Source organism: Paenibacillus sp. SAFN-054, assembly GCF_051966755.1.
In the GTDB taxonomy this organism is placed as follows: Bacteria; Bacillota; Bacilli; order Paenibacillales; family Paenibacillaceae; genus Paenibacillus_AQ.
Window position 1 is genome coordinate 337,026 of sequence record NZ_JBQCKS010000005.1, and the last position, 57,671, is coordinate 394,696.

At 52.5% G+C, this 57,671-nt stretch carries 50 protein-coding genes, 1 pseudogene and 1 riboswitch (2 of these 52 cut by a window edge); of the genes and pseudogenes, 10 read left to right on the forward strand and 41 right to left on the reverse strand.

Translation table 11 applies throughout. The annotated features are described in order from the left end of the window. Positions 1 to 444, forward strand: partial view of a DUF2339 domain-containing protein gene (locus ACTHPM_RS22730; RefSeq protein WP_440397738.1) — the 3' end only. 1,536 nt of this gene lie to the left of the window's left edge; the window shows 444 of its 1,980 coding nt (coding positions 1,537-1,980); its start codon lies beyond the left edge, outside the window; the stop codon is at positions 442 to 444. 93 nt (positions 445 to 537) lie between these two features. Here ACTHPM_RS22730 and ACTHPM_RS22735 read toward each other — a convergent pair whose 3' ends face one another. Further along, positions 538 to 1,266, reverse strand: coding sequence for an HAD family hydrolase (locus tag ACTHPM_RS22735; protein ID WP_440397739.1), 729 nt, complete (start codon positions 1,264 to 1,266; stop codon positions 538 to 540). A 463-nt stretch (positions 1,267 to 1,729) separates the two neighbouring features. Here ACTHPM_RS22735 and qoxA point away from each other — a divergent pair, with 463 nt between their 5' ends. Genes qoxA through qoxD form a run of 4 tightly spaced genes read left to right on the forward strand, consistent with a single transcriptional unit; the run spans position 1,730 to position 5,504 of the window. Next, a complete protein-coding gene (gene qoxA / locus ACTHPM_RS22740) occupies positions 1,730 to 2,650 on the forward strand; it encodes a cytochrome aa3 quinol oxidase subunit II (RefSeq protein ID WP_440397808.1) in 921 nt (306 codons plus the stop codon). Positions 2,651 to 2,678: 28 nt separating this feature from the next. Further along, a complete protein-coding gene (gene qoxB, locus ACTHPM_RS22745; RefSeq protein WP_440397740.1) occupies positions 2,679 to 4,625 on the forward strand; it encodes a cytochrome aa3 quinol oxidase subunit I in 1,947 nt (648 codons plus the stop codon). Beyond that, entirely contained in the window at positions 4,622 to 5,218 is a 597-nt protein-coding gene (gene qoxC / locus ACTHPM_RS22750; protein WP_440397741.1) for a cytochrome aa3 quinol oxidase subunit III, read from the forward strand. Before qoxB ends, qoxC begins: the two co-directional genes overlap by 4 nt. 1 nt (position 5,219) lies before the next feature. Further along, positions 5,220 to 5,504: a cytochrome aa3 quinol oxidase subunit IV gene (gene qoxD, locus ACTHPM_RS22755; protein WP_440397742.1), complete on the forward strand. Its 285-nt coding sequence runs from the start codon at positions 5,220 to 5,222 to the stop codon at positions 5,502 to 5,504. A 194-nt stretch (positions 5,505 to 5,698) separates the two neighbouring features. On the opposite strand, the gene ACTHPM_RS22760 is transcribed toward qoxD, so the two are convergent. From ACTHPM_RS22760 to ACTHPM_RS22835, 16 genes and pseudogenes are all read right to left on the reverse strand, one after another. Next, a complete protein-coding gene (locus ACTHPM_RS22760; protein WP_440397743.1) occupies positions 5,699 to 6,214 on the reverse strand; it encodes a mismatch-specific DNA-glycosylase in 516 nt (171 codons plus the stop codon). Between the two features lie 246 nt (positions 6,215 to 6,460). After that, positions 6,461 to 7,312: a MurR/RpiR family transcriptional regulator gene (locus ACTHPM_RS22765; RefSeq protein ID WP_440397744.1), complete on the reverse strand. Its 852-nt coding sequence runs from the start codon at positions 7,310 to 7,312 to the stop codon at positions 6,461 to 6,463. Positions 7,313 to 7,600: 288 nt separating this feature from the next. After that, positions 7,601 to 8,341: a hypothetical protein gene (locus tag ACTHPM_RS22770; RefSeq protein ID WP_440397745.1), complete on the reverse strand. Its 741-nt coding sequence runs from the start codon at positions 8,339 to 8,341 to the stop codon at positions 7,601 to 7,603. Beyond that, complete coding sequence (locus ACTHPM_RS22775) at positions 8,338 to 9,036, reverse strand: ABC transporter ATP-binding protein (RefSeq protein WP_440397746.1); 699 nt, start codon at positions 9,034 to 9,036, stop codon at positions 8,338 to 8,340. The genes ACTHPM_RS22770 and ACTHPM_RS22775 overlap by 4 nt, the downstream gene beginning before the upstream one ends. After that, positions 9,014 to 9,421 (reverse strand): GntR family transcriptional regulator, encoded by a 408-nt coding sequence (locus ACTHPM_RS22780; protein ID WP_440397747.1) that lies wholly within the window; start codon positions 9,419 to 9,421, stop codon positions 9,014 to 9,016. Before ACTHPM_RS22780 ends, ACTHPM_RS22775 begins: the two co-directional genes overlap by 23 nt. Before the next feature lie 45 nt (positions 9,422 to 9,466). Continuing rightward, the gene (locus tag ACTHPM_RS22785) at positions 9,467 to 10,213 is read right to left on the reverse strand and encodes an ABC transporter permease (protein ID WP_440397748.1); all 747 of its coding nucleotides are present in this window, start codon (positions 10,211 to 10,213) and stop codon (positions 9,467 to 9,469) included. Then, positions 10,206 to 11,171: an ABC transporter ATP-binding protein gene (locus ACTHPM_RS22790; protein ID WP_440397749.1), complete on the reverse strand. Its 966-nt coding sequence runs from the start codon at positions 11,169 to 11,171 to the stop codon at positions 10,206 to 10,208. The genes ACTHPM_RS22785 and ACTHPM_RS22790 overlap by 8 nt, the downstream gene beginning before the upstream one ends. Before the next feature lie 175 nt (positions 11,172 to 11,346). Beyond that, on the reverse strand, positions 11,347 to 12,297 hold the full coding sequence (locus ACTHPM_RS22795) for a CAP domain-containing protein (protein WP_440397750.1): 951 nt from the start codon (positions 12,295 to 12,297) through the stop codon (positions 11,347 to 11,349). Between the two features lie 141 nt (positions 12,298 to 12,438). After that, positions 12,439 to 13,770, reverse strand: coding sequence for an arsenic transporter (locus tag ACTHPM_RS22800; protein ID WP_440397751.1), 1,332 nt, complete (start codon positions 13,768 to 13,770; stop codon positions 12,439 to 12,441). Between the two features lie 416 nt (positions 13,771 to 14,186). After that, a pseudogene (locus ACTHPM_RS22805) lies at positions 14,187 to 14,405 on the reverse strand (dihydrodipicolinate synthase family protein); the annotation flags it as partial. 60 nt (positions 14,406 to 14,465) lie between these two features. After that, positions 14,466 to 15,818, reverse strand: a complete 1,353-nt coding sequence (locus ACTHPM_RS22810; RefSeq protein WP_440397752.1) for a hemolysin family protein — start codon at positions 15,816 to 15,818, stop codon at positions 14,466 to 14,468. Positions 15,819 to 16,045: 227 nt separating this feature from the next. Next, positions 16,046 to 17,773 carry a zinc ribbon domain-containing protein gene (locus ACTHPM_RS22815; protein ID WP_440397753.1) on the reverse strand — a complete coding sequence of 576 codons (1,728 nt, stop codon included), beginning with the start codon at positions 17,771 to 17,773 and terminating at the stop codon, positions 16,046 to 16,048. A gap of 185 nt (positions 17,774 to 17,958) precedes the next feature. Then, complete coding sequence (locus tag ACTHPM_RS22820; protein WP_440397754.1) at positions 17,959 to 18,774, reverse strand: zinc ribbon domain-containing protein; 816 nt, start codon at positions 18,772 to 18,774, stop codon at positions 17,959 to 17,961. 235 nt (positions 18,775 to 19,009) lie between these two features. Next, positions 19,010 to 20,548: a gluconokinase gene (gene gntK, locus ACTHPM_RS22825; protein ID WP_440397755.1), complete on the reverse strand. Its 1,539-nt coding sequence runs from the start codon at positions 20,546 to 20,548 to the stop codon at positions 19,010 to 19,012. A gap of 34 nt (positions 20,549 to 20,582) precedes the next feature. Further along, a complete protein-coding gene (locus tag ACTHPM_RS22830; RefSeq protein WP_440397756.1) occupies positions 20,583 to 21,944 on the reverse strand; it encodes a GntP family permease in 1,362 nt (453 codons plus the stop codon). 154 nt (positions 21,945 to 22,098) lie between these two features. Further along, positions 22,099 to 22,776 (reverse strand): GntR family transcriptional regulator, encoded by a 678-nt coding sequence (locus ACTHPM_RS22835; protein WP_440397810.1) that lies wholly within the window; start codon positions 22,774 to 22,776, stop codon positions 22,099 to 22,101. 652 nt (positions 22,777 to 23,428) lie between these two features. Here ACTHPM_RS22835 and ACTHPM_RS22840 point away from each other — a divergent pair. After that, positions 23,429 to 24,313: a hypothetical protein gene (locus ACTHPM_RS22840; protein WP_440397757.1), complete on the forward strand. Its 885-nt coding sequence runs from the start codon at positions 23,429 to 23,431 to the stop codon at positions 24,311 to 24,313. A gap of 167 nt (positions 24,314 to 24,480) precedes the next feature. On the opposite strand, the gene ACTHPM_RS22845 is transcribed toward ACTHPM_RS22840, so the two are convergent. From ACTHPM_RS22845 to ACTHPM_RS22880, 8 genes are all read right to left on the reverse strand, one after another. Then, entirely contained in the window at positions 24,481 to 25,437 is a 957-nt protein-coding gene (locus tag ACTHPM_RS22845; protein ID WP_440397758.1) for a DMT family transporter, read from the reverse strand. A gap of 128 nt (positions 25,438 to 25,565) precedes the next feature. Then, a riboswitch (FMN riboswitch) is annotated at positions 25,566 to 25,733 on the reverse strand. Between the two features lie 258 nt (positions 25,734 to 25,991). Continuing rightward, positions 25,992 to 26,264: a hypothetical protein gene (locus tag ACTHPM_RS22850; RefSeq protein ID WP_440397759.1), complete on the reverse strand. Its 273-nt coding sequence runs from the start codon at positions 26,262 to 26,264 to the stop codon at positions 25,992 to 25,994. A gap of 17 nt (positions 26,265 to 26,281) precedes the next feature. Continuing rightward, on the reverse strand, positions 26,282 to 27,565 hold the full coding sequence (locus ACTHPM_RS22855) for a lipase family protein (RefSeq protein ID WP_440397760.1): 1,284 nt from the start codon (positions 27,563 to 27,565) through the stop codon (positions 26,282 to 26,284). 35 nt (positions 27,566 to 27,600) lie between these two features. Next, positions 27,601 to 27,897 (reverse strand): hypothetical protein, encoded by a 297-nt coding sequence (locus ACTHPM_RS22860; RefSeq protein WP_440397761.1) that lies wholly within the window; start codon positions 27,895 to 27,897, stop codon positions 27,601 to 27,603. Between the two features lie 257 nt (positions 27,898 to 28,154). Next, a complete protein-coding gene (gene speD / locus ACTHPM_RS22865; RefSeq protein WP_440397762.1) occupies positions 28,155 to 28,961 on the reverse strand; it encodes an adenosylmethionine decarboxylase in 807 nt (268 codons plus the stop codon). Positions 28,962 to 29,130: 169 nt separating this feature from the next. Further along, positions 29,131 to 30,402 (reverse strand): GTPase HflX, encoded by a 1,272-nt coding sequence (gene hflX, locus ACTHPM_RS22870; RefSeq protein ID WP_440397811.1) that lies wholly within the window; start codon positions 30,400 to 30,402, stop codon positions 29,131 to 29,133. 536 nt (positions 30,403 to 30,938) lie between these two features. Beyond that, entirely contained in the window at positions 30,939 to 32,516 is a 1,578-nt protein-coding gene (locus ACTHPM_RS22875; protein WP_440397763.1) for a sensor domain-containing diguanylate cyclase, read from the reverse strand. 130 nt (positions 32,517 to 32,646) lie between these two features. Further along, positions 32,647 to 33,441, reverse strand: a complete 795-nt coding sequence (locus ACTHPM_RS22880; protein WP_440397764.1) for a TatD family hydrolase — start codon at positions 33,439 to 33,441, stop codon at positions 32,647 to 32,649. A 414-nt stretch (positions 33,442 to 33,855) separates the two neighbouring features. On the opposite strand from ACTHPM_RS22880, the gene ACTHPM_RS22885 reads away from it, so the two are divergent. Then, positions 33,856 to 34,836, forward strand: coding sequence for an SPL family radical SAM protein (locus tag ACTHPM_RS22885; protein ID WP_440397765.1), 981 nt, complete (start codon positions 33,856 to 33,858; stop codon positions 34,834 to 34,836). Between the two features lie 62 nt (positions 34,837 to 34,898). Here ACTHPM_RS22885 and ACTHPM_RS22890 read toward each other — a convergent pair whose 3' ends face one another. The 9 genes from ACTHPM_RS22890 to ACTHPM_RS22930 form a co-directional block, all read right to left on the reverse strand. Next, positions 34,899 to 37,148 (reverse strand): outer membrane protein assembly factor BamB family protein, encoded by a 2,250-nt coding sequence (locus tag ACTHPM_RS22890; RefSeq protein WP_440397766.1) that lies wholly within the window; start codon positions 37,146 to 37,148, stop codon positions 34,899 to 34,901. 111 nt (positions 37,149 to 37,259) lie between these two features. Next, positions 37,260 to 39,188 carry a PAS domain S-box protein gene (locus ACTHPM_RS22895; RefSeq protein ID WP_440397767.1) on the reverse strand — a complete coding sequence of 643 codons (1,929 nt, stop codon included), beginning with the start codon at positions 39,186 to 39,188 and terminating at the stop codon, positions 37,260 to 37,262. A 334-nt stretch (positions 39,189 to 39,522) separates the two neighbouring features. Continuing rightward, positions 39,523 to 40,047 (reverse strand): hypothetical protein, encoded by a 525-nt coding sequence (locus ACTHPM_RS22900; protein ID WP_440397812.1) that lies wholly within the window; start codon positions 40,045 to 40,047, stop codon positions 39,523 to 39,525. Next, the gene (locus ACTHPM_RS22905) at positions 40,047 to 41,042 is read right to left on the reverse strand and encodes a Gfo/Idh/MocA family protein (protein ID WP_440421687.1); all 996 of its coding nucleotides are present in this window, start codon (positions 41,040 to 41,042) and stop codon (positions 40,047 to 40,049) included. The genes ACTHPM_RS22900 and ACTHPM_RS22905 overlap by 1 nt, the downstream gene beginning before the upstream one ends. Before the next feature lie 50 nt (positions 41,043 to 41,092). Beyond that, positions 41,093 to 41,671, reverse strand: a complete 579-nt coding sequence (locus ACTHPM_RS22910; RefSeq protein ID WP_440397768.1) for a DUF1273 domain-containing protein — start codon at positions 41,669 to 41,671, stop codon at positions 41,093 to 41,095. A gap of 172 nt (positions 41,672 to 41,843) precedes the next feature. Next, the gene (locus ACTHPM_RS22915; RefSeq protein ID WP_440397814.1) at positions 41,844 to 42,479 is read right to left on the reverse strand and encodes an HlyD family secretion protein; all 636 of its coding nucleotides are present in this window, start codon (positions 42,477 to 42,479) and stop codon (positions 41,844 to 41,846) included. An 18-nt stretch (positions 42,480 to 42,497) separates the two neighbouring features. Then, on the reverse strand, positions 42,498 to 44,147 hold the full coding sequence (locus ACTHPM_RS22920) for an MFS transporter (RefSeq protein ID WP_440397769.1): 1,650 nt from the start codon (positions 44,145 to 44,147) through the stop codon (positions 42,498 to 42,500). Between the two features lie 229 nt (positions 44,148 to 44,376). Next, positions 44,377 to 44,802, reverse strand: coding sequence for a MarR family winged helix-turn-helix transcriptional regulator (locus ACTHPM_RS22925; protein WP_440397770.1), 426 nt, complete (start codon positions 44,800 to 44,802; stop codon positions 44,377 to 44,379). Between the two features lie 90 nt (positions 44,803 to 44,892). Then, positions 44,893 to 45,378 (reverse strand): DinB family protein, encoded by a 486-nt coding sequence (locus tag ACTHPM_RS22930; protein WP_440397771.1) that lies wholly within the window; start codon positions 45,376 to 45,378, stop codon positions 44,893 to 44,895. 146 nt (positions 45,379 to 45,524) lie between these two features. Between ACTHPM_RS22930 and greA the strand changes: the two genes are divergently transcribed. The 3 genes from greA (at position 45,525) to ACTHPM_RS22945 (ending at position 47,401) form a co-directional block, all read left to right on the forward strand. Further along, positions 45,525 to 45,998, forward strand: a complete 474-nt coding sequence (gene greA, locus ACTHPM_RS22935; protein WP_440397772.1) for a transcription elongation factor GreA — start codon at positions 45,525 to 45,527, stop codon at positions 45,996 to 45,998. 155 nt (positions 45,999 to 46,153) lie between these two features. Then, positions 46,154 to 46,870: an RNA polymerase sigma factor gene (locus ACTHPM_RS22940; RefSeq protein ID WP_440397773.1), complete on the forward strand. Its 717-nt coding sequence runs from the start codon at positions 46,154 to 46,156 to the stop codon at positions 46,868 to 46,870. 108 nt (positions 46,871 to 46,978) lie between these two features. Then, the gene (locus ACTHPM_RS22945; RefSeq protein WP_440397774.1) at positions 46,979 to 47,401 is read left to right on the forward strand and encodes a VOC family protein; all 423 of its coding nucleotides are present in this window, start codon (positions 46,979 to 46,981) and stop codon (positions 47,399 to 47,401) included. A gap of 144 nt (positions 47,402 to 47,545) precedes the next feature. On the opposite strand, the gene ACTHPM_RS22950 is transcribed toward ACTHPM_RS22945, so the two are convergent. From ACTHPM_RS22950 to ACTHPM_RS22980, 7 genes are all read right to left on the reverse strand, one after another. Then, positions 47,546 to 50,569 carry a glycoside hydrolase family 2 TIM barrel-domain containing protein gene (locus ACTHPM_RS22950; protein ID WP_440397775.1) on the reverse strand — a complete coding sequence of 1,008 codons (3,024 nt, stop codon included), beginning with the start codon at positions 50,567 to 50,569 and terminating at the stop codon, positions 47,546 to 47,548. 81 nt (positions 50,570 to 50,650) lie between these two features. Further along, complete coding sequence (locus ACTHPM_RS22955) at positions 50,651 to 52,027, reverse strand: alpha-L-fucosidase (protein WP_440397776.1); 1,377 nt, start codon at positions 52,025 to 52,027, stop codon at positions 50,651 to 50,653. Positions 52,028 to 52,084: 57 nt separating this feature from the next. Then, complete coding sequence (locus ACTHPM_RS22960) at positions 52,085 to 53,608, reverse strand: ABC transporter substrate-binding protein (RefSeq protein ID WP_440397777.1); 1,524 nt, start codon at positions 53,606 to 53,608, stop codon at positions 52,085 to 52,087. Between the two features lie 95 nt (positions 53,609 to 53,703). After that, entirely contained in the window at positions 53,704 to 54,663 is a 960-nt protein-coding gene (locus tag ACTHPM_RS22965) for a carbohydrate ABC transporter permease (RefSeq protein WP_440397778.1), read from the reverse strand. Positions 54,664 to 54,682: 19 nt separating this feature from the next. Then, positions 54,683 to 55,612 carry an ABC transporter permease gene (locus ACTHPM_RS22970; protein WP_440397779.1) on the reverse strand — a complete coding sequence of 310 codons (930 nt, stop codon included), beginning with the start codon at positions 55,610 to 55,612 and terminating at the stop codon, positions 54,683 to 54,685. Between the two features lie 283 nt (positions 55,613 to 55,895). After that, positions 55,896 to 57,467, reverse strand: coding sequence for a response regulator (locus tag ACTHPM_RS22975; protein ID WP_440397780.1), 1,572 nt, complete (start codon positions 57,465 to 57,467; stop codon positions 55,896 to 55,898). Positions 57,468 to 57,474: 7 nt separating this feature from the next. Beyond that, positions 57,475 to 57,671 carry the 3' portion of a sensor histidine kinase gene (locus ACTHPM_RS22980; RefSeq protein ID WP_440397781.1) on the reverse strand. 124 nt of this gene lie beyond the right edge of the window, so only the last 197 of its 321 coding nucleotides appear in the window; its start codon lies off the right edge, out of view; its stop codon occupies positions 57,475 to 57,477.

Consider the following 57,671-nt stretch of genomic DNA (forward strand, 5'->3'; position numbering starts at 1 on the left):
CTGAGCATTTGCCTGTTGTCTTATGTCATCCGCTACCTGTCCGGGCAGGACCGTGCCGACAAGCTGCCGGATATCCTCATGTGGGTGGATGCCCTGCTCGCCATTATCTTTATCACTCAAATCACGAATGTGCTGACCCGGGACCTCAGTTATGACTTGCGGCACCTGATTCTGTCGGCGGTATGGGCGCTTTATGCCATCGCGGTGATCGTCTGCGGAATGATCATTCAAAGAACCATGGTTCGCATCGCCGGCATCGGACTGCTCTTCCTGACCCTGGTGAAGGTCATTATCGTGGATTTGCCGGGCGTATCCGTCGCCGTTCGGGCTATCCTGTTTATCGGTCTCGGCGCATTGGGAATGGTCGTGTCCAGGCTCCTGTACAAACGCAAGAACAACCCATCGGCCGCCCCAACTTCGGATGAGGCAGCTGTGGAGCCGTAAATAATTGCTTTATCAACTACAAAACAGACGCATTCCTCCTCACCGGGATTGCGTCTGTTTTTTGTCGTCCGCTACCTGCAGGCCTTTATAGCTCTAGGACAGCAGTATATCCGTAAGCTCACCGTAACTGGCAACATGATAATGCGGTTTGTGTCCGGATTCCGGTCCAGCGTGCCGGTGATTCAACCAAATGGCCGTCCAGCCGGCTTCAAGCGCCCCTACGACATCGTTTCTCCATGAGTCCCCGATATACATGCTCCGCTCCGGTTCCGTTCCCGTCCGTTCATTCACATGTCGAAACAACCGGGGATCGGGCTTGTCATAACCGACGGCTCCCGAGATGAACCTGTATTCCTCAGGAATCAACGCATCCATTCCAAGGGCTTTCATTTTGGCCATTTGATGCTCTGCCGGTCCGTTCGTAATCAGCCCGACCACGTGCCCGGCAGCCTGAAGCCTGCGGATGAGCTGTACCGCCTCCGGAAAAGGCGTGATTCGAAATTGTCCCTTCAAATATTCGTCCTGGATCCGTGCAGCTTGCTCTGGCGTTACATCGATCCCGAATTCGGCAAGAGCCAGCATCGCTCGCTTCATCCTCATTTCCTGCAGATCCCGCTCCGCGCCCGCTGCGTTTAATCCGCCATGCTTGGCTGACAACGCGTCGCTGTAATAACGAAATCGATGGTAAACCGCTTCGTACGGAAATGCATCGCCAGTAGCCAGCACAGACTCCAGCGCTTGTCTCAATGGCTGTAAATGGTCATAAAGTGTATCATCCACATCGAAGAAAATTCCCTTCGAGCCCTTTTTCTTTTCTTCCATCGCTTCTCCTCTTTATATTGTGATTTTTGTTACAGCATCCGAATTTATGTCTATTTTAGCACATTTCCTCAATGGCCACGCCGCTTTCCGTCTTCTTTTGATCTGGAGGCAAGCTCTGAGGAGTACGCTAAACCCCTTTCAATTGTGACAGAACTGGCACAACCGTTCTCGTCCCGCCCAATTATGAACAAAAATGAAAATCGCTGAATTTGCCCCTTTTCAGCGGTTAATCGTTGTATTTGGCGTTTTTTTCGGGAGAATGTGAAGTTTATCACAGAATAATTGTATTTTAATGGTAAATATGTATTTTCTTATATTTGTTTTCGATTTCCCAGATTACTATGCTAGGGCTATGAGGATTCGCGAATAATCCAAAGCTCAGCAATAAAGACATGCTAGAAAGGAGTTTCCCGTGAAAAACAAAAAAAGATGGCTTTTTACTTCCATACTTATTTCCATCATCATGCTTCTCAGTGGATGTGATTCCATGGTTGTACTGAATCCGAAGGGGCCGGTTGCCAAAACGCAGTCCGACACCATTATTTTCTCGATTCTGATGATGGCTTTTGTTTTGCTTGTTGTTTACATCTTATTTGTCGTGATGCTGACCAAATACCGTGCCAGCAAAACAAGCGATGATTATGAACCGCCCCACATGGAGGGAAATAAATGGCTGGAGTTGATTTGGACGGTGATCCCGATCATTATCGTAGCTATTCTCTCCGTTGTCACCGTCCAGACGACCAATGCTGTTGAAAAGGTGCCAGCCGGCTACGAAACTCAAAAGCCGCTTGTCATTTATGCAGCTTCGTCGAACTGGAAATGGCATTTCAGCTATCCTGAAGAGAATATTGAAACGGTCAATTACGTGAATATTCCGACGAACCGTCCGGTCGAGTTCCGACTCTACTCTTACGGTCCGATCACAAGCTTCTGGGTACCGCAGCTCGGCGGTCAGAAATACGCCATGAGCGACATGGTCACCAAGCTGAACTTGGTTGCCGAACATGAAGGTTCATTTATGGGTAAAAACTCGAACTTCTCCGGTAAAGGCTTCGCCCAAATGGAATTCGAAGTGCTGGCTCAAACGCCTGCCGAATACAGCAAATGGGTCAAAGACGTGAAGGATACCGCACCGGAGCTCAACGAGCAGGAGTTTAACAAGCTGCTGAAGACGGATATCGTCGGCCGCAAATCGTATACTTCTACCCACCTTGACTTCTCGCCGGCTCCTATGGACATGTCCGAACACGGGCATGACGGTAACAGCAAGACTGAAAACACAGACTCCGGCAAGGAGCCTGCAGATCATAGCGATATGAGCGATATGGATCATAGCAATATGGACATGAAAGACAATTCGTCCATGCAAAGTGGACATTAAGATCATGGAGAAAGGAGACTAAACTGGCATGAAATGGGACGAATTTTTTGTAACCGGTGAGCCGATGATTTACGGAGCAATGGTCAGTATCGTGCTCGTATCCATCGCCATCCTCGTCGGATTGACCTATTTTAAGAAGTGGGGATATCTGTGGCGCGAATGGTTGACCACCGTTGACCATAAACGTATTGGCGTCATGTATATTTTATCCGCTCTGATCATGCTGTTCCGCGGCGGCGTTGACGCCCTGTTGATGCGTACGCAGCTTGCGGTTCCGGAATCCGGATTCCTGGACTCCCAGCATTACAACGAAATTTTCACAACGCACGGGGTCATTATGATCCTGTTCATGGCGATGCCTTTCGTCATCGGACTTATGAACGTAGTCGTACCGCTGCAAATCGGCGCGCGCGACGTTGCTTTTCCAAGACTGAATGCTGTCAGCTTCTGGCTCTTCTTCGCTGGAGCCATGCTGTTCAACATCTCGTTTGTCATCGGGGGATCGCCGGATGCCGGCTGGTCCGCATACTTCCCGCTAGCAAGCCTTGAATTCAGCCCGACCGTAGGTAACAACTTCTACTCGCTTGCACTGCAAATTTCCGGTATCGGTACATTGATGACTGGCGTTAACTTCATCGTGACGATCCTGAAAATGCGTGCACCGGGCATGAAACTGATGCGTATGCCGATGTTCACCTGGTCTGTTCTGATTACGAACGTTATCATCCTGTTCGCGTTCCCGGTTCTGACCGTAGCGCTTGCCTTGATGATGTTCGACCGGATCTTCGGCAGCCAATTCTTCACCATGGCAAACGGTGGTATGGATATGCTCTGGGCCAACTTGTTCTGGGTATGGGGCCATCCTGAAGTATATATCGTTATTTTGCCGGCCTTCGGTATATTCAGTGATATTATTTCAACCTTCTCGAAAAAGAATTTGTACGGATACAAATCGATGGTGTTCAGTATGGTCATCATCTCGCTCCTGTCCTTCCTCGTATGGGCGCATCACTTCTATACGATGGGTGCCGGAGCTATGGTCAACGGCTTCTTCTCGATTACGACCATGCTTATTGCCGTTCCGACCGGGGTTAAAATATTCAACTGGCTGTTTACGCTAAGGAAAGGCAAGATTTCCTTCACCTCTCCGATGCTGTACGCCATGGCCTTTATTCCGATCTTTACTTTCGGCGGCGTTACGGGCGTTATGCTTGCGATGGCCAGTGCCGATTACCAGTACCACAATACGATGTTCCTGGTTGCCCACTTCCACTATGTACTGATTCCGGGTACGGTGTTCGGGGTGCTTGCAGGACTTCACTACTGGTTCCCTAAACTCTTTGGCTTCCGGCTTAACGAAGCCCGTGCCAAATTAGCCTTCTGGCTGATCGTCGTCGGCTTCAACGTAGCGTTCATGCCGCTGTTCTTCCTTGGATTGCAAGGGATGACGCGCCGGATGTACACCTATTCGGCCGACACCGGCTTTGGTCCGCTGAACTTGATTGCAACGATTGGCGCGTTCGTACTCGCTGTCGGTTTCGTGGTTCTGTGCTACAACTTCTACTACAGCTTCCGTCACAGCCCACGCGATGAGAACGGGGATCCATGGGATGCACGTACGCTCGAGTGGAGTACGCCAAGCCCGGTTCCGGTTTACAACTTTGCCAAAGTACCTCAAGTTGAATCGCAAGATGCTTTCTGGCATTCCAAAAAGCATAACGTACCTCTTTACAAAGAGGGTCCTTATGAAGAGATTCATATGCCTAATAACAGCGGCCAGCCATTTATTCTTGGCGTAATTATGTTCCTTGCCGGCTTCTTCCTGGTCTTCAGCTGGTTCATTCCTGCGATCATCGCAGGCGTAGGTGTGGTGATCATGCTGGCGGTTCGTTCCTTCGAACGCGATCATGGATATCACATTTCGGCGAAGGAAATTGCTGCTACCGAACAGAAACTGCGGGGTGATTCCGTATGAAAATAAATGATGCACTGCCGCTGGAATACAGAACGGAAGAGAACAGCAATAAAATCTTCGGCTTCTGGCTTTTCCTCGGCGCTGAAATTGTCCTGTTCTCAACGCTGTTCGCGGTATACCTGACTCTATGGAACCGCACGGGCAGCGGCCCGACCGGTAACGATCTCTTTGAGATCAACGGTGTCATCTGGGAAACGATTCTTCTCTTGACCAGCAGCTTCACCTGCGGCCTTGGCATCCATGCCATGCGCCTCGGGATGAAGAAGCCGATGATGATCTTTTTCGGCATCACGCTGCTCCTGGGACTCGGCTTCCTCGGCATCGAGATTACCGAATTCGTGAATTATGTTCATGAAGGTGCCACGCTGCAAACCAGCGCCTTCCTGTCCAGCTTGTTCGTCCTCCTCGGCACTCACGGTCTTCACGTGACCATGGGCTTCCTGTGGGGGGCTGGTATCCTGATTCAAATCAAACGTCAAGGCTTTACGGATGAAACAGCCAACAAGTCGTTTATCTTCTCGCTGTACTGGCACTTTCTTGATGTGGTCTGGATCTTCATCTTCAGCTTTGTCTACCTGAAAGGATTGATGTAATATGGCACGATTATTCCCGATACGTCACGTGATGGGATATATCTTCTCGCTGGTCCTTTCATTCGTGGCACTGGGTGTTATTTACTGGGACCTGACGTTTACCGCCGCGATGGTCATTCTGATCATCTGTGCAGCGATTCAAGCATCCTTGCAGCTGGTGCTGTTCATGCACATCGGCGAAACTTCCTCGAAGAAGTCGCTGTATCTCAACGTCGCATACGCCGTGTTCGTCGGCCTCGTTACGGTCTTCGGTACGCTGTTTACGATGATTTGGGGATTTAGATAAGGTTAGAAAAACAGAGAAAAGAAAGAAGCTGTCCCGAATGGGGCAGCTTCTTTTATGTTATAAGCTACTGTATCTGGCCTTTCGAAGAACTTATTTTCAAAAATACGATCACTCTTCTGCGATACAGCGCTACGCGGCCAGTCGCAGTTCCAATCGCGTCGCGCGGCTTTCCAGTGAAATCTCTTCATCCGAGCTTACTCCCCGTTCTCCTCTATATACTCTGCCAGTCGGCGGTAAATGCCCACGATCTCGTCCATCGGCATCCGTACCAGGCCGCTGGATGACGGCGCCACAAATTCGTGAATTTCCGGGATGACCGGGTTCGGTTGAAAACCCCAGTCCACCTTGGATTTTTTGCTGTACTCGGTATAGACGCCCTTGCCCACGAAGCAGGCGACCTTCGGCCGGTATTGCTGCAGCTTCGCATGCAGAATCTTCCTTCCCTCCGCATACTCGCTGCGGTCGATATCGTCGATGCCTCGCGTCGGGCGGGCGACGATATTGGTAAAGCCGTACCCGAGCTTCAGCAGGTTCTGGTCCTCGGATGCGTCATACTGCCGCGGGGTGAGTCCCGCCCGGTATAGGATCCGATAAAAGTTGTTGCGCGGATTCGCGTAATGATGACCGGTTTCTCCGGACACCAGGCTTGGATTAAAGCCGATAAACAAAACAGAAAGCCCCTGATCGAGATGATCCGGTATTTCCGGCATGATGCCACCTCCTATGATTTGGCTTGCAGCGGACCGAAAGACTTGCTTGGTCAGCTTGCCAATGCCTTTCAGCCAAGAATCGAAGCCTCATTAGATTCATGTGATATGGGGTTCATGTGTTCATGGTTTGTGTAGTCGCCGTATATTCAGTTACCCGAGACCTGTGCATACGAACCGCCCCCGTTACCAGCCATAACAAAAGGACTCTCGCCCGAGAGTCCTTCTAATAGAAACTGCACCCGCATTCTAGTACAGCTTGTCCGATGTGGCCTTCGCCGTGATTTCTCTGTATTTGATCGCCTCGCTCTTCAATTGGAGGGAAACGGCCACATTCAGAATATCGATAATAGCAAGCTGGGACATTTTAGCCGCAAGCGAGCTTCCCTGCAGCGGGTTCTCCCTGCCGACCATGATCAAAACGATATCCGCCACCTTGGTGATCGGCGAACGCGCATTGCTCGTAATGGCAATGATGCGGGCCCCGGCTTTTTTGGCAACACTCAGGTTGTCGATCGTGTCCTTCGTGCTTCCCGAGATGGAAAGCCCCACAGCCACATCGCCTTTATTCATAAGGGATGCCTGCATCGCCTGGAAGTGGGTATCCATATTCGCAATGCTGTTTTTCCCGATCCTCGCAAAGCTGTGCGCTCCCTGCGTAGCCGTCAACCCCGAGGAACCGACGCCGAAAAATTGGATGCTCGCGGCTTCCGTCAGCGCCTGGATCGCCTGGTTCAGCTGGTCCTCATTCACCAGTTCCCGGGTCTGCTCCAGCGTTCTCAGATGCGTACCGATAACCTTATGGCTCAGCGTCAGCGGATCATCATCCTCCGCGATTTCCTCATGAATGTGATCCGTCGGTTTGACCAGATCCTGCGCCAGGGAGAGCTTGAAATCCTGAAAGCCCTGAAACTTCATTTTGCGGCAAAAACGCAGCACCGTCGTCTCTCCGACGTCGGCCTTCTCCGCCAGCTCCGTGACCGAATCATAGATCAAATCCTGCGCGTTCTCGAGAATATACTGCGCGACCTTCTGCTCGGTCTTGGTCAGTCCGTTAAAATGGCTCCGGATGCTGAGCAGCGTCTTTCCCATCTCCTGCATGCTTGGCAAGCGTTTCGTCCCCTTCCCGTTTCACTTCAACGTTTCGAATATATATGCTTATCTGTAATTTTATCTAGGAGATTCATTCCATCGCATTGCAATATGAAGGTTAATTCCGCCTGTTAGATAATTCTATTGTATCGGCTTCCGAAAAGCTTTGCAAGCAGCCGCATGCAAGGGGTAATCCGGTACGGGAAGCCGTGTTTACCGGCTTTTCCCACCCCCGATATCAAAAGAACCCGCCTGTGGATGATCCACGGCAGGTTCCCTTTTTCCAAGAGCCTTCGGTTACTTCGCTTCGATTTTCTTCTCAACGCACCACTTAATGACCATCAGGAATATGGCGCAGAGCAGCAGCTCGAATACGAAGGAGCCTATCGCATTCAAGCCCATTCCGGCTGAAACCGTATCATGCGTCAGTACGCCGTTCTTCACTTGGAAGGATACCAGATTTGAGAACTCCGAAGAGCTCGTGCCGAACAGCAGATTCTCCACCCAGTCAATCACGATGGACAGAACGATGAACAGGAGCAATCCGACCCAAAGCACGCCCTTTCTTGTCAGACTGCGGGCCAGCGCAATAACCATATAAAACATGATAAAACCATAGACCGTCACCAAAGCTGCTTCCACTACGATGCCTGCCCAGATATAAGCGGGAAAGTGAAAAGCATCGCCCAAAGCGAAAGTATCGAAATTACGGATAAAATACAATGCGGCCCCGCCCGCTATCAGCATTAAAGCCAGCGTATTGAGGACGCCATAAATCAGGGAAGACCACACGTACGAAAGCGTGCTTACCGGCAGCAGCCGGCGGCTCACAGATTTGATATTGTAGTCGAACACCCGCAGATTGTTGATGGTGAAGATGACCGCAGCCGCGAAATTGAAGAGAACCGCGAGTACAATCTTAACCTCAAACCCTAAAGGAGACCAAATCAGTATCAACTCAGCCAGAATCAGCATGACCGCCACAGCCAGCAGCAGACTCATCGTCCGCCGCAAATCATATTTGAGCAGCTTGATCATTCGCCGAACACCTCTTTGAACATATCGTCGACGCTCCTTCCATGCTTGATGCGAATACTCTCCACCTCTTCATGCAGCGCGATGCTACCGCCTTTTAAGAACATGACCTCGTCAAAAATGCGCTCCATATCTGTGACTAAGTGCGTGCAGACGATCAGGCTGCTGTCCTCCCTGTAGAAGCGCACGATCGCATCCAGAATTTTATCGCGGGCAACCGGGTCCACGCCGCCGATCGGCTCATCCAGCAGATACAGATTCACGTTCCTGGAGAGAGCCAGCGTGAGCTGCAGCCTTTCGTTCATCCCCTTGGACAGGACGCCGACGCTGCTCTTCTCGTCAAGGTTCATGAAACCGAGCATTTCGCGTGCTTTGTCCATGTCGAAATCGGCATAAAAATCCTTATAAAAAGCAATCGCATCCCTTACCTTCATCCAGCTTTCCGTAAGCGGACGGTCCGGCATATAGGAAATCAGGCCTTTCGTCTCCCTGCCGATCGCCTTTCCGAGCACCGAAGCCTCGCCGGCTGAGGCAGGGGTAAGGCCGGCAATGATCTGCATCAGCGTGCTTTTCCCGCTTCCGTTCGAGCCGAGAAGGCCGATGATTTTGCCTGTACCGATCTCAAAGCTGACGTTATCAAGCGCCTTCCGGGAGCCGTACGCCTTGGATACGCCGCTAACCTTCAGCAATGTGTCCATCCGGTTGCTCCTCCTTCCGGTTCGCCCCGGCCACCGCTTCCTTCACGATGGTGACGATATCCTGGCTTTTGAAGCCCAGCTCCTGCATGCCGTGGATAAACTGATGAATCAGATCGCCTGCCATTTCCTTTTTGATCGCCATAATTTTGGATTCCTCACTTGTCACATATCTCCCAAGTCCGCGTCTCGTTTCGACCACTTCCTCGCGCTCCAATTCCTGAAACGTCCGCTGAATGGTGTTGGGGTTAATCTGCATATCCGCCGCAAGCTCTCTCACAGAAGGGATCTTATCGCCAGGCTGCAGCAGACCGGATACGATCTGCCGCTTGATATGGTTCATGATTTGGAGATAGATCGGCAAATTGTTGTCAAATTCGATGCTCAAATGGATAGACTCCTTTCGCCGTCAGCTTTTCGCCTCCTGGCTGCATCAGGCAATATCACGTCTTTTAAACGTAACAAAGCTCGCTCCAAGAAACAAGACAATATACACCGCCAGGATCACGATCGAAAAGGGGAGCGTCATGCCCGGCAGCGGCGGATGTCCGCCCTGGGCGTAAACCGACAAATCTGTGTTCGGAAACAGCACAAATTTGTAAAAGCTTTTGGGAATCGTGATGCCGCTGAGGAAGACAGCAGCCATGCCTACGCCCATCGCTGCTCCCATAGAGCGGGTCAGCACCCCCATCATAAAGCCCAAGGTCATAAACACAATACTATAAACAAGCGAGCTGCCGCCTGCAATCAGAATGTCCTTCCACGCTCCTTCCGGAATCTCCGAGCTGAACCACAGAGCCCCTGCCGCGAAGCTGATGACGTTCAGCCATACGATCAGCGACAAGGTAAAGAGCAGCGCCGCCGCATACTTCGATGCCAGGACTTTAACCCGGCTCTGCCCGCGGATAAGCAAGAATTTAATCGTTCCCTGCCCATGCTCGCTCGACACGATGCCTGCCGTGAAAATGATGGCCAGCATGGCCGCGAACTGGCCGAAGCCGCTGGTTCCGGACATCATTGTCGTATAATCCCACGCCGACACAGCCCCGCCTCCCCAGCGTTTGAACACCCAGGCTACCAGAACCGCCACAACGGCAATGATCGCGTAAGGAATGAAAAAGCTGCGTTTCTTGGACATTTTCAGCCATTCGTTAACTACGAGGTTATAAAAACTATGCAATGCGGTTTCCTCCCGTCCATTTCAAGAATTCGTCTTCGAGCGATTGTTTCAGCTCCGTGATTTGATAGATCGGAACCTGTGCGGCGCCGAGCGCGGTCACGATATCCGGAATGTCCTTGTAACGCATTGCGATAAGGACCTCGCCCTGTTCCTCGGATACCTGCAGAACTTCAACCTTTTCTTGTCCCTCCAGCACCTTTCTTGCTTCATCCAATCGGTCGACGCGGAACATCACGCGCACGAAGTTCTTCTCATCACGATCGGCTGCACGGTTCTCGCCGATGGCACGCACCGTAACCAGCTTGCCCTCCTGAATCACCACGACCCGGCTGCACAGCTGCTCCATTTCCAGAAGGAGATGGCTCGATACGAGAATGGAGATCCCCTCCTCGCGGGCAATCGTTTTGAGGTAATCGCGCATTTCGCGGATGCCGGCGGGATCGAGGCCGTTCGTCGGCTCATCCAGAATGAGTACGGACGGCTCGTGAAGCAGGGCTTGTGCGATTCCCAGACGCTGGCGCATGCCCAGCGAGTATGCCTTCACCTTTTTCTTCATGGCCTGTTCAAGTCCTACCAGCTTAACGACCTCATCAATCCGGTCATTGCTAATCCAGTCGTTCATCCGTTGGTACTGCTTCAAGTTATCGTATCCTGTCATATAGGGATAAAACTCCGGGTTCTCGATGATCGCCCCGATATGACGGATAGCCTTCTTCCACTCATGACGGATGCTGCTGCCGCGGACGAAGACGTCCCCCTCCGTCATCTGGATGAGTCCGGCAATCATGCGGATGGTGGTCGTCTTTCCGGCGCCGTTTGGCCCGAGCAGCCCGACAACCTCTCCCTCCCGGACATCAAACGAAAGCTGGTCGACGATTGTTTTGCTGCCAATCTTCTTGGAGACGCCCCTCAACGATAAAACTACGGCATCTGCCTCTATATCCATAGGATGGTTCATGCTCACATCTCCTTTGTGTCAGTGTTATAGTAAGATAGTACACTAGAACATTGACTGTGTAAAGCCTATTTTCTATGACGATCCTGCCAAAGAAAAAAACCGCCCTCTTTGGTAGGGACGGTTGTCTGAAGTTCATGTATCAACATACTATCGGGATCTTGATCGGATCTGTAGCCTATTTCGTCCCGGCGGATGAAGCCGCCTGGATATCCTGCTTTGAGGCCTCTCCCGTCGTAAACGACCATTTCTTTTGTTTTTTCCCCGGGCTTCCTTTCATTTCATACGACAGCGAAACATGATATGTATGGTTGCTCCTCAAGACGGACTTCGGATAGAGAAACAGCGTATCCTTGCCGTGAAGCTCCTCGAAATACGGCATTTCTCTTCCGTTTGAGTCCGTTATCCTGGCTTGATGCCATACCATCTCTTTCTGGGTTGTTGCCGATATGATGTACCCAGTAGCCTTGACATGAAACTTGCCGATCGGGTTCGGATTTTCCAGTCCATAAAACCCAAGGCCGACATTCTTCATACTGTCATAGGGATATACTGCGATGCCTCCCTTGATGGGAGCAGGGTCGTACGGTCCGGCCATATCCAGCACGGCCGTTCCCTTCGCCAAGCCCATTCCGACCTCCTGGTATCGATGACTGAGGATAATTTCACGATGATATGCCGTGTCGAGCCAGCCCTCTACTGCTTCCTTGATGCTTGCCTGTTCATAATGCATGACCTCCCCGGTCATATACCCATAGGGGCCAGGTAACCAGCCGGACGCCTTCAGGCGGTCGACAACCGTGATTCCCCTGAAGCCCGGCAGCCCTTTAATTTCACGGTGGGCATCCAAAGAGGCTGTTGTCCCGCGGTTTGCATTGTAATATTCCGCATGAAGCTTCGCCGCCTTGGACATATGGGCGTTATGCTTCAGGGACGGCAGGCCAAGCTTCGCTCGAATTCCATTCAGCTGTGCCAGCGCGCTGCTCTGCTCGGGTGTAATGCCCGCATCTGCCGCCGCGTATGCCCGGTCGGTGAGCGCATTGCCGCCTAACAGCCCTGCCGCCATGACCGAGGCCAACACCAATCGCCGCGCGCCTGGTCCCAGGCCAATAAGCCGCTTCTTCTTCATCTTTCAATCTCCTCCCACTCTTCCGTTTTCTGGATTTGCCTATGTATATTTTCGACAAAATCCATCTTTTTTCTGAGTTAAACGCAAAAATAACCCCAGTAAGAACCACTGGAGTTATTACATTTTCGCACATGCGAAGCATCAAAAAATCCACGTTACCCAGTAAGAAAGGATGGCGAGCGTAAACAGCAAGGTAACCGGGATTACGACCACGGTCACTTTCAAGTAGTGGGCCCAGCTGATCTTGACGCCGCCCTTTCGCACGATATGCAGCCACATTAACGTCGCGAGCGTGCCTATGGGCAGCAGCAGCGAGCCAATGTCACTGCCGATGACGCTCGCCAGATAAGATATTTTCAGAGTGAGCGGATCCAGGCCCATATGAGTCAGCGTCATCGTACCGACCATCAGCGCCGGGTGGTTGTTGAATATATTCGACAACAGGCTGATCAGACCGCCCATGAAGACGCTGGCATATAACAGGCTGCTCGATATGATCGGCTGGAGCACATGGATCAGCCAATCGGTTAACCCGATGTTGTTCAGACCGTAAATAATGACATACATGCTGAACGCAAAAATCAGGATGTACCAAGGCGTTTTCTTCAGCATGTCGACCGGGGTGATCTTCAGATGGTACCAGCGCCAGCCGAGCAGAAAGGCCGATCCGATCACGGCCATCAAGGACACCGGAAAATGAATGAACGACGCGGCGAACAGGCTGAGCCGGACGCATAGGACGAAGATCAGAATATTTCTCATGAACTTGCCCGGGTTTTCCTCCACCAGCGGGTTCAGCAATGGATGCTGTCCCGGCTGCAAATTCCATTTGGCCGGCGAAGGCAGCTTTTTGGGAAGCGCCCGGTAAAAGAAGAGAAACAGGAGAACCGTCATCAGAAGGAGTCCAAGCGTGGCGGGGATGAACATCATTGCCGTATGCATGTACAAATCCATGTGGACGATCTTGAGTGCGATCAAATTCACAATATTGCTTACGCCGATCGGAGCGCTCGATGCCGTTGCCACCAATGCTCCCGAGATCAGATAGGGTATTTTCTGATGGTTTTTGAGCCCCATATTTTTCAGCATCATGAGCAGGATCGGGGTCGTAATCAGAATGCTGCCGTCGTTATTCACGAATAGCGTCATCAGGAAACAGAAAAGGTTCGTCAGCCAAAACAGGCGGATACCCGAGCCCCTGGCTTTCGCCGTCAACAGATCGGTTGCCCAGCGGAAAAAGCCAAAACTCTCCAGCACGATGGCCATGACAATGGTGGCCATGATGGTTACTGCTGCACCGCTGATCGTTTGTGTGATTTCGCCCAGGTCTGCCAATGACACACTGCCGCTGAGCAGCACCAGGAATGCGCCGATCGTTGCCGGAATCGCTTCATTGACATGGGGACGCCAGAAAATGAAGCCGATCGTTAACAGGAAGGAACAGATCGTAATCAACACCGTTAGATCATGCATGTTAAACCCTCATCTCTAACATTAAAATAGTATTGTTTGCACAACTCTCCTTTGCTTCAAATCATCCGGAATCCGTTATCTACTAAAAATGAAAATCAGAAACCAATTCTTTCTTTCTACCAATTATTCAGCGGCACCCCCCCTATTGCCGGTAAGATCACTTGCGCTTGTGATACTGTATGTATACGTGGATTGAACGAGCTTCGACAGGGTCAACGACATGGATTCTACTAAAATCTGCTATTGTCAATCATCGTCGTTTGGCTCGGGATGTCATCGGCCGCTTTGGTCATCCGTCCCGTAAAAATGCTAGTTTTCTTCCCGTTTAAGAGAATTCTCCAGCTGGCTCCAATAGAAAAGGACCCCAACACCGACTGGAGTCCCTTGGTTGTTCGCTTAAGCCGCTTTAGGCCGTTTTAACCGAGCCACTGCGGCAGATGATCCTTCACGAATGCATCGTCATTCAAATGCGGATAGCTGTCGTACACGCGATCAATTTCCTCCAGCTGACCCGGAGACAGCTCCTCCTGCGGATTCAGGCACCACCGTCCCTCCAGGAGCCCTTGGCGGAACAGCACTTCATGGATGCCCGGTATGCAGCCATGAAATTGATGGGCCGGATCGAAAAAGGCGGCACAGGGGCTTAATACACCCCCTGCACTACCATCCTTCACCCTTTTAACCGTTCTCCATAGTTAATGTACATCCTCAGCAGCGGCTTCCTCCGCCTCGGGTTCCATCTTCTTAGCCTCGATCTGAAGAAGGCGCGGGCCCTCCTTGTGAAGGACGGTAAAAATCCAGTCGTCCGACTGCAGCCGGTCTCCTTCCTTCAGATCGAATCTCTCGGAGAGCATCCAACCGCCCAAGGTGTATACTTCGTCGCCAACCGGGATATGGGTTTTGAGCTTGCGGTTGATATCATGGATCAGCACCTGCGGCTCAAGCAGATAACGGTCATCCCCGGTTTGGGTCATCAATGCCTTCGCCTCCTCAGACACGGCATTCGGGGACGAAGCAGACGGGATGTCGCCAACGATCTCCTCAAGGATATCCTCCATCGTCACGAGCCCCGATGTACCTCCGTACTCATCCAGAAGGACTGCCATAGGGATGCCGGTCTTCTGCATCTGGGTGAGCAGGTCGCGGGCCTGGATCGTTTCGATCATTTGCAGAACCGGCTTGATGAATCCGGTAATCGTCTCCTCCATGCCGCAGTTCTGGCGCACCACCTCGTGCAGCACTTCCTTCATGTGCAGAATGCCCGTCACCTGATCCTTGTCGCCGTTCATCATGACCGGAATATAGTTGAAGGTTTTCCCTTCGATGACGGCCATGACATCCCGGACCTTGGCATCATGGGCGACATAACGGATGGACGTTCTCGGCACCATAATTTCCCGCGCGTCCCGTTCGTCGAAATCAAACACGTTGTTCAGGTAGCGGTACTCCGTCGGCGTGATTTCCCCGCTGCGGTAGCCTTCGGATAAAGCGAAGCGCAGTTCTGCCTCGCTGAGCGCCGCATCCTCCTCCGACATCATTTTGATGCCGAAAAGCCCCGTGATCAGACGCGAAGACCGGCTGAGCACCCAGTTGAACGGATACGTGATTTTATAAAAAACAATGAGCGGCCGGGCAAAGAACAATGCCATCGGCTCGGCGATCTGTATCGCGACAGTCTTCGGTACCAGCTCGCCGACGACGACTTCGAAGTAGGTCAGGATCAAGAAGGCGATGATGAATGAAAGGACGCTTTCGATGGAGGCGGGCACATGCAGCAGCTCGAACAATGGATGCAGCAGCCGCTCGACTGTGGATTCCCCCAGCCAGCCGAGCGCCATGGACGTCAGCGTTGTTCCGAGCTGGCAGGCCGACAGAAATTCGTCCAGCTTGGAAATGATATGCTTGACGGCCTTGGCATTTTTGTTCCCCTCGGCGGCCAGCTGGTTCATTCGCGACAGCCGTACGCGGATGACCGAATATTCGGAAGCGACAAAAAAGGAAGTTAATAAGATGAGCAAAATAACGACGATGATGTTTACAGTTTCCACATGTTATCCTGCTCCCGCTGCTGTCACAGGAACAGGGAGCACCTCCCTTAATCAGAACTGGTAATCGGTAAGCCATGATTCTATGTCACTTATTACCCATTTTTCCGGGAGATGCTCTTCAGCGGTTTTCGTTTCCAACATGATCCGTTCATTGGAGCGGTGCCCCCATGCCAAACAAGGGCACTGCGTATGCAGGCCCTTGTTCCGCTGATGCTCGACTAATTGTACTACTGTTCTTTGGTGCTGATCAGCTGATTGACCTTCAGCATCCCGTCAATCGTGACCAGCCTGTACTCCGATATGAAGCTCTTGTTCTTTACCGAGCCGTCCTGGTAGTTGATCGTATAGTTTTCCGAGGTTGTGGCCTTCAGGCTCCCGTCCGCGTTCCGGCTCAGGTTCACCAGCTCGAAGCTGTTCAGATACTCCGTAATCCCTTTCGTTTCCAAATGGTCGATGTAATTCGCCGACTCCTTGTATGCGGGCCCCGACGGATCGATAAGGGGAGCTACCTGGTCGAAAAGACGCCCGTTCATAGCCTCGACCGATGTGGACAGGTACTCACTCATAAACGATAGTGTGCCGCTGTAATCCAGCCCTGCTGCGCTGGCGGAGACGGCCGCGGCGGCCGACTTCGGTACCCACGCCGCTGTATGGACGCCGGTATCCTTGGATACCGTATCTTTGGTCTGCTGGCCCCCGAAGCCATAGGAGTCCCTTATGGCATCCACGTACCAGCCTTTTTTCGTTCCGTCATATACGAGCGTGATGTTCACGGTACGGCTGTTTTCTTCCAGCGACGGCGTTTCGCCTTCGTAGAAATAATCCTCCAGCATCCGAATATTGGCATCCACCGAGTATTCCCAGCCTTCGTGGTTCCGGGACAGCTTCATCGTGTCCACATCAAAAGCTGCTCCCATATACCTCCCCTGGTAATAAGTTCCGTATTCACGGTCCTCCGCAATGCGCTGCCGCACGCTTTCCTTGAGCGTATCCGTCGCCGCCTCCATTTTTTGCACATCGCCTGAAGTATAGGCCAAGAGCATCTGCTCATTATTTTTGACAGCCTGATCGATGATGCTTTGCTCGAAATTTTCGTCCGAGGCCGCATTGACTTCGATGTAGTCGCTGTCGATCGCAAGCTCCGGCGTTGTTACCGTTCCCCAGGGAAATGCGGTGCGAATCGACATGCTCATCGAACCGTCCGTGGTCACGGGGCCGAATGTGGCCTGCCGGTAGGGATCGATTCCCGTATCTTTGCCGTTGATGATGACGCTTCCCTTCACGCCCTGGGCATCGCCCAGCCCCGTATCGACGGTCACTTCTTCACCGTCCAGCAGCAGCGAGGCACTGTAATCGGCATCCGCATCCAGCAGGGTAATATCCTCGGAATGGACCAGGTCCACCAAATCCGTTTTCAATTTCGCGGCAATCGTATATTTTCCCGGCAGGTAAGGGCCAAACTTCTGTTCATAATCCGGTTTGTCGGCTGTGCCCACAAGCTGGTTGCCGACATACAGCTCCGCGTTCACATAATTCGTCTCCAGCGTAATGAACACCGGTTCCAGCACAAGGCGGTAATGATCGTATACCAAGAACGTTTTCCCCTTCTTCTCCAGGTGAACCCATCCCCTGTACACATCCGCATCCCCGTCTTTGCTGCGGTCCAACGCTTCGGCTTGCCCGTTCAAATCCTGAATCAGCCTTTTACGCTCATCGGGCTCGCTCTCCAGATAATCCCCGAATGCCGCGAGCGTCTTTTCGTTGACGTCAAGCTTCGGATCGGCCGAAACGAGAAGCGACGCCGCTTTCTTCATATCTTTATGATTCAGGGCCGTCTCAAGCTTACCGATCAGGCGTTCCTTGCTCGTGAAATGCTCCCCCATCTTATAGGCCGCCGTACAGAGAATGATGAACACGATCACGGACAACAGCCATATTTTTGATCTTCCGGACATTCGAACGGGCGCTCCAGAAGGGGGTGCAGGCTCCGCCCCCGGGCTGACGGCGACAATCGGATCCTGAACCCGGCCCCCGCATTCTCTGCAAAAATTGCTCTGCTCCGAAAGCTGCGACCCGCACTCTTTACAATAAGCCATGCTGCTTCAACCTTTCGCAAATATACTGAAAAATGCTATTCTTCCTACATGAACGGCGATAAGCCGCTGAACATCATGCCTTGAATCGAGCTGAGCAGAATCTTGCCCATGATATACAGCGTGATGAACGTCAAGACATAGGTCAACACCGTCCCATATACCGTATCGAGTCCGGTGCGGCTGTCCTTGTTAAAGCTGTTGATCACGAGCGCTGGCACCGTAAACAGCGAGCCGATAAAGCCGATCAAGAGGAAATAGACGGAAATCTCCGCGTCCAGCAGTGCCAGCACGAAAGCAACGAGGAAGCTGCATGTAAAAGGCACCAGCAGAGCACCAAACCTTCCTGCCACATCCTGAAAACTGGCCTGGACCTTGGACAGTTTTACGGCCAGATACGTATACGCCACTAGCAGCATCATGAAAACTACGTAACCGACAAAGGGTTTCAGGACGATTTTCACAAAAGCGCCTTCGCCGATCAATCTCGCATAATCATGGAACCCAAGATACATCATCAGCGGGATAATGAGCGAGAAAATGCCGATCGTTATGAGCGCATTCACGAACTGCTCCCGGCCGGTGTTATTTGCATAAGCGAGCGGTTTTTTCATCACATCGGCAAAATAGCCGAAATACAGCTTGGACACCTGCTTGGCATTTTCCAGATATGCTTGTCCCGCAGACGGCGTTCCTGCGGAACCCTGGCTTCCATAACCGGGTGTGCCATAAGCCTGCCCCTCGGACGAAGCAGCCGTCTCTTGCCGCGCCGCACCTTCATGATCGGTTAATCTCGTTCCGCATTTCTCGCAAAAATTCCCGTAGTCGTTCGGATGTTGACAATTCGGGCAAATCTTTTTCATTTGACACGCTCTCCCTTTAACTGATTTTGTACAGCTTATGTACGTATTGAAGCTTACTTGGCTTAAGATCAGCGTCTTCAGAACCACATCTTAAGGCCTATAATTTACGCGATTAATTATCTTTCAAGATTTTTGATTTGGCAACCATTATTTTCAACTTTTTTCGTATAACGCCAAAAAAGCCTGCATGACGACTGCGTCATACAGGCTTTTCTATGCGGCTGCTGCCACCCGGTTAGAATATCTGCCGCTGAAACTCCGCGATGGCCCGGTATTCCTCCTCCAGCTTGCGCGAGATTTGGATAAAGATCGGGAGCAGCTGATGATATACATGTGCACTTTCCTTCACCGGCTTATGCTGGTGGGTGGAGCCGACCATGCCGGATACGATGCCAAGCGAATCCGTTTTGCCGAGGGCATACAGGCCAAGCACGACCGCGCCCAGACAGGAGCTTTCATAGCTCTCCGGCACGATTACTTCCTGATCGAAAATATCGGCCATCATCTGCCGCCAAAGCGGTGAACGGGAGAATCCGCCTGTGGCATGGATCTTCGTCGGACGCCCGATAATTTCTTCCATCGCCAGCAGCACGGTGTACATATTGAATATAACGCCTTCCAGCACCGCGCGGATCATATGCTCTTTCCGGTGGTGCATCGTGAGGCCGAAGAAGGATCCGCGCGCATCCGGGTTCCAGAGCGGTGCCCGCTCACCTGTCAAGTAGGGATGGAAGAGCAGGCCGTCCGAACCCGGGCTCACCTGCTCCGCGATCCGAGTTAACAGGTCGTAGGAGTCGAGGCCAAGACGCTTGGCCGTCTCCACCTCGGAGGCGGCAAACTCGTCACGTACCCATTGAAAAAGCATGCCGCCATTGTTGACCGGCCCGCCGATGACCCACATCTTATCCGTCAGCGCATAGCAGAAAATGCGGCCTTTCGGATCTGTTACCGGACGGTCCACGACGGTGCGGATCGCGCCGCTTGTTCCGATCGTTGCGGCCACGACCCCCGGTTCGATCGCATCCACGCCGAGATTCGACAAGACGCCGTCGCTTGCCCCGACGATGAACGGCGTCGAAGCCAGAAGCCCCATCTCGTCCGCAAACACCGGATGCAGACCGGTAACCGCATGCGTCGTCGGAACCGGCTGTGACAGCTTGTCCGCGGTGATGCCGGCAACCTGAAGCGCCTCCTCGTCCCAGGTCAGCTGTTCCAAGTTGAACATGCCCGTCGAGGATGCGATCGAGTAATCGATGATATATTGATTAAACAGCTTCGCAAATACATATTCCTTAATGGAGATGAATTTGTTCGTCTTGCCGAAGATGTCCGGCTTATCGTGACGCAGCCATATCAGTTTGGTCAAAGGGGACATCGGATGAATCGGAGTCCCTGTCCGCAGGTAAATCTCATGCCCGTTCCATTCCTTCTTCAGCTTGTCCGACCACTCCGCGCTGCGATTGTCCGCCCACGTAATGCAGTTCATCAGCGGTTTGCCGTCTACGTCCACGGGAATCACGCTATGCATCGCCGAACTGAAGGACACGAACATGACCTGCTCGGGCCGCGTTCCGCTATTCTCCATCACCTGCTTGACTGAATGGATCACTGCCGTAAAGATCTGATCCGGATCCTGCTCGGCGATCGACGACGTCGGGGTATGCAGAGGGTACCCCTCGCTGCCCTTAGCTACGACCTTTCCGTTCTCTTCGAACAAAACGGCTTTTGTGCTCGTCGTTCCAATATCGATGCCGATCATCATTTGACTGCCCATGTTTCAACCCTCTTTCCCAATCACTAACGCCTGCTTATACAAACAGGCTGATTGCCATGATAATGATAAGTCCAACCACCGACAGCAGCGTTTCCATCACGGTCCAGGATTTCAGCGTCTGCGGCACGGACATATTGAAGAATTCCTTGACCATCCAGAAGCCGGCGTCATTGACATGCGACAGCACCAGGGAGCCGGCTCCGGTCGCAAGGGCGACCAGTTCAGGGCTCGATCCTGGGCTCAGCGCGAGTACGGGAGCCACGATTCCTGCAGCCGTTGTCATAGCCACTGTAGCGGAACCTGTGGCGACGCGGATCAGGGCAGCCACGAACCATGCGAATAAAATAATGTTAATGTGCGCGCTTGTTGCAATTTGGGCAATAGCTTCGCCGACGCCGCTATTAATGAGCACCTGCTTGAATGCGCCGCCTCCGCCGATGATCAGAATGATCGTTGCCGTAGGCGCCAGGCATTCGCTTGTAAACTTGGACACCTGATCCTTCGTAAACCCGCGGGAGAAGCCAAGCGAGAAGAACGAGAACACGACCGCGATCAGCAGCGCGATGACTTCGTGGCCGATAAATTCGGCGAACACGGTGAAGCCGCTGGTGGCGTTCGGATCGATAATTTTGGCGATGGAACCGATCAGCATCAGGATCACGGGGAGCAGAATTGTGAACAATGTAATGCCAAAGCCCGGAAGCTTACGGGAGCTGCTGGACGAGAATTGTTCTGCTAGCTCTGCCGGCGGCTGCACCTGAATCCGCTTGCCGATCCATTTGCCGAAAAGCGGTCCGGCTACAATCGCCGTTGGAATGCCCACAATCAGGGAATATAGGATGGTTTTACCCAAATCCGCCTTGAAAGCATCAATCGCAATCATCGGAGCCGGATGCGGCGGAACCAAGCCGTGCACGGTGGACAAGCCCGCCAGAATCGGAATGCCAATCTGCAGGAGCGACATTTTCGTTTTGCGTGCAACGGTAAATATGATCGGAATCAGCAAAATAACGCCGACCTCAAAAAATACGGGAATACCGACGATGAACCCGACAATCATCATCGCCCAGTGCACGCGCTTCTCGCCGAAACGGTCAACGAGCGTCGTCGCGATCTGCTCTGCCCCGCCGGACTCGGCCATCATCTTCCCGAGCATCGTGCCTAGGCCGATAACGATTGCTATGGTCCCGAGCGTTCCTCCAAGGCCGCTGGTGACGGAATCGACGATATCAAGCGGTTTCATGCCTGTCAGGAAACCAAGAATCAAAGCGGACAGCAAAAGCGTAACAAATGGATTCCATTTGATTTTTGCAATAAATACAATCAAAAATGCAATGGCGATTAAAGTCCAAACAATGAGCGTCCAATTGTGGCTCAATCCGAAAATACTGGACATCCGGATGCCTCCCTTTTACGTTTCGTGAATTTATGAATAGGTTCTAAATATGATACCCATTTATCCAACATTTGATTTCCATCCAGTATACTTGTCGACAACTTAAAGCGGCATGTTCCGTCGAACATGCGCAAGGCCCCAAGAGGAAGACCGGTTATTGGCCTGGAATGCTGCGGTGCAGCGTCTTCCGGGAATCGGCAAAATAATCCTGGACCACCTGCTCCACCACGTTTGTGCTGTGGGACTCCAGTCCCTTCATGATTTTGTGGTGTTTTTCAATGACCGTATGCAGCTTCTCTTCCCCTCTGGAAAAGATTTCATCCGTCGTAATCAGCATCACGGTCATGACGATCGGACGAATGCTTTTCCATAAATGCAGAATGCGGTTATGACTGGCCGCGGTAATGATCGTTTCATGGAAGGACAAATCCTGATACGAGAATTCCACTGCATCGTTGTGCTTCATCGCCAGCTCCATCTTGTCCACAATCCGCCGCAAATGGCTCAAGAGCTCCGTGACATCCGTTTGCGCCAGCCGCTGCTGTACGAAGCTTTCAATGAGAAAGCGGACGTCGTAAAGCTCCTCCACATCGTCCATGCTCAAGCCAAGCACCACGGCCCCCATGCGCTCCAGGCGGATCAGCCCTTCGCCGGACAGCGCCTTTAACGCCTCACGGACCGGGGAGCGGCTTGTGCCGAATTCGGACGCCACCCAATTCTCCGATATGATCTCGCCGGTTTTGATGGTTCCATTGATGATGCGGAGCCTGAGTTCGCAGGCGATTGTTTCGCCAAGAGACGCATTTTGCAACCAGGCAGAAGGATACTGCAGCATGAGACAACTCTCCTATTTGATGATCCTGCAAAAAGCGGCTCGCAGGCTAAGCCTGCTCTTTTTTTTGCAAGATTCGATAATGTAAACGCTAGTAGGATTTTATCATAATCGTGCCATGCCGTTCCATTCGTTTCATGCCCTCGTGTTAGATAACGTTTTCATGGTGGACCGAAAAAATAATTTTTTTGCGAAGCCAAGCATTTTACAATCCTTTTTGTAGACCTATAAGTCAAGGTACTATCAAGACTTTTTGAATTCTGCGATCGCTGAGAAGTTCAATGTATACTTGTCGACAACTTAAAGCCTTATTTATTTTAATGCAGAACCTGACATATGTAAATATATGTGCTGAAAGCGTTCTTATGCAATAATTGGCAGGTTGTTCGCCCGTTTTATATCCTCATTTGGTGGCAGCACACAGCACCGGAGAGGGAAAACGTGGACTCCTCGCGGCGCCATTATTCTGGAATAATTTAGTTTAATCCTCTCCAAACCGGCTTAAAAATATTTTACAAGGAACAAATTCATTGCGGGCTTATGCATGATGATGCTGGAATGGGTGCAACAATTTGGTAGTAAAATCGTCTGTAATGTCGCATCGATAAATGAAATTACGTCAAAATAAATTAACGTCAAAGGAGTTATAAGTATGAAAAAGCATATATCCTCCGTCCTGCTAAGCCTCATGCTCTGCTTTTCGGTCTTCGCTTCATTCGCCGGAGCTTCGGGGACCCCGACATCCAAAGCCGCAACAGGAACTGACAGCAAAGTGAAAGCTCCCCTTGGGAAGCTCCGAGCCGAACAATTCATGTTTGGATACACCGATTCAAGCGGCAAGCAGATCCTCGGACTGACCGGAGATCCGGAGAAGAAAGTGCCCGCTCCCAAAACGCTGGTGTCCGTCCTGTATGCGCCGGGCAAACCGTTTAGCGTGAGCTATGTAAAACATCAAAAAGGCTCGGATCAAAGTGATGGCAGGCAAAATGCCGTTAATTTCAAAAATGACGAAGGAGAACTGTTCAAGGTAACCGCCGCGGGCAAGCTGGCAAGCGATTCGAGCGTCCTGCTCGCCACGAAAAACGCGTTCCAGGGCCACACGATGCTCACCCTTCAATCGCTGCAAAAAGAAAAATTCAGTAAGAAGACCATCCAAGCGATCGAGAAGGCGAAAAAACGCAAGGTGGCCAGTCAGAGCCTGATCGCAGCCACGCCGTCCGGTACCCAAATCGGAATCGTCCGATTCGTCCAGGGGAGCGGCAAACCGCTTGCCAGCCTGGTCCTTGCCGATCAAGGCGGTATGGTATTCAAGGATTTCGTCGGCAGCAAGGATCCGATGTCGACTTGGCGCGTGGACGATGGCGGAGAAATCAGCGCCGAGCAATTTCATCTGCTGTTCGCCTCTTACAGCAAGGCCGGTTATGCGCTAGCCTACGAATGGTACGGCACAGAGGGAACCAACCTGTCCCTCGTGCAGCAACAGGGCATGCAGTTTCGCGTCATCCAAGAAGCCGGACGTTATCAGTCTCCTTACTGACGCGCGGCCTCTCTTTCCATTCAAATGAGAGGCCGGATCAAACAAAGGATGGAGTCCCGCACGGGGCTCCATCCTTTGTTTGCTTTCCCCCGCTCTTGGCATCCGTCAAAAGAAAAGGCCGCCCGATGACGGGACGGCTCAGAATACGCTGCATAAGACTTTTACGTTTATTCGGCGCTTCGGCGCGAAATAGCGAACAATGCGGCCCAGATCAGCACAAATCCGCAAGCCTGGGCGATGGTTACCACTTCGTTGAAGACGATCCAGTTGATCAGGACGCCGACCATCGGGAAGCTAAGCTCCGCCAGCGTGGCTACGGAGGCCTTCGTTGTCGTCAGCCCTTTATAATAGACCAGAAGGCTGAACAATCCCGGCAGCAGCGCCTGCCCAAGCAGATTGAGGGATACCGCTGCAAGCGGCCCCGCTCCCGTCGGAATCTGCCACGGATCGCCTTGGTTAATCGTAATGCCGATAAGCAGAGGCAGGGCCAGGATGAAGCGCAGCGAGGTGACGGTTTCGTATTCCATTTTGCCGACCATCAAGCGGCCCATGACGGTGGAACCGCCCCAAAGCGCTGCCGCGCCAAGGGAGAGCAGGCTCCCTACTTTGACGAAATCATTCATATGTCCAAACGGGAATGTAAAGCCGAAGGTCAGCAGGTACGTTCCAGCCAAAGCAAGAACGAGCAGAAAGCCGAACTGTTTCGGGAGCTTTTCCTTCAGCAGCATGCGCGCCATGAGAATGGCGAATATCGGCTGCAGCTTCTGCAGCAGCAGCACCGCGTTCAAATTCCCGTGGGTCAGTCCGAGCGTAAAGAGTATCGTTGCAATCGCCGAGCCGCCCCAGGACAGGAACAGCAGCGCGCCGATGTGGCGCATTTTGAGTCCTTTCATTTCGGCACGATGCTTCCATAATACCGGTGCCACGAACAGCGCGATAACGAGATGTTCGAGCAGAACAATCTGCGTCGGCGTGATATGCTCCCGGAGAAGGATAATCCGGAAGAGCGGATCCGCCCCCCATAATGCCGCCCCGAGAACGACCAGCCAAAAGCCGGTTTTCGGACGGTCCGCCTGCTTGCGCGCGGCGGGTTTCAACTTGATCTTGCTGCTTACGTTTTCCATTTTCTTGATCCCCTTGCCTGAATACGGAGTCAACATTGGAAAACCCCCGCATATCGACATAACTCGACACTACGGGGGCTGATCAAATAAGCCTGCCGAAATGATAAAATTTCGGACAAACCTATTTCTTTGATCTTCTCCCATCCGGACTTTACCGTCGGCCCTGGAATCTCACCAGGTCAGTCGCTGCTTATCATAAATCCAAAACAGCGAGTCGCGGGCTTGACGTCTGTCTGCCATAAAGGCAAAGGACGCTCACCGCCGGTCAGGAATTTCACCTTACCCCGAAGATCCATATTCATATTTTTAGTATTGGTTAATCAGATCATACCATGATTTCACATCATCGTATGTTAAAGCCATCACAATGGTTACTTACGATAGTATAGCACATATCTCAGTCATAGTGTCGGATTTTTTAATAACGATTTTTTCCCAGCCATCAAAATTTTCAATCGACCATGCCGGACCTCGCGCCCCTCCATGAGAAAGGACTGCTGCCTCAGGTTCTCCTGACGGAAGCAGTCCTTTTAATATGTCACACCCAATGAATATTACCGCATGCCGTCCGCCTGCTTCATGACCTGCACATACCGGATCAGCTCCGCTTTCTGCTGCTCGATCGAACGTATGCGCCCCGACAGGCCCGTAAAAAAGGTTTCTACGTAGTCGCGCGTCACGTTCGCCGATTGGCCGGCCCATTCATCCAGCCTTTGATAGAGGCTTCGCGCCTCCTGCTCGTCGGATTGGATTCGGCCAAGCAGCCAGCTGAGCTCCCGCTCTGCCTGAAGCAGATCGTCCAGCTCCACAAGGATTTCGCCGTTCACCTGTTATCCTCCCTTCGTTATCCCGATATGATTCCGTTGTTAGATGCATCCGCCTGCTGAAACTGCTCCGCCTTCAACTGGATAAAGCCCAGGAACGTCGTCGTTTGCTGCACATGCCACTGGGTCAGCTCGGCAATGGAAGCGTCCAGCTGCTCCACCAGCGGCTGCAATCTGCGGCTGTGGCTGGAATGCATATACTTCATCAGCTTCGCCCGGACGGTCTGCATATCGGCACTGATCTGCTGCGCATTCCGGCTCCATTTTTCCGCAACGCTGCTCAGCTCTTCGGGAGTGACCCTGATCAATCCGCCGCCGGCTCCCCCCATCGCGGCCATCTTGGCAAATCTCTGCATTTTTTCGTAGGCAGTCATTTCCATCATCCCGAAGGAATCAGGCATTCGCGGCGCACCGTCAACCCGTTCCCCGGTCTGGTCATCGTACAGAGGATTTTTGATATAACCATTCTCATCGAATTTATATCGCTTCAGGCTATGGTAATTGGGTCCGCCGAACGTATTCTTCACCTTGTCGAGCAAGCTGACGCCTTCGTTCGCATCCTCGTAATTGGAATCCACATAATAGGTCGAACCCACATGGCGGTCGTATCCTCCCAGCGTACCGCTGCCTACGACGTCGCCGGGATGGGCATAGTTTATGATCTGCGAATCGAATTCTCCGGCCTCCGCCTTGCGTCTTGCGCTTGCGGACAGGCTGCCCATCACCGAAGGGGCGCTGAAGGTCACGGCGGAGAGGCCTGTATAAGCGGCCGCATACTGCGCATTCCCTCCGCCAAGGGAGTGGCCGGTCAAGGAGAAATCCAGATTGCCGTATTTGTCCCGCATCTTGTTGGCGTAATCCTCCGCCTGGTACAGCTGGTTATCGCCGTTAAACGTTTTATCGAGGTTCCTCCCCGCCTCGTCGGCCCAGTCCTTGACCTTCGTGATGCCCGTCTTGTCCTGAAAGCTTTGGACGGCGTCATCCCATGGATGCTTCACCTCGAAGGTTTGGTCGATTTTGCGGCCGAGCTCCCGGGCACCGATCCCGCCGTCGGCCAAATAGTCCGGTACGGAATCCATCAGCCCCTTGGCACCCTCCGTTCCGCGGTAGGCAATGACAGCTTGCTTGGTATCGGGATTATAAAAAGTAACGGCGTCAAAGCCGGAAGTATAATCATTCGCCGGATTCTCGAGTACCTCCCACCCCGGGAGTTCCTGCGGCTTGCTCCCCTTTTTCAAATCGGAGTAGGCGAGGTCCGACATGGTTTTATACATTTCATCCGTAATTTCAGGCGACTTGCTCAAACGTACTCCTCCTCACATCTTTCTAACGAACCGCATTATTTCGCCTTATCCCTTTTCGCGAACGGATCGATTCCCTTGGCACGAATGGCCTTCTCAAGCTCGGGACTCATCACGAAATTGGATGTCTTCTTATCCTCGTAATCGACGGATATATTGAAGCTTTCATCGGGATGACCGGTGACATGGCCTTCCATCATGATTTTGGGTGATATGTATTCCGCCAGCCTCTCCTGTTTCGTGATTTCTACGCCCAGATCGTATTCACTTTTGAAATATTGAATCGCGATCGCCTTGGCCTCTTCCATTTGGCTGGCTTTTTCCGTCTTACTCACGCTTTGACAACCTCCCAGCAGCAAAATAATCGTCATCATAAGAGCGATAGTCCAAATGTAACGACGAATGACCATCAGTCCTCTCTAACCCTTTTTTTTAAAATTAAACATGATTGGCACTTATTAATCCAGTGTCTGGAAAAAAATCAGGAGTTTTTAACCAATTCTGCTCAAAAAATAAGACTAAGGGCTGATACGTTCCGGTCTTAATCCTTTACCTGCACGGCCTCACAAAAAAAGAACTGAAGGATGTCCCCTCAGCTCATGTTTTTCCCATAGTAAATTTCATCCATTTCCTGCGTGATGCGTTCCGTGATTTCTTCCTGCTCCCCGTCACTCAGCTTGTCCTTGGTGTATCCGAAAAGATAATTGTCGAGGTCGAACTCCCTGAGCTTGCATTTGGTATGGAATATATGCTCCTGGTATACGTTCACGTCAATCATGTCGTACATGTCCTTCACTTTATCCGGAATGTAGTTCTGGATCGAGTTGATATCATGGTCGATGAACAACTTGTGACCGTTAATGTCGCGCGTAAAGCCGCGCACCCGATAATCGATCGTCATGATATCCGTATCGAAGGAATGGATGAGGTAGTTCAATGCTTTCAGCGGAGAGATCTCCCCGCATGTGGACACGTCAATGTCTGCCCGGAAGGTGCTGATGCCTTCGTCCGGATGAAACTCGGGATAGGTGTGCACGGTGATATGGCTTTTGTCCAAGGCCATGACGACCGAGTCCGGAAGCGGACCCGGGGACTCCGTGTAAGACTCCTTCGGCACCTCGACCACCGGACCCTCTGACACGAGAATCGTAACGCTCGCCCCTTGGGGCACGTAATCCTGTTTCGCTATATTAAGCACATGCGCGCCGATTATATCCGATACATGCTTCAGAATGGCCGTAAGCCGTTCTGCGTTATATTGTTCATCGATGTATTCCAGATAAGCTTCGCGTTCTTCCTTGGTCCGGGTAAAGCAAATATCGTACATATTGAAGGCTAACGATTTCGTAAGATTGTTAAAGCCATGCAGCTTCACATGCTGTTCAGGCGTTATTTTCATCCTTCCTTCACCTCGCTGTGTCTCGTATTCACTGCCTAATATTCCCTTCAGATAGCGGGCTATCCATACCGGTTTATTTAAACTTTTTACCCAATCCGCTCGCCCGGAAACCACAACAGCCCGAAAGAAGCAGATGCTTCCCGGGCTGCCGCCTTTGTCGCCAAGCCGCTTATTCGATCACGAACTCACGGTATTTCTCATAGTCCATCTGTCTGCATTCCAGGGACAGGAGCGTCCCATCATTCTCATACTCGGTTTCCACAATATCCGCATGCTCATTCAGGTATGATACCACTTGTCCCTGATCATATGGAATCAGCATCCGGCACTGGACGTAATCCTTGAAAATAAAGCCCCGGATAAGGGTTACGAGCTCATCGATGCCGATGCGCGGTTTAGCTGCCAGATAGATGCTGTTCTCCTGCACTTCCGGAATCGCATGGCCGGCAAGATCGCATTTATTATACGCAAAGATGGTCGGGATGCCGGTAACTCCGATATCCTTCAGCGTATTTTCGGTAATCTGAATCAGCTGGTCGTGCTTCTCGTTCGCGTAATCGACCACATGAATGAGCAGATCCGCCTCAGCGACCTCCTCGAGCGTAGACCGGAACGCCTTGACCAGGTGATGCGGCAGCTTGCTGACGAAGCCGACGGTATCGGTAAGCAGGAAGCTCTTGTTGTCTTCCAGCTGAATGCCCCGCACCGAGGTTTCCAGCGTCGCGAACAGCATATCCTTCTCAAACACCGTCTTCTCGCTGCCCATGCCGCCTGCCCCGAACTTCTCGAGCATGGCGTTCATAATCGTCGATTTGCCGGCGTTTGTGTATCCGACCAGGGAAACGACGGGCAGCGCGTTTTTCTTGCGCTGTTTGCGCTGCGTCTGACGCTGGAATACGAGCGACTCCAGCTCCTTGTTCAGCGCGGTAATTTTCTCTTCGATCCGGCGGCGGTCCAGCTCCAGCCTCGTTTCCCCGGCGCCCTTGTTCTTCGTGCCGACGCCGCCGCTTTGGCGCCCGAGCGATTCGCGCAGCCCGATCAAACGCGGCAGCATGTACTGCAGCTGGGCCACTTCAACTTGCAGCTGGGCTTCACGGGTTTTGGCCCGTTTCTCGAAGATGTCGAGAATGAGGATCGTACGGTCGATGACCTTACAGTCCAGATCCGCTTCGAGATTCCGGAGCTGCGACGGTGACAGCTCATCATTGAAAATAATCAGGTTCGCCTCCAGCCCCCTGTAAAGGCCCGAAAGTTCATCCACCTTGCCTGTACCGATGTAGTGGGACTTGTTCACCCGCTCCATGTTTTGCGTCAGCTGCCCGACCACTTCGACTCCGCAGGCTTCCGCCAGATTGCCGAGCTCCTCCATCGAATATTCGAAATCCTGCTGATGGTTCAAATTGACGCCGACGAGTACGGCGCGTTGTTCAAGCTGTTCCAGTTGTTCCATACATAAGCCCTCCATGGTTATATTATTGGTGAAAAAAAGCAAAAAAACCGCAGGCCTCCGGCTGTGGTTTGAGCGAACGACAAAATGCAGCGTTCAAATAGACGCTTCATCTCGGTACGGTTGGTTGTATAACAGCCCCGGAAATTCCGGAGCTATAAAGATATCCGAAAACAGCAAAGGAGGGGCCACGAAGCCTCTCCTGCTGCACCCTTGCATGTTCGTCGCCAAAATGGCCGCCAGAACATGACTGCATACTATGTGGGTTCATCGAAGATATGCATACCAATCCCGTTCGCTCCGCATAGACGCGAGAGCCTTTGAGCACTATTCAATTAGCGGCACAAAGTGAAGAAACGGAATTTAATATTGATCATCTTCACGAACCCTCCGATCATTGTAATTGTTTCCATGTTAGCACATCAGATCCATTTTCACAACAACCATGGGAAGCTAACACCAAAAAACACAGCCGCTTATGGAAGCAGCTGTGCCATTGGGTGTGTTCACGAATTGCCCGGTATTCATATTTATGCATCCGGTATTTTGCTCACCGTCGTGCGGTTCCGGCCGTCTTTTTTGGACTGATACAAGGCTTCGTCCGCCCGTTTAACCAGCTCCTGAGCAGAACGCCCGTGAACGGGGAACGCCGAAATGCCGGCAGAGAGCGTAATCGGGGTACCCGACGGACTCTTCGTCCGCGTCAGCTGTTCTCGCAGCTTCTCCGCCATATCCTTGGCCCTGCCGAGGCCGCAGTGTTTGACGAGAATGCCGAACTCCTCGCCGCCATAGCGGAAGCACAGATCGTCTTCGGTGACCATCAGCTTCATGATCCGGGCCAGGTAGCGGAGTACGTCGTCACCAACCACATGACCATAGGTGTCGTTGACCTGCTTGAAATGATCGAGATCGATCAGAATGAGCGCAAACGGGATGTTTCCTTCGATCCATCCGGCCATGACGCCGTCGAACGCACGCCGGTTGGCAAGACCCGTCAGCTCGTCGATTTTCACTTCATTGCGAAGATCCGTCAAATCCTGATTCATATTCTGCAGGGCGATCTTCACGCTTTGCGACAGCAATCGTACCTCGTAATAATAGGATTTGATGTCTGGTATATTCTCCGCCGGAACGGGCCGAAGCGTCGCTTCATCGGAAAACTGCGCCAGCGTGTGCAGCGGCTTCGCAATCCGGCTTGCAATCCACCAGCCGAGCAGCAGGATCAGCAGCAGAAACGGCAGTGATACGACCAGCATCCTCGTCACCAGGTTATGCAGCGGCTTGTCGATGACCCCGGCAGGCGTCTGGGAAATAATCCCCCAGGCGCTGCTTGGTTCATACGCATATCCCGCAAAAAAATGATTGCCTTCCGAATTGGTTACTCTCTGGGATCCGCTTCGTCCCAGAATCACCTTGCTGACGACCTCGTTGTGGACGACGGATTGCCCAATCCGCTTCTTTTCCGGATGAAAAATGAGTTCACCGCCTTTTTCGACGACATATACGTAAGAGCCGTCGCCGAAAAAGTGCTCCTTGAGCATGTTGCTCAGCACGTTTTTCTCTTCGAGGTAAATCGTTCCGCCTACAAAGCCTTTGTACTTGCCCTGTTCATCGATGATCGGAGCCGACACGAGGATTATCAAACGCCCCGTGGTTGCCCGGTAGGGCTCGGAAATGAAAGACCTTTTCATTTGGACGGCCAGCTTTCCCTGTTCCGAAGTGATCTTGTCTCCGACGGAAATCCCGACCGTCCGGGGACTGAGCGCCCGAATGATCCGATTGTCGTCGGCAACCACAATGGAGTTGAAGTACTGGGTATTTTCCTGAAACAGATCATCAAATAACTGCGCGTCGATGACTTGCTCTCGTGCGGAAATTTTGGCGATCGCCCTGATGTTGTCCTGCATCGTAATCAGGAGCTCGTTCGTATTGGAAGCCAGTTTTTTGGCATAAGATTCGTTCTTGTTCAAATAATTGTCGATGAGCGATGCCCGGTTGACCTGAACCGCTGAAGTAATGCTTGTGAGCATTGTCAGCAAAATCGCCGTGATGACCAGCAAACTGATCGTGAACCGGAGCGTGAAGCCTTTTTTGGTAAAATATTTCAAAATCGCATCCCGCCTGCGTAAAAAATATGGAAGATGATGTCATGTCTTGTCATCTGCTCATTATACAACAGAGCGGAGGACACGAGTACAAAAGAAAAAAGAAGTTATTTTGAATTATTGTGATTTCAACTCATGGAATGGCAAAAAATGCTTTGGTCGTTTCGAATACAGCTTGGGTCACCTCATCTTCATCCCGGCCCATACAGGACGCCACAACCTTAGCGATATGCGCCAAAAAGGCCGGCTCGTTACGCCCATCCTTCGGTTTGGGCCTCATGTCCCTCGGAGTCAGGTAAGGCGCATCCGTTTCGATCATCAAACGGTTCAGCGGTATATGCTTGACCAGCTCGCGCAGATGCTGCCCCCGCCGTTCGTCGCAAATCCATCCGGTGATGCCGATATGAAAGCCCATCGCCAGATAAGCATCCAGTTCCCCGCCCGTCCCCGTAAAACAGTGGACGACCGACCTCGGGATCATCGCCGGATGCTCCCGCATGATCGCCGCAAAGTCGGCATGCGCATCGCGTTCGTGCAGAAACAGCGGCATGCCGAGTTCCCCGGCCAGCAGCACCTGTTCCCTGAACCAGTGACGCTGCACGTCGCGAGGTGAAAAATCCCGGTTATAATCCAGGCCGCATTCCCCAATCGCTACCACCTGCGGCTGCTGAGCCAGCTCCCGCAGACTGCAAAGCGTTCCCTCCCCGCATTCCCTGACGTCATGGGGATGAACGCCTGCCGTGGAATACAGCTTCCCGGGATATCGCTTCGAATAGCGTGCGGCCTCGCTGCTGCTCTCCACGTCGGTTCCGGTTATGATCAGCGGAGAAACGCCTGCGGCCTCGGCCCGGGCAAGGACCTCCTCGCGATCCTTGTTAAAGGAGCGGTTGGTCAAATTGACGCCGATATCTATGAATTGAGAACTCATGTCAAATTCCCTTCCTTTCAAATATATTCATCCAAATGTATGAGTAAGGTAAGCATCTATCGACGTACATTCCAAATTACACAAGACCCGCTTAGGGGGCGTTCTCTTGCGAGGTATGCTTTCTTATTCTCTTCAAAAAAACCGCAGCCTAATGGCATGCGGTCATTCCGTCATCTCTTGGGATACAGGATAACACAAAGGAACCAAGCTCTACAAACATCCTTCTTTAGAAGCGTATTATATATACCTGCCCGAGTCTGCATGCTTATCCCGCTTTCATTGTAAAGATCCCTTTGTTTCATATATCGGTCCCCAAGAACAATTCCTTCATATTCCAGACGGTTTTCTAATCTTTCGGCGTATAGTATACTGACAAAACAGGAACATTTGTTCTATATCTGGAGGTGAACTATTATGCCTAAAAAAATCTACGAATCCGCAACAACCAAACAAACGCTCAACCGGGTCAAGGCGGAGAGCATGCCCTTTGACTGGTCGATCAATCCCTACCGCGGCTGTGCGCATGGCTGCAGCTTCTGTTATGCCCGGGCTTTTCAATCATTTATTGGACGGGAGGCCGATGATGAGTTCCAGAACCGCATTCTGCTGAAAACCAATGCTGCCGAAGCGCTCGAGGCCCAGCTGTCTCGGATGGCCAAGCGCTTTGATCATGATATCGGCCAGCTGCGGGAACATGTCGGCATCGTAACCTTGGGAACGGCCACCGATCCTTATCAGCCGGTGGAGATCAAGTCAAGGATTACCCGCGGCTGCCTGGAAGTGCTCGCCAAATATCGGATACGCACCAGCATCACCACGCGTTCGCCGCTGATTTTGCGGGATCTGGATCTGCTGTCCCAAATGGACGTCACCTCCGTTAATATCAGCCTGAACACGCTGGACACCGGCATCATCAGGATGATGGAGCCCGGAGCCCCATTGCCTTTCAAAAGACTTGAAGCCGTACGCAGGCTCTCCGAAAGCGGTGTGCGCACCGGGTTGTTCATCGCCCCGATCCTCCCGTATCTTACGGACTCCAGGGAGCAGATGGAAGAGCTGATGACGGCGGCCAAGGAGCATCGCGCCTCCTTTGCGATGACCTCCCTGCTCCGCCTGACTCCCGATGTCAAAGCCTGGTTCATGCATTCGCTCGGTCAGCATCATCCCGGACTCGTTCCAAAGTACAAAAGCTTATTCCGCGGCACATATCCCGATTCGGCCTATGCGGATCAGGTCAAGACGCTGGCAAGCGAGGTGAAGCAGAAGCTCTTTTTGAGCGGGAATGTCCCCGAGACCAGCTGCACGACTTCCGCATCGGCGGACATCGGCTCTTGCATTCAACCGTCCACGACGCTGCCAGCGCCCGAGGTAGAGCAGCTCAGCTTTTCCTTTTAACGGGCATAACGCGAAGACCCTAAGAATTTCCTTAGGGCCTTCGGGATACATACCTTATTCGGCTATTTCACTTGATTCAGCAGCGCCTCCAGTTCGCTCGCGCCGTATCTGGCCAATCCGCCATTGGAGGAGCCGACATAGATTTCGTCTTCGTTCATGTTAAGCAAACCCTCGACACCTTTGCGGTATCTCGCTTCGCTGAATGCGATCCGGTTATCGCGCAGCCTGCCAATGACCTCTCCATCCTCTTTGCGCAGCGCCAGCATGTCGGAGCCGTAGCCCAGCAGCACGTACTTCGAGAGCACCGCATAACGGGTTTTGGCCATTTCATCCAGCGTATAAGGGCTCGCGGACTCCCGGGTCGATATCGGCATCTGCCAGAGCAGGGTTCCCGTTTCGCGGTCAAATGCTGCCGGCAGCCCATTCAGCACCACATACAGCCGCTGCGGATCCAAAGCCCCGTTCACCGCTTTTCCGGGCAGCGTGAAGAGAGCTCGCTTTTCGAATATATCATATAGTACGGTTCGCTCCACCTTGGAGCTGTCGAAGTCAGATGAACCGCCGGATTGCTGTACCAGAATATACCGCTCCTCGTTCGATGTTTCGAACCTCTCCTGCTTGTTCCAGGCTTTGTCTGCCCATACCTTGCCGTCATCTGTACTGAGCAGCAGCCAGTGGTCTCCCAGCAGGAACCAACGTCTGTCGGCTTGTTCCGGCTGCAGCGGCTGCCGGATACTCCCATACGCGTAATAAGGGTGCTGCTGGACGTCCTGATGATTCTCTCCTAGGCCGGTTATGCTCCAGGTAACGGTGCCATTAGCGGGGTTCAGCGCCTGCAGCTTCCGGCCCTCCTGAAGCAAAACGTATGCATCTTCGGTATACGTGCCGAGAACCTGCTGCCCTGCACCCAGAACCTTCGTCCATCGCCTTGCGCCCGTCCCGCGGTCCAGCACGGTCAGAACGCCCGAGGAATCACCCGAAGCGGGTTGATATAACAGAATAGCATCCTTGGCTGCATACATCTGAAAGGATTGACCCTCGGGAAGCCGTTTCTCCCATTGCACACGCCCGTCCTTCAGACTTAGCTCCCGTACAAGTGGCTCATACTTTTTTGATGAAGGATTGTATTCGGTGTACACGGCAGCCGTGTTCCGTGCCGAATCGAGCGAAGCGCCGTAGGAGCCGAAGCCTGCGGGGACCTGCCACAGCTTACGTCCCGTGGCCCGGTCAATAGCATAAATGGAAGAATCGTCATGCATGCCGCTGAATCGGCCGTCATCCCCGTTCATAAGCAGCGCATCCTCGGTCGCCCCGATCAGATAAGCATAATCCAGATTGCCCTGATTTCTCCAGATCGGTTTAGTGCCGACCGTTGTTGCTATGGGTATGGACAGGAAATCATAGCTGAACGAAGGATCCCGCTCTGCATATGCACCGATCCTTAGCACGGGATCGGCAGGCAGAATCCATTTCCAGCTCTCCAGCTTACCCTGCTGGGAGAAGCTTACCGTGAAAGATGCGTCAGCCCGCTCGTAGCGCCAGGACGTTCCGATGTGCATCGGCTTGCCTTGCCCGAGCTCCGCGAGGTTGCTCGAATGTTCCGTTACATCCGGCTCGCCCAGAAGATTTTTCACCCGGGTGGCGTCATCCCCCTTTTGCAGCAGCAGCTCGGTTATATTTCTTGCCGTATCAACCGGAATGAACGAGCCTTGACTCAGAAAGCCCGAGGGTATCGTTGTTCGGGATGTGATGCTTGCATCCCGTACCCACAGCAGGATAGGACGGTATATTTCCGTCTCCGTATGCCACGGCACCGGACTGATCATAATCCCCGTCCAGCCCTGCCACCTGGCTAGTGCAACCAGCTTCGTTTCCGTTCTCGGCAGCGTCCATTTCATGTTGCTTCCCGGCGCAAGCGAGAGCTTTATATCCGGACTCAGCGTAACATAAGCCGGCCTCGTCTCTTGAATGGACTTCGCAGCGGCCGTCGCATACCAGACAGGCAACCAGTATACCTGCCCGCCGTCCAGCACTGCCGTCATTTCGCCAAGCTCGGACCCCGGCTTCACTTTCACGGTCTGGCCTTTGCTCCCGTATCCTGCAGCCTTCAAATCTTTCCAGCCCGTATCCTTCCCGGGATCATTAACGAAATAAGGGGCTCTATACTGAAGAATCCTGGCACTTACAGACGAAGCAGAGGCCGATACCGCAGCAGACGAAGATTGCGCCATGCCGGCAGCGCCCGGCCATGCAATCAGCATGCCTACCGCCAGCAGGGCAGCAGCAGCCTTGGCTGGTTTAAGCGTTCTCATTGGCAACGAAAGACCCACCCTTCCCGTTTGCTTTCCTTATACTCCTTATTTAACTATATGGACGGCTGGCGGGATGAAATGTTCCGCCGATAACCCAAAAAAAAGCCCATCCTATTGAGATGGGCTATCCTTCAACGCTCTCTTTCTCAGGTCAAGGCCTTCGATCACATCCAGCACGGTCTGCGTTTTGATCGGCTTGCTGATATACTCGTCCATGCCGGCGGCTATGCAGCTCTCCCGGTCCCCCTTGAGCGCGTTCGCAGTAACGGCGACAATCGCCGGGCATTGCTCCTTCGGAAGCGTCCTGCGGATCGTTCGCGTTGCATCAAAGCCGTTCATGTCAGGCATGTGAATATCCATAAAAATAATATCATAATACGATTCCTGTGCTGCACGTACCACGTCTTTTCCGTTGGAGACAACGGTCGTCCGGTGACCTTGACTCTCCAGCATCTTCTGAAGCACGATCTGGTTGACCTGGTTATCCTCCGCGATCAGGACTTTGAGAGAGCCTGAAATTTGGCTGTCGTGCGTTTCCTCGGTATCGCCGATAAAGCTCCAGTTCTCCTTCATCAGGACCAACGTAAACACAAACGTAGCTCCAGGGTCATCGCTCTGCTCCACTTGGATCGTTCCGCCCATCAGCTCCACCAGCTTCTTCGTGATCGACAAACCGAGACCGGTTCCTTCATGATTCCGGGTCATGAAATTGTTTACCTGCGCGAAGGGCTCAAAAATATACTCGACCTTGGAGGCAGGAATGCCAATCCCGGTGTCCTTGATTTTGAATTCCAGCTGGATCGTACGCTTGTCCTCCGACAGCTTCCTTACCTGTGTGGTAATGCCGCCGGAGAACGTGAATTTCACCGCGTTGCCGATCAGGTTCATCAAAATCTGCTTCAAGCGTTTCGCGTCCCCGATCATCATGAGCGGAACATCATCCTGAATCTCGACCTTCATCTCCAAATGCTTCTCATGCGCTTTTGCCGATAAGACGTCCAGGGTCTCCTCGACGCATTTTCTCACATCAAAGAGCTCTTCCTGCAGCTCGGTTTTGCCCGATTCCACTTTCGAGAAATCGAGGATATCGTTAATGATGGCCAGCAGCGTCTCCCCGCTTTGCCGGATGATTTTGACGTATTCGCTCTGTTCGGGATCCAGCTCCGTCGTTGTCTCGAGCAGATCCGTCATGCCGATTACACCATTCATGGGTGTTCGTATTTCATGGCTCATGACCGCGAGAAACTCGGTTTTTGCCTTATTCGTGCTTTCGGCCAGTTCCTTGGCGACCAGCAGCTGCTTCTGCTCGGTGACATCCTTCGCAATAATATAAAAGCCGACATTTTTGCCGTTCACGTAAATGGGCGCGATCGAGGTCAGTACTTCGACCGAATGTCCATCCTTATGGTAAATCCGGTCAATGTCCTTCTCAATCGAAGGGTTGGTCAGGGATTCGCTCAACAGTTTGCGCTGATTATCATGTCCGATAAAGCGCGAGATTTGCTCGCCGGCCATTTCGTTAATGCAGTATCCGGTCATTTTCTCGGCCATCGTATTGGTGTTAATGATCTTCCCTTCGAGATCGAGGGAGATGACCGCGTCATGATTGTATCGTTTCAAGGACGTGTAACGCTCAACAGTTTCCTGCAGCTTCGTCTCCGCCAGCTTGTTTTTCGTAATATCATGAATTTGGATCAGATAGGCAAGCGGATGCCCTTCCGAATCCGTCATCACCGAGGCGAATACCGATGCCCATACCGTATCCCCGTTCTTCCGGACAAACCTTGACTCCGTCTCCGCTGTCGCGCCTGTCCGGTTCTTCAGCTTGTCTCGGAACAGCGTAAGATGATGTTCCATCTCGTCCGGGTGGATGAGGTCTTGAAACCTGAGCCCCAGCAGTTCGCTTTCCGTGTATCCCATGATGTTGCAGATGGCCGGATTGATTCTCATCCAGTTACCCTCAAGTGAGATCTGTGCAATGCCGAAAAGAGCGGTTCTGTATACTTCCTGCAAAAAAGCGTCAGCATTAATGGTACTCATCGTACGCCTCCGTCCGGTAAAAAAATTCAGTACAAGATATAAATCAAATTTATAGCCCGTTGAAGTCTATGAGTATTATATATCACGGCCTTCAATTGATATGTATACCATACGACAACTGACAATTGAACACAAAGATAGCTATAACATTCATTAAACCAAATCCGCTCATTAGAAGCATGTTTTCTCCGCCAAAATAGCATTTCCGACAAAATGCAGCTTATTGGGTATTGGAATTTCGAATTCTGTACGTTCCGATATCCAAAGAAAGGAAGGGGCTCCCTTCCTTAACCAGCACACGATATTTTACCCTTCACCGGAATGAGCCGCAGGATCACCGTTGTAACAAGCCGCGAAGCTCCTGCAACGAGCGCATGGCATGCGAGATCATCTCCGGAATATCCCCCATCTGCTCCTCGTCGATTTTACGCTGGAAGCGGAGCTCCGCTTCGTTCGTCCAGCCCTCCCGGTTTGCGCCATAAATACGGCTCAGCGTCTGTACGAGCGGTACCTCCGGCCAAATCTCCTTCAGCAGATGCTCGATTCGCCCGCATTCTTCCTCCGGACGGCTTACGTCCATGCCAAAGCAAATCCGAAGCTCGCACCCGGGCCGCTTGCCCTCCAGTTCCAAGATCTCAGCCGCCAAATCGGCAAGGGAAGCCTGAAGCCGGATTTCGGCGAATACGGCGGAGGGGTCCTCTGCCAATTCGAACTTTATGGCAAATTCACGGGACATGACCGACATGTCCATCAAGTCCTTCCGGCCCGTAATCCGAATCCGCCCATCCAGGTTATCGAGATCATACAGTTGATTTTCAAAGGCAACCTTCAAATTTTCTACAATCGTCGGGTCGAACATTACCATGCATCCGCCGCATACTTCAAACCGATTTGTCTTCTTGCATCCTCCATCACTTCAGCCACCGCAATCGAGGTTTCATGGGAATTGATCTTGCTGCTGAGCTTGCCGCGTCCGATCATGCGAATAAACTCCTCCAGCTCGTAATACATCGATTCATGAATCTGCTGTTGGGTTAGGTTTTCGATGCTGCCGTCCCTGTACTGGATTTTGACGTCATACGGCTGATTGATCCGGTCGATCACCATCGTTCCGTTTTCACCCTGAATTTCGGCCGGCAGGAAGGAGTCCGATATTTTCGAATACATGACGACCGCATCCATGTCCGGGTAACGCATCACAAGGCTTCCTTCGCCGTCCACGCCGGATGACAGCATGACGCCGACGGCTTTAACGGCTTCGGGCTTGCCGAACAGGGATACCATCGGATAAATGCAGTAAATACCCAGATCCATCAAGGCGCCGTTCGAGTATTCCGGATTGAAAGCGTTCAGCACCGTCCCCTCCTTGAAAGCGTCATAACGGGAGGAATATTGGCAATACCCCGCAAAATAGCGCCGTACCTGGCCGATTTTGTACAAATTTTCTTTCATGATTTTGAAGTTCGGCATCAGGGTGGATTTCAGAGCTTCCATCAATACGACTTGATTTTTCTCCGCCGCCTCAATCATGCGCCGAACCTCTGCACTGTTTGTGGCAAGGGGCTTTTCGCAAAGAACATGCTTGCCGTGATTCATGCACAGAATCGCCTGCTCCGCATGAAAAGAGTTCGGGCTCGCAATATACACCGCGTCGATTTCATCACTTGAAGCCATGGCTGTGAGGTCCGTATATACCTTAGGGCTGCCGAACTGCGCAGCAAACTCCCGGCCCTTGTCTTCCGTGCGGGAGTAAACCGCCGTCAGCTTGAAATCATCGTTCTCCTCCGCCGCGTGAAGAAAACGTTCCGTAATCCAGTTGGTGCCTATCGTTCCGAATCGGATCAATCTCATCATTTCCTTTCTTATATGTAATGAACGCTTATTGAACGCTTAAATATGAACGCTCAGCTGAACTCCATACCCTCGTCATGCCATTCGGAGGCATCCTCGTCCGCCAAATTCTGAATATCCTCGGTACTGATGCTGATGAACCCGTACCCTTCCTCCTGCTGTTTCTTCAAGGCTCTCTCCTTGTAAAAACGGGCACTGCTGCCTTCGCCCGTCTCCTCGTCATAAACGAGGATGATGCCGTCCGTTTTGCGGAACAGCAGATCGTCTCTTGCCTTGAACTGCCATGGTCCGTCGTAAGGCTGACGGCTCACGGTTTCATAGAAATCAATGTCCTGCAGAATCCGGTTATAGTATTCCTTCTTATCCTCTTTCCAGTTCTCTTCCGGATTCGCGAAAGCCGTTATGACGGCGATTTTCAGATCGGGGTACTGCTTTCTCAGATTGATCGCCGCTTCGCAGGCCCATAGATCGACGCCGTACTGTCCCGGCGAAATGACCCATTCCAGCCCTTCTTCGGCAAGCTGGACCAGCTTGGCGGTAATGGCCTTTTGAATATAAGCGATACCCGGATGCTTCTGTCCGTAAATATTCAGTTCATGCGCGCGGTAGCCTGTCACCAGCACATTTTTCATCGCAAACCCCTTACTTTCCGCCCTTGCCTGTTCTATACAATGCTTTCATCCTATCATAACTCTATTCTTTCGTTAATTTCCACTGATTATAAGAGTTTTAAACAAAAAGAACCCTGTGTTTCCGTAAGCGAAACACAGGGTTCTTTCTTTAGGGTAAAGAAACAGCGGGAGCTTACAGCGATATTTTCACTTCGGCATTCATGCCGGGCAGAACCCGGGCCGATGTTTGGTTAATCGAAATTTTCACCGGGACCTTCTGCGTCACTTTCGTGTAGCTGCCCGTGGAGCTTTGCTGCGGGAGCACCGAGAATACAGAGTTCGTGGCAAATCCGATTTCTTTTACAACGCCCTCAAACTTTGTACCCGAGTCACCATCGATCGCAATGTCCACGCTTTGGCCCACCTTGATGTCTTTCAGCCGGGTTTCCTTGATGTTGGCGACGATATACATGTGATCCAGATCTGCCTCCTGCGCCAGCACCTGACCCGCCTGCACCAGCTGATTCACGCGGGCATCGTTTTTGATGATCTTTCCGTCCATGCGGGGGCTGACAGGGATCACTTTGGTTCCGTCCGAAATGCCTCCAACGACATTTTTATTGCTCACGTTCGTGCCGTCCTGAATGTTCCAGCTCGTCAGCACCCCTTGAGCAGGCGCAACGACAGGCATCATATCAGCTTCGACGACGGCATCCTCCGTTTTGTAGAAATTGGACTTTTCATAATAAAAGTAGGCGCCTGCCGCAATAAAAAAGCAGATCACCAAAATCCCTATAATGTTAGCTATGATCAAGCGACTGCGGTTTATCATGGGTATGAATTCTCCTCACTTCGTAATATGGATGGTGCTTGGGTGAAGTTCTGCCCGTCCCGGTTCCGGCACCAGCCGTTTCTTCTCTTTTTGAACCAGCGATCTGCCTTTGCCCGTGGCGATTTTGCCGATGGAAGCCACCAGCATAATCACGCCAACACAGGCCATGATCGTAAACAAATGGTGGTAAGCACCAAGGATGGCTGCTCTTTTGGTGTGCACGAGCAGCTCATAAGAAGCCGTGCTCTGCGCCTGGGCTGCAGGGACGCCTTCCGCCATCAGATTCCGGGTAATACCTGCGATTTCCGATTTGGCCTCCCCGCTGAACAGACCGAGCCGGCCACGAATTTCCTCGTAATGAAGGGCGTTCTGGCGGGTCAGGTACCAGCCCAGCAGCGGCGTGACAATGGCACCGGCGAAATTCCGGATGGAGTGAAGCGTGACGGATCTCATCGAGGCCTGGTGAATATCCCCCGCAAGCGCCGTTCCGAGCGCTCCACCGACCAGCGTCATGCTCACGCCAGCTCCCAGCAGCGCCATTTGGGCATATAGCAGATTCAGCGACACGTCCGCGCCCATCGTTCTCCACCGAAGACTGACATAAATAACGGCAATCGAGCCGATCAAGCCGAGTATACCGGCGCCCAAACGGTCATACAGCAACGTTTTGAGGATCGCCGTGACCACAATGCCGACAAAGAACCAGATGTAAAAGTGGACCAGGTACCGGAAGGGCAGGTCCATGTTGTTCCGCAAGAAGCCGTTAATACCGGCGATTGCAAAGATCAGGCAGATATGGGATGCGATCGCCATGACGGTGCCCGATACCGGCTTTGCCGCTTTTAACGTCCGGAACGGTACGAGCGGCGTCTTGCTCTTCAGGTCGAATACGATAAAGAGCACGAGCAGGATGAGTGCCGCAATGAGAAACGGCCATACATACAGGGAGGTGAATCCCTTCTGCATCAAATTGCAAAGCGGAACTGTCAGCATCAGCATCAGTGCAACCATCAGCGTGACGCTGAGCCGGTTCACCGGCTCCGAATGATGCTCTTCCTTGCCATGCGGCAATCCCAGGAACCCGACGATGAGGCACAATGCAGCGGACACGATGTTCAGAATAAACAACCAGCGCCATGTATCCACGCTGAGGGACACGGAGCCGAATATCGCTCCTACCGCACTCGCGCCGAACAAACCGGTAATCACCATGAGCAGAAAATAATTGCGGATTTTGTTCGGAAACGATCTTAAGCTCACGGGCAAAATGGTCAAAAACAGAAAACCCGAGCTAAGTCCCTGAATAACCCTTCCCATCGTCAAAGAGACCGCATCCTCCGAAATGGCGTTGATCACCGATCCCAGCAAAAAGACGGTCACGAACATCAGATAGGTTTTTCTTACGCCGAGCCTCCTGGAGATGACGGGCCCTAGCGGCACGCCAATGGCAAATGCGATATTGGACAAGGTGGAGGGGAGCAGCAGATCGCTCGAACTGAGGTTCAAGCCGTTTTGGATAATGACCTGATTCATAATGTACGACAAGTTGATGAAATACTGCGGACCGATCGCGAATATCGTCAGAAGCGATATGACCAGAAATTGGGGTACCGGCATTTTGGCCGTTTCGGATATGGCTGCAGTAAGGCTTGACTGTGATTTCATCAGTCTCCTCCTTTCCTTTAATGTTTCTGCATAACAACGAGCTTCCGATCCATAAGGAATTATATATATTGTAAACAGCAAGTTGTATTATACAATATATACTTTTAGGATGGCAACCTGTTTATTTTGCCTGCAGCCTTCCCCTGCTCGCCGTTCTCCCTATTCCCCCACGAAAAAGCTGCCCTCGGGTCTTGGGTTTCCCTGGGCAGCTCCATCCCTTGCGTATAGGTCATTTGCGCCACGCCTTGAAATCCCGGTTCAGCCGCGTCAGACTCGATTCCAGGCCCTTCAGCTCCTCGGGTGTCCAATGCGCAAGCACCTCGGCATAAGCGTCATTGCGCGCCTTTTGAACCTTACCCAGCGCCTCCATTCCTTCCGGGGTAATTTCGACGAGGCTGATCCTGCCGTTGCTGGTATCCGGATAACGCCGGATGTAGTTCTTGCTTTCCAGCACAGCCACCTGCCGGCTTGCCGTCGAGAGATTCAGCAGCAGACGATCTGCAAGGGCATGAATTGCCAGAGGGCTGTATTTTTCCAGCTCGCTCAGCAAAAGATATTCGGAGCGGTCCAAATTTCCGAATTTCGGGCTATGTGCTGTCGTGAGCCTTACCAGCAAAGCGATTTCATATTCAATCAAATGAAGCGGAGCATCCATGATCTCTGTCCATCCTCCTCTAATGCTGCCAGGTTCCACTTTCCTAAACACGTTACAACCAGTATAGCATAAAGGGGACAAGCCGCCGAGTCAGCCGAGCTGCCCTAGAGCCAGGCCCCGGCCGATCAGGTTCGCGGATACGGGCTTTCGGCCGATTTCCCTTGACCACACGGACAACTGGCCGACATGGTGGATTTCATGGGCGATCATGTGACGGACGACTTCGCCCCACGTGTCCAAGTTTTCTCTGCCATCAGGGCTGACAGCGCGGAATTCCCGGTTCTCCATGTCCTCATTCCAATTCAGGACGAAGCTTTCCACCTCTGGGCGAAAGGCTGCTTCCAGCGCCCGTACCTGCCGGACACTCCGATAGTCGTCGAAGCTGTCGTTGAAGTCGCTTTTCCCCTGCAGCACACGAATCCAGCTCCATTCCACGTCGATGACGTGAAACAGCGTGTGGAGAATCCCGCCAACACCTCCGGTACGCGGTTTCAGAAGCTCGGCTTCACTGGTTTCTTCACACCATTTGAACCAATCTTCGCGCACGGCCCAGTTATAATCAAACATCATTTTCAATCGGCATTCCTCCTTAAGATGATAAAAATAGTATACGGGGAACGTGGTCACGGTCTCCAGCGAAACTTTGGCTATAACGGTTTAAGATGTTTATTTCGCTTTAACGCGCCATTTCGTGTACAATTTAAGAAAGAGGTGTTGTAGATATGTCCAATGAAGAACTTATTTTGACCCCGGAAGGTCTGGCCGAACTGAAAGCCGAGCTCGAAGAGCTGAAAACCGTAAAGCGGAAAGAGCTTGCAGAACGTCTGAAAGTAGCCATCAGCTATGGCGACCTGAAGGAAAACAGCGAATACCATTCCGCCAAGGACGATCAGGCTTTTATGGAAACGCGGATCCTGCAGCTGGAGAAAACGCTGACCAAAGCGCGCGTCGTCAGAAGCACGGATGCATCTACCGTAAGCGTCGGCTCCTATGTGAAGCTCAATGACATTGAGTTCAAAGAGATCGTGGAATACCGGATTGTAAGCCCCGCCGAAGCGGATGCCCATAACAATAAAATTTCGTACGAAAGCCCGCTCGGTAAGGAACTGATCGGTAAAGCTGCCGGCGATACCGTCAGCGTGACTGCGCCTATGGGCGTCATCAAGTACGAAGTGCTCGAAATCCGGGCCAACTAGACTTCATATCCCGCCCGAGGCGTGTAGGTCTTCTCACAACGGAATCTTGTCTTTCTGCATGGCAGAAAGCAGGGTTCTTTTTTGCGTTCAATGCGGATACTAGGGAGCCTTCCGCGTGGTATTATAAGGAAAATTACATAGATTACAGGAAGGTCGTGTTATCCATTCATCCCCAATCGTTTGCAGGCATCATCGAGCCGCATATGTCCGCCCTCCTTGCCTACTGCACCCAACTGGCGGGCAGCAAAGCAGACGGCGAGGATCTCATGCAGACCACGCTGGAGAAAGCCTATCGTTCCTATACAGAAGGCATGATGCTCAAGCGGGCTTACCTGCTGCGCATAGCCAAGAACACCTGGATCGACTCCCTTCGGAAGAAATCTGCCTCCGAACATCTCTTGGCTGAAGAACAGCTGGACAACCTTCCCGCGGTGAGCGATTATCATTTGCGGGAAGCCTTCGAAGTCATGGCATCGCGGCTGTCGATCCGCCAAGCCGTGCTGCTGCTTATGATCGACGTGTTCGGCTTTACAGCCAAAGAAACCGCCATGCATATCGGATCGACCGAAGGGGCCGTCAAGGAAGCTTTGAAGCGCGTCCGGGTCCGCCTGTCCAAACAGGCTTCAGGTGCGGCCGAAAGCGGTGGCTCGTTCTCCCCTCCGGCAGGGGAGGCGCTGGATGCGGGGCTGCTCGATCTATTCATCGAAGCTTTTCGCAGCGGAAACGTACACCAAATTTACCGCTCTTATCAGAAGATTCGTAGCAGCGGCATGGATGTGGCCCGCGTGTGGCATAGCGAAGCGTTCATGTATTTTGATTTTTCCGATCCGGACGGGCATTTGATCCGGGTGTCCTCCCAAAAATTCAAATGAATGGATCTCCACCCGTTTCTTTTGCATCGATTCAACCGTTTATACAGGTAGAAAACGAACTCATACCAAGTTCAGTTCTAATTCTATTAGATTCAAGGAGGAGAACAAATGGCAGCTCAATCCCTTCATATTCAAGTGATCGAATTACCGGTAAAGGACGTAGCCAAATCGGCCAAATGGTACACGGAGGTATTCGGACTCGGCTTCTGTTTCCCGTTCAATGAGGGGGACGATGCCGCATGGCTTAACCTGAACGGTATGTCGCTGGGTCTGGTCGAAGCGCTGGAGGTACCGAAATTTGAATTTGTCAGCTCCAAAGGAGAGCGTAAGCCCGTGCTCACCTTCCAGGCGGAGAACATTCAACAAATGAGCCGTGAGCTGAGCCAAAAAGGGGTTCAGGTTGGAGAGATGCTCTATAAGCCGGGCGGAGGCTACAGCTTCCAGATCGTGGATCCGAACGGCAATTTGCTGGGCGTATGGGGCGGCTGGCCGAAAGAAGAGGAGCAGCCCGAAGATTCCACCGCCGTATAAAACAAACACGACAAAGAGAGAGGGCTCACCCCCTCTCTCTTTGTCGTCATTCATAGGAAGGCAAAGCGTGCAACAAGCAACCCCGCCGACTTCCCGAATAAACAGTCCCCTGTCTCGTAAAAGCCGCTTGCCCTTCATTGTCCTTTACTCGTCTTCTTTGAACACCGGACGCAGCTGCAGCGCGAAAGCAAATTCCTTCTCATCCAAACGGTACTTCTCCAGCAGCTCGGGACCGCAGGAGTTCGAGCCGATTCCGCTCATTTTGTAATCGATGTGTACGATCGTCTCGTTCCGCTTTACCAGCTCGTGCAGATGTCCTGCCTGGTCCAGATCCGTAGGCGAGTAGTGCGAAGCCTGGAAGGAGAATGGAGCATTGCCGGTAAACAGCAGGCCCATGCCCAGCTCGTTCGTCACGGAGGCCCATTCGGTCTGGTATCTTGAACCGTTCTCCTGCGGCATCACGTAAGGCACGAACATATCATCCACGCGCTGCAGATATTTGCCTGCGCGCACGCTGTGCCGCTTATCGGCATAGCTTTCGCCGGGACCCAGCCCGAAATATTCGACCTGCTCGTTCCCCTTTGGCATCGTAACCTGAAGCCCGAAGCGAGGCAGGAACGGCAGCCCGTCTCTCACCCGGATATTGACGGACATCGACACTTCGCCGGAGCCGTCAACCCGCCATAGCGCCTTCCCTTTCAGCACAGGATGCTTCATGTAGCCGCCCAGGGAAAAGTCCACCGCCATTTCCACCTCGTGATCGCTCCGGCTGCTGATGGTGCAGGCGTATACCTTCATGCCTGCCCGGTGGTAACCCTCTTCCATCCAGCGATGCTTGACGTTGCGGTCATTGTCGGTCGGTGCCCGCCAGATGCTGAACGCAAGCGGCGACTCCATCATATCCAGCCCATGCTTCGACAGACGGACGAACATGCCCTTGGCCTTGTCGAATACATGTTTAAAATCCTCACCTTCCACCGTGACCAGGCTGCCTTCCTCATCAATCTGAAGCGGACGCTGTCTGAGCCGATCCAGCCAAACCCGATCTTGGTCCGCTCCAGCCGGCTTCCCTCCCAGGTCAAACTGGGCAAAGGCGATCTCGTAGCCAGCTTCAGCCCAGAGCGTGTCCTCCTTCTGCCGCACGCTGATCGTCAGGAAATGCCTTCCTGCCGCGGGCAGCTTTTGGAGAGGCACCGTGATTAGAGTGGAGGCCTGCGGCCCCGCATTCACGTCTTCCAGCAGACCCTGTTTAACCAGCTCGCCGTCCGCCTCAAGCTTCCATGAGAACACAAGATGGCCCAGGCCGCTGAAATCATACAGGTTCGTCACGCGGAAGCTTCCCGCTTCCTGGTCCTCTGCTTCGATGCGGACCGGAGCAATAACCTGCTTCAGTTCAAGCAGGCCTGCATGGGGAACGCGATCCGGCGATACGAGGCCGTCGATGCAGAAATTGCCGTCGTTCGGCTGATCCCCAAAGTCACCGCCGTAACCGAAATACTCGGCACCTTCGCTCGTTGTCGTCCGGATGCCGTGATCATTCCATTCCCAGACGCATCCCCCCATCAGATTCGGATACTTGTAGAACAAATCCCAATATTCCTTCAAGTCTCCCGGTCCGTTGCCCATCGCATGGCTGTATTCGCACAGGAACAGAGGTTTGGTGCGGCTTTCATCTGCTCCGTATTCCTCCACGTAAGCCAGGGAAGGATACATCTCGCTCTCGATGTCCAGATCCTCCGTGTCGGTGTCGCCCTCATATCTCTTCGACGCGCCTTCATAATGGACCAGCCGCGAATCATCCCGCTGCTGCGCCCATTTTGCCATGGCGATATGGTTCGCGCCATACCCGGATTCATTGCCGAGCGACCACATAATAACCGAGGCATGGTTTTTGTCACGCTCCACCATCCGCTCCACGCGATCCACGAACGCTTTTTCCCAAGACGGATCGCGCGTCAGCTGATGGAAATCACCGGATACGACAAGCCCGTGGCATTCCAGATCCGACTCGTCGACCACATAAAAGCCGAAACGATCGCAAAGGTCAAGAAAACGCGGGTCATTGGGATAATGTGACGTGCGTACGGTGTTGACGTTATGAAGCTTCATCAGCTTGAGATCCTGGATCATGTGCTCCATGGGAATCGTCTGCCCCAGATCCGGATGGGAATCATGACGGTTGACCCCTTTCAGCTTGACGGCCTGTCCATTGATCATGAATATGCCGTTCTGAACAGAGACGGTGCGGAAGAAGGCCGGTATATGGATGCATTCCTTCCCGTCGCTCAAATAGAGCTCATACAAGTAAGGGTTTTCAGCATTCCACAGCACAGGCTTCGGTATGTTGAGCAAAAGCTCCGCCTTGCCATTCGCCTCGAGCTCCCCGGCTGCGCATATCTTCCCCTCCGCATCGCGCAGTTCTGCTCGAACCGTCACCGGGCCGGTTGTAGCAAGCTCGCAGCGGAGAATGCCTTCCGTGTAATCTGCCGAAAGCTCGGGCTTTATGAACATGTCGCGCACATGCGCCTGCTCCCTGCCCAGTAAATAGACGTCACGGAAAATGCCTGAAAAGCGCCATAAATCCTGGTCTTCCAGATAGGTTCCGTCGCACCATTTCAGCACCATGACGGCCATCCGGTTGACGCCGGGCTGTACGAACGGCGTGATATCAAATTCAGCAGGAATCCTGCTTCCCTGGCTGTAGCCGACGAATTGCCCGTTTACCCATACATAGAAACAGGAGTTGACCCCTTCGAACACCGTATAGGTCTGTTTGCCACCCCACGCCTCCTCGATCCGGAAATCGCGGATATACAATCCGGCCGGATTCTCATCGGGCACGTAAGGAGGGTCGCATGGTATCGGGTAATTGACGTTTGTATAATGAAGCTGATCATAGCCTTCGGTCTGCCAGCAGGACGGCACCAATAAATCATCCCAGGCCGAAGCGTCGAAATGTTTGTCGTAAAAGGATTCCGTGATGTTATGTACGCTGCTGTAATATTTGAACTTCCAGCCGCCGTTCAGCGTCCGGTAAAACGGGGATCTGGATCTTTTGCCTGATTTCGCCGATTCTGCGTCCGCATAAGGAATATAATATGCGCGCGGTTGCTCCCGGTTCACTTCAAGGATTTGCGTATTTTCCCAGTATCTTTCCAAACTTAGCATGTTATCAGCTCCTTTACCGTTATCCTAACAAATGAAAACGGAGCCGGGAAGCTCCGTTTTGTAGAACTTATATATCTTTTTTTACGAATTGTCTTCATTGCGGAGCGTAAGCCGCAGTACATGGGCGATTGGCGCTGACCGGGCGCACTCGCCGGGAGGCAGCACGACGCTTACTCTACCGTCCTCCATCGTGAACATCAGTCTTTCTTCCGGATCTATAAGTTCGATTGATTGAATGCTTTCATTGAATGGGAAACGGATGATCTCATCCACTTCGGCCCCCTCCGGATACAGGCGGAAACAGTACACTGTGCTTCCCTTGCGCGTAAACGCGCATTCTTGTGCAAAGTAGGGCTCGCATGACCGGGTGCCGTAAACGCCCTCGCCGTACAGCTTCAGCCAATCCCCCAGCTCCTTCATCCGCTTCACAGCGGCTTCGGGAAGCCTTCCATCCGGCTGCGGAGCGATGTTCAGAGCCAGGTTACCGCCCTTCGCAACGACTTCCATCAGAATATGAATCAAGGTCCGGGTTGATTTATACTCGCCCTCATACCGGTAGGAGAACCCGGCCCCCATCGTGATGCAGCTTTCCCAAGGCACGGACATGTGTTGTTCCGGAATCGCCTGCTCCGGCGTAATGAAATTCTCATGCGCGCCTCCGACCGTGCGATCGGCGGTCAAGAGCCACGGCTGATGCTCCCTTGCGGCGGCAACCACTTCCCCGAGCCGGATATCCTGTCCGTTATCCGCGCGTACCCAGCCCGCGTCCAGCCACAGCACGTCGATCCGGCCATACTTCGTCATCAGCTCCATGATCTGCTCGTGGGAGAAATTCACGAATTCATCCCACAGCCGGGGATGCTCTGCGGGATTGTAGGAAGGACCGCGCCAGGTAGGCTGGCTGCGCTCCATCCCCGGAGCCCAGTAGGTCTTCGTGTGCCAATCCGCTTTTGAAAAATAAGCCGAGATGGCGAGTCCTCGCTCGCGGAAAGCGTTAAACAAATGCTTGCAGATATCGGCATATCGGTGTTCCGAGAACGGCACCTCCGGGGATGTGCTCTTGTAATCCGTCGTTTCGGTATCCCACATACAGAATCCGTCATGGTGCTTCGTCGTAAAAATCAGATATTTGAATCCGTTGTCGGCAGCCAGGTCGGCCCATACATCAGGCTGGAATCTTACCGGATAAAACGCTTTGTTAAGCGCAAAGTACTGCTTTTTGAACTCTTCCCCATCCGTCCAGTCCACAGGTCCACGCGACCAGTGGGCATCCTCGTCGGAAAGGCCCCAGGATTCGAACATGCCTAGCAGTGAATGCGGCCCCCAGTGCATCATGATGCCGAGCTTCTGGTCCCGAAACCACTCCAGCCGCTCCTGAAGCTCCGGACTTTCCGGCTTCACCCATTCGTCTTCCCTGCTGTATCCGTGCGTTCCGTCTTTGATCATCGTTTTGCCCATTTGTATTTTGCAACCTCCCTGACTGCCGTTTGAATTTCAACGCATCTTAAAGAGCAATTATTTCGTCGCTTTCCATGCATCGTATTGGGACTGCATCTCTGTCATGATTTTATCAAGGCCGGCTTCCTTGAACTTGGAAATCGCCTTCGGCAGATATACGGCCGGGTCGACCGCGCCGGATTTCAGCGGTATCGAAATTTCCGCACTGACGTTTTTAACGGCCGCGATTTCGGACTGCACTTTGGAAACATCGAAGTTGAATCCTACAAGCGGTGATGTTTCCGCTTCATCGTTGAATTTTTTGAACTGCTCCCACTTGTCCTCCGGATCATCTTTCGTCAAATAGGTGAGGAAGCCGTTACCGAATTCAAACCAAGCCGTATTGAACCGCTCCTTGCGCGCAGGCAGATCCTCAACTCGGTTATCGCCGATTTTCTTGTAATGCACATCCTCAATGCCGTATACGAAAAGATTATGAAGATACACATCCGAATGCAGCAGGTTGATGAACTTCATGGACAGCTCCTTATCCTGAGCCGTTACCGGGATGGCCAGCATGGAGCCCGTGCCCGAGCTCGTCGTGACGATCGGCTTTTCGATCGGCACATAGGTGACAGGGAAGCCGGCGCGGGAAGTCCAAATGTTGTCCGCGGTCGGAATGCCTCCGGCCAGTCCTGTCAGCCAGTTTCCTGTCTGCTCTTCGCTCGTTGGCATTTTGTAGGTCACGACATCCGGACGGATATATCCGGCCTTGTAATAGCTATGCACGACATCCAGCGCCTTACTCGCTTCCGGCGTTTCCCACATGTCAACGATTTTGCCACTGTCTGCGCCAGGGCCGTAGATCATGCCAAGCGGCACGTCCTGTCCGGCGACATAGTCGAATGGAACATAAAAGATGCCTGTCTGTGTGGCTTCCATCGGATACAGCCCGCCATCCTTCGCCTTGGCCTGCTTCAGCAGATCGCCTACTTTTTCGATGGAATCCGCCTGGGTCGTATCGATTCCCAGCTTGTCGGCAAGCGGCTTGTTAAAACGCAGCACCCACTGTGAAGCAATTTCCTTCGGATTCTGAACTGCGTAGTTTTTGCCGTTTACCATGCTGATGTCCAGGAATTTGCTGTACATCGCCTCTTTCGCGTCCGCCCCGAATTGATCCAGCAAATCGTTTACCGGTGTCAGAGCCCCTTTGGCAGCAAGGCTGGAGTACGTATCCGGGTTCGTAAACATCACATCGATCTTGCGTCCGGAAGCGATCAGAACCGGCAGCTTTGTTTTATAGTCCGACCAAGGAACAAAGTTGATTTTAACCGTGGCATTGAGCTTGGGCTGCAGATATTCATTGACCTTCTGTTCCACCAGCTCGGTGTCCTTCTGCGGATCGCCTGCAAAATACAGCACCAGCTCCGTCGATTTCTTATCGCTTGTCGACTCTTTCGGTGTCTCGCCGGCCGCCTTGCCCGTGTCTCCCGCGTCGGCGGTCTTGCTTCCGCCTCCGCCGCATGCGCTGAGAACCATGGACAGCATGAGAATCAGCACGGAGAGCTTGAAGCCTCTGCCCTTCTTTGTCATCGAATTCATCGTCATCCCCCTATAATCTGTACTTTTTTATTAAAACGTCGTTTTCGCCCTAGGTTGCGAAACGACGCTCTAAACGAACCCTTGCGGCTGTCTGTTCAGCCTTTGATTGCTCCAACGGTCAAACCCTGGATAAAGAAGCGCTGGAAGAACGGATACGCGAGCACGATCGGACCCGTCGCAACCACAACCATGGCCATTCGAATCCCTTCCTGCGGCAGCGCCGAAATCATGGACGTGCTGTCCGCAGACTGGATGAGCTGCGAATTTTCCAGCAGGTATTGCAAATTGTTCTGTACCCGCATCAGAAGATACTGCAGCGGAACCAAACGCGGGTTGTCAATGAAGAGCATGGCGTTAAACCAGTCGTTCCAGTACCCGAGTGCGCTGAACAGCCCGATTGTCGCGATGCCCGGCAGGGAGATCGGAAGAACGATTTTCACGAAGATCCTAAAATCCCCTGCGCCATCGATCCTTGCCGATTCCACAATCCCCTCCGATACGGTCGTTTTGTAAAAGGTACGGATAACGATGATGTAAAAAGCGTTGACGCTGAGCGGAAGAATGAGCGCCCACAGCGTGTCCCCAATATGCAGCAGCTGCGTGACAACCATGTAGAACGGGACCAGGCCTGCGTTGAACAGCATCGTCAGGAAAGCAAAGAACGTAAACTGCTTCCTGAACTCGAATTCCGGACGCGACAACGCATATCCGTAAGGAAGAATCAGCACGAGGCTCAGAATCGTCCCGATGAGGGTAACGCCGATGGTAACCGCATAAGAGTTCAGCAGCTGTCCGGAATCCTGGAACAGATACGCATAAGCGGACAGGCTCATTTTATCGGGAAAAAAACTGTATCCCTTCAGCGCAATCGTCTGCTCGTCTGTCAGCGAGATGATAATCGTATAGATGAATGGAATGACGCAGGCCAGCGCGATCAAGGCGACCACGATGTTCCATATCATATTGGCCACCGGTCCGAAGCCCCCGACATGCCGTGATTTTCTCCGTGCGGGTACCGCGGAAGCCGCGGCCGTCTCCACTGAGTGCAATGCCATGGTGAATGACCTCCTTTAATTAGAACAGTGCCTGATCCTTGTCGATTCTGCGCACGATCAGGTTCGTCGCAATGACAAGCACAAAGCCGACCAAAGACTGGTACAGGCCTGCCGCCGCGCTCATACCGAACACGCCCATATCTTTCATGCTGCGATAGACGTAAGTATCGATGACATTCGTGACCTGGAACAGCGCGCCTGATTCGCGCGGAATCTGATAGAAAAGCCCGAAGTCCGAATGGAAAATCTGGCCGACCGCAAGGATCGTGAGAATGACCATGAGCGGCTTCAAATGCGGAATCGTCACATGGCGGATCTGCTGCCATTTGTTCGCTCCGTCAATGACGGCGGCTTCGTAATACGTCCGGTCGATGCCGGCTACCGCCGCGAGGTAAATGATGCCGGAATAGCCGAGGCTCTTCCAGGCCTGCACCAGCAGCAGGATCCAGGGCCAGTATTTCGGCTCGTTATACCACAGCCTCGGCTCCATCCCGAAAAGCTGCAGCGCCTGATTAAGCATTCCTTTATCCATGCTGAGGAAGGAAAAGGCAAAGTATCCCACAACCACCCAGGACAGAAAATGTGGAAGGATCATGCCGCTTTGGTACAATTTCGACATTTTCTTGTTCGTCAGCTCGCTCAGAATGATCGCCAGCGTGACCGGCAAAAACAGGCCGATGATAATGAACGCGAAGTTATACAGCAGCGTGTTGCGCGTAATGATGAAGGCATCGTGCGTCGCAAACAAAAATTTGAAATTGTCGAGTCCCACCCACTTGCTGTGCATAATCGCCCCGATCAGGCCGTCGCTGCTGTACTGGAACTCCTGAAAAGCAATCACATTGCCGATCATCGGCAGGTACTTAAACAAAATGAACCATATCGTGGCCGGGAGGACCATCAGCAGCAGCATCTTGTTCCGTTTGATTTTCTTGATGAACATCCTCATTGTCGAATTCCCCGCTTCGCTTTAAGTTGCCTGAAGACTTGTAATCTGTAAACGTTTACTTCATGGATTCATTATCACGTATAATCAGGCGAGGTCGAAAGAGGAATAATCTAATCATGAGCAGTAAAAACCAATGGTGTTCTTAAATATGCTGCGGGCAAAGAGGAGCCCAAGACAAACATCAAATAACCGCAGGAGACCCCTGCGGTTATTTGCCGATTGTGAGCTGCAGCCAAGGAAGGCTGCACCTGTCACCGATTCCTACTTGCTGCTGGCCTTTTTACTAAGGCCGGGCGGCTGAGTTACGATAATCCGATGGCGTAGAGCCTGTGAATTTCGTAAACTGCTTGTAAAAATAGTTCGGATCCGAATACCCGACCTTGACGGAAATTTCATTCGCTTTCAGATCCGTGACGACGAGAAGCTCCTTAGCCACGTTTATCCGGTAATTATTGACGTATTCCGTAAATCCGACGCCCTTCTCTTTTTTGAACAATTGGCCAAGATACACAGGATGAACGCCATAGGTATGGCTCAGCGTCTTCAACGAAAGCTCGCCGGCAAAATGATGATGAATGTCCTGTACAATTTTGCTGATGAGCGAGCTTTGGCTCCGCTCCGCCGTCTCCAGCGAGAGCAGCGCCTCGCGTGCGAATTGGACGACGTAACGCTGAATCGAATCCATCGATCGCATCTGAAAAAGCGCATTGAAATGATCCACCAGATATGTTCTTTTGGACCATTTGCCGATTTGAATCAACATATGGGCGGCAATATTCTGCACATCGGCCGGCGACGCCAGTTCCGTCTGCTTCAGATTTTTGAAGGCGGCTTCGATCCATTCGGCGACCCCCTCCGTGTCCCTGCCCGCCAATCGCTCGGTCAGCTCCTCCGCATTTCGGAGCATAACACCGTAGGGGTTAAATCCTCGGGCCTGCTCCCCGTCCAAGATGGATTGGCGGCTGTTGATGAGCCTGTGCGTCTGCAGGTTTTTGGCTTGCTCATAGCTTTCATGAACTTTCGTGAAGCTTTGAACGGTAATGCCGATCGACAGGAATACATCTACGCCGAGGCTTTCACGCAACTGGCTCATCACCTCGCCAAGCTCCGCTTGAAGAACGCTGCGGTCCAGCTCTGCCCCCTTTCCCAGCCAGACCAGTACGATATCCCCGTCCAGATCAACAAAGCAAAGGGTGCTGAGAGCGGACGGGCTCATGCCTCCAAGAAGGGATTGAAGCGTTCCATGGGCCTCAGACACGTACTCCATCCGCACTTCGTCCGATATCCCGTCTCCCTGCCGCTCAGGCTGCATGACACCGCACACCGCGACCGCGAAAGAACCGCCTCCCAGCGGCACGCCGATCAGTTCGGACCTTTGCTTCAGCTCAAGCGGCGATATGGTCTGCGTGACCCAACGGATCAGAATATTGTCCCTTAGAATCTGCTGTTCCTTGCGCGCGGCAAGCTGCTGCTGCAGGACATTGGCCAGCTTGACGATCACCGCCCTGAGCGTCGCCTCAAGCTCCTCCACATCAATCGGCTTCAGCAGATAATTTTCAATGCCAAATTTCATGCCTTCCTTCACGTATTGAAAGTCATCATAACCGCTCAGCACGATAAACTTCACGCCTGGGTCAATGGACCGGACGGTCTCAATCAGCTTAAGACCGCTCATTCCCGGCATGCGTATGTCGGTAATGATAATATCCGTCTCCTCTTCCAGAAACGCCTCCATCGCCTGTTCACCGCTGGCAGCCTGCGAGGTGATCTGAAGCCCCAACTGCTGCCAGTCGATGATGGCTCGAAGCCCTTTCAAGATGAGCGGCTCATCATCCACAATCATGACTTTGTACATGGCTGCATTACTCCTTACCCGCCGGAATGGTGATCCGAATGCACGTGCCTGCGCCATCCTCACTCTCGATTTCAAGCCCGTATTCCGAACCATAGTACATTTGGATCCTGCTGTTCACGTTGCGTAAGCCTATGGATTGCGGTTTGCCGTCCCACTCCTCCCGGACCCTGAAAGATTGCCGGATCTCAAGCAGTTCCTCGTAAG

Coding starts and splice junctions, on each gene's coding strand:
- ACTHPM_RS22845 (WP_440397758.1), bottom strand. CDS start 25,437: ATGGAAAACGTAAGCAGCAAGATCAAGTTGAAACCCGCCGCGCGCAAG.
- ACTHPM_RS22760 (WP_440397743.1), bottom strand. CDS start 6,214: ATGCCGGAAATACCGGATCATCTCGATCAGGGGCTTTCTGTTTTGTTT.
- ACTHPM_RS22970 (WP_440397779.1), bottom strand. CDS start 55,612: ATGAGGATGTTCATCAAGAAAATCAAACGGAACAAGATGCTGCTGCTG.
- ACTHPM_RS22900 (WP_440397812.1), bottom strand. CDS start 40,047: ATGTTCGACCCGACGATTGTAGAAAATTTGAAGGTTGCCTTTGAAAAT.
- ACTHPM_RS22925 (WP_440397770.1), bottom strand. CDS start 44,802: ATGGATGCTCCGCTTCATTTGATTGAATATGAAATCGCTTTGCTGGTA.
- ACTHPM_RS22880 (WP_440397764.1), bottom strand. CDS start 33,441: ATGAGTTCTCAATTCATAGATATCGGCGTCAATTTGACCAACCGCTCC.
- ACTHPM_RS22800 (WP_440397751.1), bottom strand. CDS start 13,770: ATGCATGATCTAACGGTGTTGATTACGATCTGTTCCTTCCTGTTAACG.
- ACTHPM_RS22905 (WP_440421687.1), bottom strand. CDS start 41,042: ATGATGAGATTGATCCGATTCGGAACGATAGGCACCAACTGGATTACG.
- ACTHPM_RS22820 (WP_440397754.1), bottom strand. CDS start 18,774: ATGAAAAAGATTTGCCCGAATTGTCAACATCCGAACGACTACGGGAAT.
- ACTHPM_RS22920 (WP_440397769.1), bottom strand. CDS start 44,147: ATGAAATCACAGTCAAGCCTTACTGCAGCCATATCCGAAACGGCCAAA.
- ACTHPM_RS22775 (WP_440397746.1), bottom strand. CDS start 9,036: ATGGACACATTGCTGAAGGTTAGCGGCGTATCCAAGGCGTACGGCTCC.
- ACTHPM_RS22885 (WP_440397765.1), top strand. CDS start 33,856: ATGCCTAAAAAAATCTACGAATCCGCAACAACCAAACAAACGCTCAAC.
- qoxD (WP_440397742.1), top strand. CDS start 5,220: ATGGCACGATTATTCCCGATACGTCACGTGATGGGATATATCTTCTCG.
- ACTHPM_RS22945 (WP_440397774.1), top strand. CDS start 46,979: ATGGCAGCTCAATCCCTTCATATTCAAGTGATCGAATTACCGGTAAAG.
- ACTHPM_RS22955 (WP_440397776.1), bottom strand. CDS start 52,027: ATGGGCAAAACGATGATCAAAGACGGAACGCACGGATACAGCAGGGAA.
- ACTHPM_RS22765 (WP_440397744.1), bottom strand. CDS start 7,312: ATGCAGGAGATGGGAAAGACGCTGCTCAGCATCCGGAGCCATTTTAAC.
- ACTHPM_RS22950 (WP_440397775.1), bottom strand. CDS start 50,569: ATGCTAAGTTTGGAAAGATACTGGGAAAATACGCAAATCCTTGAAGTG.
- ACTHPM_RS22965 (WP_440397778.1), bottom strand. CDS start 54,663: ATGGCATTGCACTCAGTGGAGACGGCCGCGGCTTCCGCGGTACCCGCA.
- ACTHPM_RS22830 (WP_440397756.1), bottom strand. CDS start 21,944: ATGTCCAGTATTTTCGGATTGAGCCACAATTGGACGCTCATTGTTTGG.
- qoxA (WP_440397808.1), top strand. CDS start 1,730: ATGCTTCTCAGTGGATGTGATTCCATGGTTGTACTGAATCCGAAGGGG.
- ACTHPM_RS22960 (WP_440397777.1), bottom strand. CDS start 53,608: ATGAATTCGATGACAAAGAAGGGCAGAGGCTTCAAGCTCTCCGTGCTG.
- ACTHPM_RS22790 (WP_440397749.1), bottom strand. CDS start 11,171: ATGAACCATCCTATGGATATAGAGGCAGATGCCGTAGTTTTATCGTTG.
- ACTHPM_RS22910 (WP_440397768.1), bottom strand. CDS start 41,671: ATGAAAAATGTGCTGGTGACAGGCTACCGCGCGCATGAACTGAATATT.
- ACTHPM_RS22735 (WP_440397739.1), bottom strand. CDS start 1,266: ATGGAAGAAAAGAAAAAGGGCTCGAAGGGAATTTTCTTCGATGTGGAT.
- ACTHPM_RS22840 (WP_440397757.1), top strand. CDS start 23,429: ATGAAAAAGCATATATCCTCCGTCCTGCTAAGCCTCATGCTCTGCTTT.
- speD (WP_440397762.1), bottom strand. CDS start 28,961: ATGAAAATAACGCCTGAACAGCATGTGAAGCTGCATGGCTTTAACAAT.
- ACTHPM_RS22795 (WP_440397750.1), bottom strand. CDS start 12,297: ATGAAGAAGAAGCGGCTTATTGGCCTGGGACCAGGCGCGCGGCGATTG.
- ACTHPM_RS22975 (WP_440397780.1), bottom strand. CDS start 57,467: ATGTACAAAGTCATGATTGTGGATGATGAGCCGCTCATCTTGAAAGGG.
- greA (WP_440397772.1), top strand. CDS start 45,525: ATGTCCAATGAAGAACTTATTTTGACCCCGGAAGGTCTGGCCGAACTG.
- qoxC (WP_440397741.1), top strand. CDS start 4,622: ATGAAAATAAATGATGCACTGCCGCTGGAATACAGAACGGAAGAGAAC.
- ACTHPM_RS22770 (WP_440397745.1), bottom strand. CDS start 8,341: ATGATCAAGCTGCTCAAATATGATTTGCGGCGGACGATGAGTCTGCTG.
- ACTHPM_RS22890 (WP_440397766.1), bottom strand. CDS start 37,148: ATGAGAACGCTTAAACCAGCCAAGGCTGCTGCTGCCCTGCTGGCGGTA.
- ACTHPM_RS22895 (WP_440397767.1), bottom strand. CDS start 39,188: ATGAGTACCATTAATGCTGACGCTTTTTTGCAGGAAGTATACAGAACC.
- gntK (WP_440397755.1), bottom strand. CDS start 20,548: ATGGGCAGTCAAATGATGATCGGCATCGATATTGGAACGACGAGCACA.
- qoxB (WP_440397740.1), top strand. CDS start 2,679: ATGAAATGGGACGAATTTTTTGTAACCGGTGAGCCGATGATTTACGGA.
- ACTHPM_RS22815 (WP_440397753.1), bottom strand. CDS start 17,773: ATGTCCGGAAGATCAAAAATATGGCTGTTGTCCGTGATCGTGTTCATC.